This is a genomic window from Microbacterium sp. NPDC055312 (genome assembly GCF_053645675.1).
Window position 1 is genome coordinate 56,513 of the sequence record NZ_JBSHMU010000004.1, and the last position, 56,364, is coordinate 112,876.

53 protein-coding genes (2 of these 53 only partly in view) are annotated in these 56,364 nt (G+C 69.8%); 24 read left to right on the plus strand and 29 right to left on the minus strand.

The features are described from left to right. From ACWIDW_RS11465 to ACWIDW_RS11480, 4 genes are all read left to right on the plus strand, one after another. Positions 1–1,014: the 3' portion of a ribose-phosphate diphosphokinase gene (locus ACWIDW_RS11465; RefSeq protein WP_454125408.1), read on the plus strand. The gene continues 21 nt to the left of window position 1, outside the view; the window shows 1,014 of its 1,035 coding nt (coding positions 22–1,035); the start codon falls outside the window, past its left edge; its stop codon occupies positions 1,012–1,014. Positions 1,015–1,059: 45 nt separating this feature from the next. Continuing rightward, on the plus strand, positions 1,060–1,530 hold the full coding sequence (locus ACWIDW_RS11470; protein ID WP_454125410.1) for an FMN-binding protein: 471 nt from the start codon (positions 1,060–1,062) through the stop codon (positions 1,528–1,530). A gap of 6 nt (positions 1,531–1,536) precedes the next feature. Beyond that, on the plus strand, positions 1,537–2,412 hold the full coding sequence (locus ACWIDW_RS11475) for an FAD:protein FMN transferase (protein WP_454125412.1): 876 nt from the start codon (positions 1,537–1,539) through the stop codon (positions 2,410–2,412). A 69-nt stretch (positions 2,413–2,481) separates the two neighbouring features. Further along, positions 2,482–4,032 carry an FAD-dependent oxidoreductase gene (locus ACWIDW_RS11480; protein ID WP_454125413.1) on the plus strand — a complete coding sequence of 517 codons (1,551 nt, stop codon included), beginning with the start codon at positions 2,482–2,484 and terminating at the stop codon, positions 4,030–4,032. On the opposite strand, the gene ACWIDW_RS11485 is transcribed toward ACWIDW_RS11480, so the two are convergent. The 4 genes from ACWIDW_RS11485 to ACWIDW_RS11500 form a co-directional block, all read right to left on the minus strand. After that, the gene (locus ACWIDW_RS11485; protein ID WP_454125415.1) at positions 4,026–5,558 is read right to left on the minus strand and encodes a sensor histidine kinase; all 1,533 of its coding nucleotides are present in this window, start codon (positions 5,556–5,558) and stop codon (positions 4,026–4,028) included. The two genes, ACWIDW_RS11480 and ACWIDW_RS11485, sit on opposite strands and share 7 nt — an antisense overlap. 39 nt (positions 5,559–5,597) lie before the next feature. Then, positions 5,598–6,326 carry a response regulator transcription factor gene (locus ACWIDW_RS11490; protein WP_313355454.1) on the minus strand — a complete coding sequence of 243 codons (729 nt, stop codon included), beginning with the start codon at positions 6,324–6,326 and terminating at the stop codon, positions 5,598–5,600. 134 nt (positions 6,327–6,460) lie between these two features. Then, on the minus strand, positions 6,461–7,948 hold the full coding sequence (gene gndA, locus ACWIDW_RS11495) for an NADP-dependent phosphogluconate dehydrogenase (protein ID WP_454125417.1): 1,488 nt from the start codon (positions 7,946–7,948) through the stop codon (positions 6,461–6,463). A 91-nt stretch (positions 7,949–8,039) separates the two neighbouring features. After that, positions 8,040–8,165 (minus strand): hypothetical protein, encoded by a 126-nt coding sequence (locus tag ACWIDW_RS11500; protein WP_454125419.1) that lies wholly within the window; start codon positions 8,163–8,165, stop codon positions 8,040–8,042. Between the two features lie 213 nt (positions 8,166–8,378). Here ACWIDW_RS11500 and ACWIDW_RS11505 point away from each other — a divergent pair, with 213 nt between their 5' ends. Both ACWIDW_RS11505 and pth read left to right on the plus strand, forming a co-directional pair. Continuing rightward, positions 8,379–8,987, plus strand: a complete 609-nt coding sequence (locus ACWIDW_RS11505) for a 50S ribosomal protein L25/general stress protein Ctc (protein WP_454125421.1) — start codon at positions 8,379–8,381, stop codon at positions 8,985–8,987. A gap of 74 nt (positions 8,988–9,061) precedes the next feature. Further along, a complete protein-coding gene (pth, locus tag ACWIDW_RS11510; protein WP_454125423.1) occupies positions 9,062–9,640 on the plus strand; it encodes an aminoacyl-tRNA hydrolase in 579 nt (192 codons plus the stop codon). Between the two features lie 36 nt (positions 9,641–9,676). Here the strand turns inward: pth and ACWIDW_RS11515 are convergent, their stop codons facing one another. The 8 genes from ACWIDW_RS11515 to sdhC form a co-directional block, all read right to left on the minus strand. Further along, on the minus strand, positions 9,677–10,114 hold the full coding sequence (locus tag ACWIDW_RS11515) for a hypothetical protein (RefSeq protein ID WP_454125425.1): 438 nt from the start codon (positions 10,112–10,114) through the stop codon (positions 9,677–9,679). Positions 10,115–10,299: 185 nt separating this feature from the next. Next, positions 10,300–11,304, minus strand: coding sequence for a tryptophan--tRNA ligase (gene trpS, locus ACWIDW_RS11520; protein WP_454125426.1), 1,005 nt, complete (start codon positions 11,302–11,304; stop codon positions 10,300–10,302). Between the two features lie 81 nt (positions 11,305–11,385). Continuing rightward, positions 11,386–12,279 carry an exodeoxyribonuclease III gene (locus ACWIDW_RS11525; protein WP_454125428.1) on the minus strand — a complete coding sequence of 298 codons (894 nt, stop codon included), beginning with the start codon at positions 12,277–12,279 and terminating at the stop codon, positions 11,386–11,388. A 10-nt stretch (positions 12,280–12,289) separates the two neighbouring features. Then, a complete protein-coding gene (locus ACWIDW_RS11530; RefSeq protein ID WP_454125430.1) occupies positions 12,290–13,276 on the minus strand; it encodes a YihY/virulence factor BrkB family protein in 987 nt (328 codons plus the stop codon). A 14-nt stretch (positions 13,277–13,290) separates the two neighbouring features. Then, on the minus strand, positions 13,291–14,058 hold the full coding sequence (locus ACWIDW_RS11535; RefSeq protein WP_454125432.1) for a succinate dehydrogenase iron-sulfur subunit: 768 nt from the start codon (positions 14,056–14,058) through the stop codon (positions 13,291–13,293). 2 nt (positions 14,059–14,060) lie between these two features. Further along, a complete protein-coding gene (gene sdhA, locus ACWIDW_RS11540; RefSeq protein WP_454125434.1) occupies positions 14,061–15,866 on the minus strand; it encodes a succinate dehydrogenase flavoprotein subunit in 1,806 nt (601 codons plus the stop codon). 17 nt (positions 15,867–15,883) lie between these two features. Then, positions 15,884–16,324, minus strand: coding sequence for a succinate dehydrogenase hydrophobic membrane anchor subunit (locus ACWIDW_RS11545; protein ID WP_454125435.1), 441 nt, complete (start codon positions 16,322–16,324; stop codon positions 15,884–15,886). Further along, positions 16,324–16,791 carry a succinate dehydrogenase, cytochrome b556 subunit gene (gene sdhC / locus ACWIDW_RS11550; RefSeq protein WP_454125437.1) on the minus strand — a complete coding sequence of 156 codons (468 nt, stop codon included), beginning with the start codon at positions 16,789–16,791 and terminating at the stop codon, positions 16,324–16,326. The genes ACWIDW_RS11545 and sdhC overlap by 1 nt, the downstream gene beginning before the upstream one ends. A 169-nt stretch (positions 16,792–16,960) precedes the next feature. On the opposite strand from sdhC, the gene ACWIDW_RS11555 reads away from it, so the two are divergent. The 8 genes from ACWIDW_RS11555 to ACWIDW_RS11590 all read left to right on the plus strand — a co-directional run bounded on the left by ACWIDW_RS11555 (position 16,961) and on the right by ACWIDW_RS11590 (position 26,408). Further along, positions 16,961–18,073, plus strand: coding sequence for a mannose-1-phosphate guanylyltransferase (locus tag ACWIDW_RS11555; protein WP_313355429.1), 1,113 nt, complete (start codon positions 16,961–16,963; stop codon positions 18,071–18,073). A 154-nt stretch (positions 18,074–18,227) separates the two neighbouring features. Beyond that, positions 18,228–19,325 (plus strand): BMP family lipoprotein, encoded by a 1,098-nt coding sequence (locus tag ACWIDW_RS11560; RefSeq protein ID WP_454125439.1) that lies wholly within the window; start codon positions 18,228–18,230, stop codon positions 19,323–19,325. A 105-nt stretch (positions 19,326–19,430) separates the two neighbouring features. Then, complete coding sequence (locus ACWIDW_RS11565) at positions 19,431–20,984, plus strand: ABC transporter ATP-binding protein (RefSeq protein ID WP_454125440.1); 1,554 nt, start codon at positions 19,431–19,433, stop codon at positions 20,982–20,984. Further along, positions 20,981–22,282 carry an ABC transporter permease gene (locus ACWIDW_RS11570; RefSeq protein ID WP_454125441.1) on the plus strand — a complete coding sequence of 434 codons (1,302 nt, stop codon included), beginning with the start codon at positions 20,981–20,983 and terminating at the stop codon, positions 22,280–22,282. Before ACWIDW_RS11565 ends, ACWIDW_RS11570 begins: the two co-directional genes overlap by 4 nt. After that, positions 22,279–23,571, plus strand: a complete 1,293-nt coding sequence (locus ACWIDW_RS11575; RefSeq protein WP_454125443.1) for an ABC transporter permease — start codon at positions 22,279–22,281, stop codon at positions 23,569–23,571. The genes ACWIDW_RS11570 and ACWIDW_RS11575 overlap by 4 nt, the downstream gene beginning before the upstream one ends. Before the next feature lie 8 nt (positions 23,572–23,579). Further along, positions 23,580–23,978, plus strand: coding sequence for a cytidine deaminase (locus ACWIDW_RS11580; protein ID WP_271637192.1), 399 nt, complete (start codon positions 23,580–23,582; stop codon positions 23,976–23,978). After that, entirely contained in the window at positions 23,975–25,306 is a 1,332-nt protein-coding gene (locus ACWIDW_RS11585) for a thymidine phosphorylase (RefSeq protein ID WP_454125444.1), read from the plus strand. The genes ACWIDW_RS11580 and ACWIDW_RS11585 overlap by 4 nt, the downstream gene beginning before the upstream one ends. Positions 25,307–25,322: 16 nt before the next feature. Next, on the plus strand, positions 25,323–26,408 hold the full coding sequence (locus ACWIDW_RS11590) for an adenosine deaminase (RefSeq protein WP_454125446.1): 1,086 nt from the start codon (positions 25,323–25,325) through the stop codon (positions 26,406–26,408). A 51-nt stretch (positions 26,409–26,459) separates the two neighbouring features. Here the strand turns inward: ACWIDW_RS11590 and ACWIDW_RS11595 are convergent, their stop codons facing one another. Next, positions 26,460–27,674, minus strand: a complete 1,215-nt coding sequence (locus tag ACWIDW_RS11595; RefSeq protein WP_454125447.1) for a globin domain-containing protein — start codon at positions 27,672–27,674, stop codon at positions 26,460–26,462. 118 nt (positions 27,675–27,792) lie between these two features. Here ACWIDW_RS11595 and ACWIDW_RS11600 point away from each other — a divergent pair, with 118 nt between their 5' ends. Beyond that, positions 27,793–28,476, plus strand: a complete 684-nt coding sequence (locus tag ACWIDW_RS11600) for a helix-turn-helix domain-containing protein (protein ID WP_454125448.1) — start codon at positions 27,793–27,795, stop codon at positions 28,474–28,476. Here ACWIDW_RS11600 and ACWIDW_RS11605 read toward each other — a convergent pair. The 7 genes from ACWIDW_RS11605 to ACWIDW_RS11635 all read right to left on the minus strand — a co-directional run bounded on the left by ACWIDW_RS11605 (position 28,436) and on the right by ACWIDW_RS11635 (position 34,775). Beyond that, a complete protein-coding gene (locus ACWIDW_RS11605) occupies positions 28,436–29,182 on the minus strand; it encodes an alpha/beta hydrolase (protein ID WP_454125450.1) in 747 nt (248 codons plus the stop codon). The genes ACWIDW_RS11600 and ACWIDW_RS11605 overlap by 41 nt on opposite strands. A 9-nt stretch (positions 29,183–29,191) precedes the next feature. Beyond that, positions 29,192–30,355: a mannitol-1-phosphate 5-dehydrogenase gene (locus ACWIDW_RS11610; RefSeq protein WP_454125452.1), complete on the minus strand. Its 1,164-nt coding sequence runs from the start codon at positions 30,353–30,355 to the stop codon at positions 29,192–29,194. After that, the gene (locus ACWIDW_RS11615; RefSeq protein WP_454125454.1) at positions 30,352–30,786 is read right to left on the minus strand and encodes a PTS sugar transporter subunit IIA; all 435 of its coding nucleotides are present in this window, start codon (positions 30,784–30,786) and stop codon (positions 30,352–30,354) included. Before ACWIDW_RS11615 ends, ACWIDW_RS11610 begins: the two co-directional genes overlap by 4 nt. After that, on the minus strand, positions 30,783–32,447 hold the full coding sequence (locus tag ACWIDW_RS11620) for a PTS mannitol transporter subunit IICB (protein WP_454125455.1): 1,665 nt from the start codon (positions 32,445–32,447) through the stop codon (positions 30,783–30,785). Before ACWIDW_RS11620 ends, ACWIDW_RS11615 begins: the two co-directional genes overlap by 4 nt. Before the next feature lie 74 nt (positions 32,448–32,521). After that, positions 32,522–34,180, minus strand: coding sequence for a phosphoenolpyruvate--protein phosphotransferase (gene ptsP / locus ACWIDW_RS11625; RefSeq protein WP_454125457.1), 1,659 nt, complete (start codon positions 34,178–34,180; stop codon positions 32,522–32,524). Beyond that, positions 34,177–34,455, minus strand: coding sequence for an HPr family phosphocarrier protein (locus tag ACWIDW_RS11630; RefSeq protein ID WP_454125459.1), 279 nt, complete (start codon positions 34,453–34,455; stop codon positions 34,177–34,179). The genes ptsP and ACWIDW_RS11630 overlap by 4 nt, the downstream gene beginning before the upstream one ends. Then, positions 34,452–34,775, minus strand: a complete 324-nt coding sequence (locus ACWIDW_RS11635) for a PTS sugar transporter subunit IIB (RefSeq protein ID WP_454125460.1) — start codon at positions 34,773–34,775, stop codon at positions 34,452–34,454. The genes ACWIDW_RS11630 and ACWIDW_RS11635 overlap by 4 nt, the downstream gene beginning before the upstream one ends. 152 nt (positions 34,776–34,927) lie before the next feature. Between ACWIDW_RS11635 and ACWIDW_RS11640 the strand changes: the two genes are divergently transcribed. Continuing rightward, a complete protein-coding gene (locus ACWIDW_RS11640) occupies positions 34,928–36,835 on the plus strand; it encodes a BglG family transcription antiterminator (protein WP_454125462.1) in 1,908 nt (635 codons plus the stop codon). Here ACWIDW_RS11640 and ACWIDW_RS11645 read toward each other — a convergent pair. Genes ACWIDW_RS11645 through ACWIDW_RS11655 form a run of 3 tightly spaced genes read right to left on the minus strand, consistent with a single transcriptional unit; the run spans position 36,822 to position 39,588 of the window. Continuing rightward, entirely contained in the window at positions 36,822–37,097 is a 276-nt protein-coding gene (locus ACWIDW_RS11645; RefSeq protein ID WP_454125464.1) for an HPr family phosphocarrier protein, read from the minus strand. The genes ACWIDW_RS11640 and ACWIDW_RS11645 overlap by 14 nt on opposite strands. After that, entirely contained in the window at positions 37,094–38,758 is a 1,665-nt protein-coding gene (locus ACWIDW_RS11650) for a phospho-sugar mutase (RefSeq protein WP_454125465.1), read from the minus strand. Before ACWIDW_RS11650 ends, ACWIDW_RS11645 begins: the two co-directional genes overlap by 4 nt. Then, positions 38,755–39,588 (minus strand): purine-nucleoside phosphorylase, encoded by an 834-nt coding sequence (locus ACWIDW_RS11655; protein ID WP_454125466.1) that lies wholly within the window; start codon positions 39,586–39,588, stop codon positions 38,755–38,757. Before ACWIDW_RS11655 ends, ACWIDW_RS11650 begins: the two co-directional genes overlap by 4 nt. A gap of 48 nt (positions 39,589–39,636) precedes the next feature. Here ACWIDW_RS11655 and ACWIDW_RS11660 point away from each other — a divergent pair, with 48 nt between their 5' ends. Beyond that, positions 39,637–41,085 (plus strand): NAD(P)H-quinone dehydrogenase, encoded by a 1,449-nt coding sequence (locus ACWIDW_RS11660; RefSeq protein WP_313358025.1) that lies wholly within the window; start codon positions 39,637–39,639, stop codon positions 41,083–41,085. Positions 41,086–41,153: 68 nt separating this feature from the next. Here ACWIDW_RS11660 and ACWIDW_RS11665 read toward each other — a convergent pair whose 3' ends face one another. Together ACWIDW_RS11665 and ACWIDW_RS11670 are read right to left on the minus strand one after the other, a co-directional pair. Then, positions 41,154–42,923 carry an acetyl/propionyl/methylcrotonyl-CoA carboxylase subunit alpha gene (locus tag ACWIDW_RS11665; protein WP_454125468.1) on the minus strand — a complete coding sequence of 590 codons (1,770 nt, stop codon included), beginning with the start codon at positions 42,921–42,923 and terminating at the stop codon, positions 41,154–41,156. Between the two features lie 67 nt (positions 42,924–42,990). Next, entirely contained in the window at positions 42,991–43,638 is a 648-nt protein-coding gene (locus ACWIDW_RS11670; RefSeq protein WP_454125470.1) for a Maf family protein, read from the minus strand. 50 nt (positions 43,639–43,688) lie between these two features. Here ACWIDW_RS11670 and ACWIDW_RS11675 point away from each other — a divergent pair, with 50 nt between their 5' ends. The 4 genes from ACWIDW_RS11675 to ACWIDW_RS11690 are packed head-to-tail and all read left to right on the plus strand — an operon-like array spanning position 43,689 to position 47,817. Beyond that, positions 43,689–44,888 (plus strand): class I SAM-dependent RNA methyltransferase, encoded by a 1,200-nt coding sequence (locus tag ACWIDW_RS11675; protein ID WP_454125471.1) that lies wholly within the window; start codon positions 43,689–43,691, stop codon positions 44,886–44,888. 46 nt (positions 44,889–44,934) lie between these two features. After that, positions 44,935–45,597 carry a response regulator gene (locus tag ACWIDW_RS11680; protein WP_454125473.1) on the plus strand — a complete coding sequence of 221 codons (663 nt, stop codon included), beginning with the start codon at positions 44,935–44,937 and terminating at the stop codon, positions 45,595–45,597. Continuing rightward, the gene (locus tag ACWIDW_RS11685) at positions 45,587–46,825 is read left to right on the plus strand and encodes a sensor histidine kinase (RefSeq protein ID WP_454125475.1); all 1,239 of its coding nucleotides are present in this window, start codon (positions 45,587–45,589) and stop codon (positions 46,823–46,825) included. The genes ACWIDW_RS11680 and ACWIDW_RS11685 overlap by 11 nt, the downstream gene beginning before the upstream one ends. Beyond that, a complete protein-coding gene (locus ACWIDW_RS11690) occupies positions 46,822–47,817 on the plus strand; it encodes a hypothetical protein (protein WP_454125476.1) in 996 nt (331 codons plus the stop codon). Before ACWIDW_RS11685 ends, ACWIDW_RS11690 begins: the two co-directional genes overlap by 4 nt. 266 nt (positions 47,818–48,083) lie before the next feature. Here the strand turns inward: ACWIDW_RS11690 and ACWIDW_RS11695 are convergent, their stop codons facing one another. From ACWIDW_RS11695 to ACWIDW_RS11705, 3 genes are all read right to left on the minus strand, one after another. Continuing rightward, positions 48,084–48,302: an acyl-CoA carboxylase subunit epsilon gene (locus tag ACWIDW_RS11695; RefSeq protein ID WP_454125478.1), complete on the minus strand. Its 219-nt coding sequence runs from the start codon at positions 48,300–48,302 to the stop codon at positions 48,084–48,086. Beyond that, entirely contained in the window at positions 48,299–49,897 is a 1,599-nt protein-coding gene (locus ACWIDW_RS11700; RefSeq protein ID WP_454125479.1) for an acyl-CoA carboxylase subunit beta, read from the minus strand. Before ACWIDW_RS11700 ends, ACWIDW_RS11695 begins: the two co-directional genes overlap by 4 nt. 190 nt (positions 49,898–50,087) lie before the next feature. Continuing rightward, the gene (locus ACWIDW_RS11705) at positions 50,088–53,216 is read right to left on the minus strand and encodes a type I restriction endonuclease subunit R (RefSeq protein WP_454125480.1); all 3,129 of its coding nucleotides are present in this window, start codon (positions 53,214–53,216) and stop codon (positions 50,088–50,090) included. 173 nt (positions 53,217–53,389) lie between these two features. On the opposite strand from ACWIDW_RS11705, the gene ACWIDW_RS11710 reads away from it, so the two are divergent. The 3 genes from ACWIDW_RS11710 to ACWIDW_RS11720 are packed head-to-tail and all read left to right on the plus strand — an operon-like array spanning position 53,390 to position 55,781. Further along, positions 53,390–54,814 (plus strand): DUF222 domain-containing protein, encoded by a 1,425-nt coding sequence (locus ACWIDW_RS11710; protein ID WP_454125482.1) that lies wholly within the window; start codon positions 53,390–53,392, stop codon positions 54,812–54,814. 47 nt (positions 54,815–54,861) lie between these two features. Beyond that, on the plus strand, positions 54,862–55,269 hold the full coding sequence (locus tag ACWIDW_RS11715; protein ID WP_454125484.1) for a hypothetical protein: 408 nt from the start codon (positions 54,862–54,864) through the stop codon (positions 55,267–55,269). Beyond that, positions 55,266–55,781 carry a DUF5615 family PIN-like protein gene (locus tag ACWIDW_RS11720; protein WP_454125486.1) on the plus strand — a complete coding sequence of 172 codons (516 nt, stop codon included), beginning with the start codon at positions 55,266–55,268 and terminating at the stop codon, positions 55,779–55,781. The genes ACWIDW_RS11715 and ACWIDW_RS11720 overlap by 4 nt, the downstream gene beginning before the upstream one ends. 226 nt (positions 55,782–56,007) lie before the next feature. Here the strand turns inward: ACWIDW_RS11720 and ACWIDW_RS11725 are convergent, their stop codons facing one another. Continuing rightward, positions 56,008–56,364: the final stretch of a restriction endonuclease subunit S gene (locus tag ACWIDW_RS11725; protein ID WP_454125488.1), read on the minus strand. It continues 738 nt past the right edge of the window; only the last 357 of its 1,095 coding nucleotides appear in the window; the start codon falls outside the window, past its right edge; its stop codon occupies positions 56,008–56,010.

The window sequence follows — 56,364 nt, forward strand, 5'->3', positions numbered from 1 at the left end:
GTCGCACTCGATCGTGAGAACGGGGTCGCTCCCGGTCTGATCTCGAAGACGAAGAAGCGTCTCGTCGTCGCCGGCGGACGCTCGCATCCCGAGCTGACCGCCGCCGTCGCCGCGGCCCTCGGCCAGGAGGCGGCTCCCGTCGAGCACCGCACCTTCGCCTCGGGTGAGATCTACGCCCGCTTCGAGGTGTCGATCCGCGGCTGCGACCTGTTCATCGTGCAGTCGTTTGGCGAGCCGGTGAACGAGTGGCTCATGGAGACGCTGATCATGCTCGACGCCGCCAAGCGTGCGTCGGCCAAGCGCATCACGGTCGTCGCCCCTTACTACCCGTACTCCCGTCAGGACAAGAAGGGTCGCGGCCGCGAGCCGATCTCGGCCCGCCTCGTGGCCGACATGCTCAAGACCGCCGGCGCCGACCGCGTGATGAGCGTCGACCTGCACGCGGCGCAGATCCAGGGCTTCTTCGACGGCCCCGTCGACCACCTGTTCGCCAAGCCGGTGCTGCTCGAGCACTTCGAGGGAACGCTCACCGCCGAAGACCGCGAGACCCTCACGATCGTGTCCCCCGACATGGGGCGCGTGCGCGTGGCCGACACGTGGTCCGACAGCCTGGGCGCGCCGCTCGCGATCATCCACAAGCGTCGCGACCCGAAGGTCGCCAACCAGGTCTCGGTGCACGAGATCGTCGGAGCCGTCGACGGCCGCACCTGCCTGCTCGTCGACGACATGATCGACACCGGCGGCACGATCGTCAAGGCCGCGCAGGCACTCAAGTCGAACGGCGCCCGCAAGGTGATCGTCGCGGCCACGCACGCCGTGTTCAGCGACCCGGCATCCGAGCGACTGCAGGACGACTCGATCGACCAGGTCGTCATCACCGACACGATCCCGCTCACCGAGTCGCGACAGTGGGACGGGCTCACGATCCTGCCGATCGCGCCGCTGCTCGCCACCGCGATCAAGCAGGTGTTCGAAGACGGCTCGGTGACGAGCATGTTCGGCGGAGACGCCTGATCCTCGGCACGCAGCGACGAGGGCATCCGGATTCCTCATAGCCGGATGCCCGAAGCTGGAGGCATGAACGTGCACCCCGCTGCCCGCACCGGAACCGCTCTGCTCGGCCTTGCCGGCGCGCTCATGCTCACCGGATGCTCGGGCACCGCAGATGCGGACACGACGAAGCCCGACCCGTCTCCGCTGAGCACCGACGCGAGCGCACCGTATGCCGACGGCACCTACACGGCGGAGGGATCGTACCGCACGCCCGAGACGGTCGAGACGATCGCGGTGACCCTCACGATCGCCGACGACACGGTCACCGACGTCGAGGTGGTCGGCGACCCGCTGGCGGCGGAGTCGAAGAACTTCCAGGGCCAGTTCATCGCGGGCATCTCGGATGTCGTGGTCGGCAAGAAGCTCGATGAGCTGCAGGTCGACCGCGTCGCCGGATCGTCGCTCACCAGCGGCGGGTTCGATCAGGCCGTGGTCAGGATCAAGGACGAGGCCGCAGCCGCAGCCGCGGCCGAGTGATCCGGGATGCACTCGTGGCGGTTCGACGCCATCGGCACGCGCTGGGAGATCGAGACCGCCGAGCCGCTGGACGGATCGGCTCGCGCGCGCGTCGGCGAGATCATCGAGGCGTTCGACGCGGTCTGGTCGCGCTTCCGTGACGACTCCGTCGTCTCCTCGCTGCGCGCGCACGGCGGCACGGCAGAGCTGACTCCGAGCGCCGCCGGAGACGCCGCGGCGATGCTCGAGGTCTATCGCGCCCTCGCGCAGGCGACCGACGGCGGGGTCACCCCGCTGATCGGATCGGCGCTCGACGCTCTCGGCTACGACGCGGCTCTCACGCTGCGCCCGGGAACACCGCAGACGGCTCCCGCCGAGTGGGAGCGGATGCTGCACTGCAACGGGCGGGGGCTGACCCTCGGTGAGCCGGCGGTCATCGATGTCGGCGCCGTGGGCAAGGGCCGGCTGGTCGACCTGGTCAGCGACGCGCTGGCGCACCTGCCGGGACGGGTGACCGTCGACGGCAGCGGTGATCTGCGCGTACGCGGCGGCATGGCCCGAATCGCGCTCGAGCACCCGTACGATCCCACCTCCGCGGTCGGCGTGGTGGAGGTGACGGATGCCGCGCTGTGCGCGTCTGCGGTGACGCGCCGCGCCTGGGGGAGCGGACTGCATCACGTGCTCGACGGACGCACCGGGCTGCCGGTGACCACCTGGGTCGCGACCTGGGCCCTCGCCCACGACGCACTGCACGCCGACGCCGCGGCGACGGGGCTGTTCTTCGACGGCGGCGATGAGCTCGCCGACCGCTGGGGCGCCCACTGGGTGCGGATGTCGAGCGACGGGCGGGTGGAGCACTCGAGCGGCTTCCCCGGTGCGCTGTTCACGGAGCCCGAACGCTGAGGATGCGGAGGAACGGCTTGCCGGTGCGCTCATCGAGCCCGGCGGGCCGGGATACGGAAGAGTAGAACGGTGATCACTGCGTTCCTCGCCATGCGGCAGCGTGTGCTGGCCGTGCTCGGCGCCCTCTCGATGTACCGGCTCGTGCTCTTCGCCCTCGCGGGACTCGCGGTCATCGCACTCGGGCTGTCGCTCGCAGGTCTCGTGGGACCGGCAGCCGGCGAGATCGTGGCGTCCTTCGCCGCGCTGGCCGTGTCGATCTCCGCGGTCGACGCGGTCGCGCAGCGTGTGCTGCGCCTGCCGTGGCGCGTCGAGTCGTCGCTGGTCACCGCGCTCATCCTGCTGTTCGTGCTGCAGCCCTCGCTCACCCCGGCGGGCCTGGCGGGGACGGCGATCGCAGGTGTGCTGGCGAGCCTGTCGAAGTACCTGATCGCGTGGCGCGGGCGGCACATCTTCAATCCCGCGGCGTTCGGAGCCGCCGTCGTGACGATCCTCGGCCTCGGCACGTTCTCGGCGTGGTGGGTCGGCACGCCGTGGCTGACGCTGTTCGTCGCCCTGAGCGGTCTGATCGTGCTGTGGCGCACCGAGAAGGTGCGCCTGGTGCTGCTCTTCCTCGTGGTGGTCGTCGCGGTGTCGGTCGTGCGCCAGGTGGTGCAGTCGCAGAGCTTCGGCATCCCGTTCAGCGCCGGTGACGCGCTGCTGGCGGCGCTCACGCAGACGCCGTACCTCTTCCTCGGCGCGTTCATGCTCTCCGAGCCGCTCACGCTTCCGCCCCGACGCTGGCAGCAGTACAGCGTCGCCGCGCTCGTGGGCGTGCTCGCCGGCTGGCCGATCGCGATCGGCTCGCTGTTCACGCTCGGTCAGGAGCGCGCCCTGCTGATCGGCAACCTGCTCGCGTTCGCCTTCGCGCTGCGCAGCTCGGTGCGGCTCGTGCTCACCGGGCGCACCTTCGTCACCCCGACCGCGCAGGAGCTCACGTTCCGAACGAAGGGCCGGCTGCGCTTCATCGCCGGGCAGTACCTCGAGCTCGAGGTGCCCCACCGCAATCCGGATGCCAGGGGCACCCGCCGCGAGTTCAGCATCGTATCCGCGCCCGCCGACCTGCCCACCCTGCGCATCGCCTACAAGGACGGCGACCAGAAGCATCCCTCGAGCTACAAGCGGGCGCTCAAGGCGGCCGAGCCGGGCGCGATGCTCGCCGTCACCGGAACCTGGGGCGACTTCGTGCTGCCTCGCGGGCGCACCCCGGTGCTGATGGTCGCGGCAGGCATCGGCGTGACCCCGTTCGTGTCGCAGCTGCGTCAGCTGCAGGCGACGGGTGCCGAGCGCGACGTCGTGCTCGTCTACGTGGCGGCCGAGGCGGCCGAGCTCGCGTTCCGTGACGAGCTCGCCGAGACCGGCGCCCGGACGATCGTGTTCACGCGCGACGAGCCGGCAGACCTCCCGCCGCATTGGACGTGGGCGCAGGGCATCCGCCTCGACGCCGACGGCCTGCATCGCATGGTGCCCGACCTCGCCGCCCGGCACGCGTACATCTCGGGGCCGCCGCGCCTCATCGCCGATCTCGCACCGGCGCTGCAGAAGGCACGTGGGGTCACGACCGACGCGTTCGCCGGCTACTGAGCCGGATGCCCGGGCTGGTCCGGATGCCCTGGCCGGTCCGGATGCCCTGGCGTCGACCGCTCCGGTGCTGACGGTGCCGGTGGTGGCGTCGGCCGCTCGCCGCGCGGCAGACGCACGGTGAAGGACGTGTCGCCCGGCGCGCTCTCGACCGTGACGGTGCCGCCATGGCCCTCGACGATCGCCTTGGCGATCGCGAGACCGAGCCCGGTGCCGCCGGTCTGCCGTGCTCGCGACACGTCGCCGCGGGCGAAGCGGGCGAACAGCTCTTCGCGCACGGCGGGATCGATGCCGGGCCCGTCGTCGTGCACCCGAAGCTCGGCGCCCGCGGGGGTGGCCGTCAGCGACAGCGTGATGGTCGTTCCCTCCGGCGTGTGCGTGCGGGCGTTCGCGAGCAGATTGCCGACCACCTGGTGCAGGCGTCCGACGTCGCCCGCCACGATCACCGGCTCGCCGGGGGTCTCGAGCTGCCAGTGGTGGCCCGGGGCTGTGGGCTGCGCGTCGGCGAGGGCCTCGACGGCGAGCTGCGACAGGTCGACCTCACCGTGCACGAGCTCGGCGCCCTCATCGAGCCGGGCGAGCAGCAGCAGATCCTCGACGAGTCGCGTCATGCGCAGCGACTGCGCCTGGATGCGCTCCAGCGCCGAGGTGGTGTTCTCGACGGTGGAGTCGTCGTGCGACTGACGCAGCGCCCGCAGCGACAGCTCGGAGTACCCGCGGATCGACGCGAGCGGCGTGCGCAGCTCGTGGCTGGCATCCGCCACGAACCGCCGCATGCGCTCCTCGTTGCGCTGGCGTGCCGAGAGCGAGGAGTCGACGTGGTCGAGGAGGGTGTTCAGCGCGACCCCCACCCGGCCGACCTCGGTGCGCGGATCGGCCTCGTAGTCGGGCACGCGTTCGGTGATGCGCACCTCTCCGCGATCGAGCGGCTGGCCGGCGACTCGCGACGCGGTCGCCGCGACCGCGCGCAGCGGACGCAGGCCCATGCTGATCGTGAGTGCGGTGGTGAGCGCGAGCAGGATCAGCCCGCCGAGGGTCGCGAGGGCGATCACGGTGAACAGCGACGTCATCGTGTGCTGCACCTCGGCGCGGGGCAGGCCGGTGATCACGACCACGCCGTTGTCGGTGCGGTCGACGGTCACCCGGAACGAGCCGGCGTCGTGCAGGGTGACGGTCGCCGACTCGGACGCCTGCAGCGCGGAGGTGAGCGTCAGCAGATCGCGGGCCGGCAGATCACGCCGCGACTCGGGGGTGACGATCACCCCGGACGCGGGTGTGTTCGGGGGCAGCACCGCGAGCAGCAGACTCCCGGTCTGGACGATGCCGCCGCTGACCGCATCCGCGGCGGTGAGCGGTGCGCCGCGGCTCGCCGCCGCATCGGCGCGGCTGGTGACCAGCGCCGTCGTCACGTTCGACGTGGCCTCGAGCTTCCTCTGCAGATCGTCTTCGAGGGTCTTGCCCAGTGTCGCGCTGGTGATGATCGCGACGATCACGAGGATGAGCGAGACGAACCCGATCACCGCGGCCATCAGCCGCGCCTGAAGGCTCAACGGGTGGGGGAGCATGGGCTACTGCGGTGACTTGATCATGTAGCCGACGCCGCGCACGGTGTGCAGCAGCGGGGTGCGTCCGGCGTCGATCTTCTTGCGCAGGTACGAGATGTACAGCTCGACCACCGACGACTTGCCGCCGAAGTCGTAGCTCCACACCCGGTCGAGGATCTGCGCCTTCGACAGCACGCGCCGCTCGTTGCGCATGAGGAAGCGCAGCAGCTCGAACTCCGTCGCGGTGAGCTCGATCTCGTCGTCGCCGCGCATCACCTCGTGGCTGTCCTCGTTGAGAGAGAGGTCGGCGACCCGCAGGATCGACTGCTCGTCCTCGGTCTGCCCCTGACCCGAGCGGCGGATGACGGCCCGCAGGCGCGCGATGACCTCTTCGAGGCTGAACGGCTTGGTGACGTAGTCGTCGCCGCCGGCGGTCAGCCCGGCGATACGGTCGGCGACGGCGTCCTTCGCCGTCAGGAAGACGACCGGCACGAGATTGCCGGATTCCCGCAGCCGGCGCAGCACGCTCATGCCGTCGAGGTCGGGCATCATGACGTCGAGCACCAGGGCATCCGGTTCGAAGTCGCGCGCCACCTGCAGGGCCTCCAGGCCCGAGGCCGCGGTGCGCACCTCCCAGCCCTCCATGCGCAGCGCCATGGCGAGCAGGTCGGTGAGCATCGGCTCGTCGTCGACGGCGAGGATGCGCAGCGGGGTTCCGTCAGGACGACGCAGGTCGGGATGCTCGGTGCTCATCGCTCCATTGTGCGCGCATCGACATCGAGATTCCCTTGGATCTCCTATGCGTCACCTGTGCAGGCTCATCGGTCGCTGTCGGGCGCGCGCTCATCGGGACGACGCAGGAGCGCCGCCCCGATCGCGCGGCGGGATCAGTGCGTGTCGACCGCGGGGATCTCGCTGCGGTCGCCCGACCACAGCGTGTGGAAGGTGCCTTCCTTGTCGATGCGCCGGTACGTGTGCGCACCGAAGAAGTCGCGCTGACCCTGGATGAGGGCGGCGGGCAGGCGCTCGGCGCGGATCCCGTCGTAGTACGACAGCGACGACGAGAACGCCGGAGCCGGGATGCCCGCCTGCGCGGCGGCGATGACGACCCGACGCCACGCGGCCTGACCGCGCGAGAGCGCCTCGGCGAAGTAGGGGGCGGTGAGGAGCGCGGGCAGGTCGGGTTCGCCCGCGTACGCCTCGGCGATGCGGTTGAGGAACTGGGCGCGGATGATGCACCCGGCGCGCCAGATCTTCGCCACCGCGCCGAGGTCGATGCTCCAGCCGTACTCGGCAGCGCCGGCGCGGATCTCGTCGAAGCCCTGGGAGTACGCGACGATCTTCGATGCGTACAGGGCGAGGCGCACGTCCTCGATGAAGGCGTCCACGTCGTCGACGACGAACTCGTCGGTTCCTGAGCCTGTCTCCTGGGTTCCTGAGCCTGTCGAAGGACCGGGCAGGTGCGCGGCGACCGCGCGCTGCTCGGGGTGCGACGAGAGCGAGCGGGCGAAGGTCGCCTCGGCGATGCCCGAGACGGGGACGCCGAGCGCGAGCGCGGTCTGCACGGTCCACGCTCCGGTGCCCTTGGCACCCGCCTGGTCGACGATGACATCGACGAGGGGCAGGCCGGTCTCCGCGTCGATCTGGCGCAGCACCTCGGCGGTGATCTCGATCAGGTACGACTCGAGCTCGCCGGTGTTCCACTCGGCGAAGATGTCGGCGATCTCGGCCGGCGACTTGCCCGTGCCACGGCGGATCAGGTCGTAGGCCTCCGCGATCAGCTGCATGTCGGCGTACTCGATGCCGTTGTGCACCATCTTCACGAAGTGGCCCGCGCCGCCGGTGCCGACATGCGTGACGCAGGGCTCGCCTTCGGCGACCGCGGCGATCGACTCGAGGATCGGGCCGAGGGTCACCCACGACTCGGCCGAACCACCGGGCATGATGCTCGGGCCGAGCAGGGCACCCTCTTCGCCGCCCGAGATGCCCGCGCCGACGAAGTTGATGCCCGTCTCGCGCACCGCCTTCTCGCGGCGGATGGTGTCGGGGAAGTAGGCGTTGCCGCCGTCGACGATGATGTCGCCCGGCTCGAAGACGCGCACGAGCTCGTCGATCACCGCGTCGGTGCCCAGCCCGGCCTTGACCATGATGATCGCCGTGCGCGGCTTCTGCAGCGATGCCGCGAACTCCTCGTACGAGAAGGTGGGCACGAAACCGGCGTCGGCGTGCAGCGCGACCAGGTCGTCGGTCTTCGCCCGCGAGCGGTTCAGCACGGCCACCGTGTTGCCCTCGCGGCTGGCGAGGTTGCGGGCCAGGTTTGACCCCATGACGGCGAGTCCGACGACTCCGATGTTGGCTGCTGCTGCTGTGGGCACAGGGATCTCCTCGGTGGTGAAGGGCGTGATCCCAGGGTATCGGTGCGCGACCCTCGGGCATCCCTTCGTTTCACCCGATCGGATGCCCGAGTCAGTCCTCGCGGTAGCCCGAGCGTCCCATCGCGTACATCGCGGCGAACGACGACACGACGCCGCCGACGGCGATCGCGCCGATGATCCAGAGGGTGACGTGCGACAGGAAGGCGGCATCGAACATGCCCACAGCCTATCGAGCTTTCGGGTACGATGGAGGAGTTCCTCGGCGAGGGAGCGCGTGCATGCGCGCATCCGTGATCGACGCGGTGACGTGAGCCCGGTGGTCGGCTGAATCCCTCAGCCGCGCAGCGTCTCGCCTCTTCGTGTCCGCACCGAGGCTTCCGAGACCATGACCATCGCGCGGCCCCGTCCCGCGTGCCTGAAGGAGAACAACATGTCTGACGAGAACAAGGTCGTCGCCGAGACCCGCACGAACTTCGGCAAGGGCTTCGCCCGCCGCCTGCGCGCCGCCGGCAAGATCCCCGCCGTGATCTACGGCCACGGCACCGACCCCGTGCACCTCGCGCTGCCCGGCCACCAGGTGTCGCTCATCATCCGCCGCGCCAACGCGCTGCTCAACCTCGAGATCGACGGCACCTCGCAGCTCGCGCTCGTCAAGGACGTGCAGAAGGACCCGGTGCGCCAGATCATCGAGCACATCGACCTGCTGGTCGTGAAGAAGGGCGAGAAGGTCGTCGTCGAGGTGCCGATCATCGTCACCGGCGAGTCGTTCAGCGGCACCATCGTGACCGTCGACCTCGCCACGATCAAGCTCGAGGTCGAGGCCACCCACATCCCCCAGCACCTCGAGGTCAGTGTCGAGGGTCTGGAAGAGGGCTCGCACATCACCGCCGGCGACGTGACGCTGCCCAAGGGCGCGGCGCTGCTCGACGAGCCCGATGTGCTGCTCGTCGCCGTCTCCCTCCCTGCCGCTGAGGTCGCCGAGGAGGGCGCTGAAGAGGCCGCCGCCTCGGCTCCCGCCGCGGAGGCCGCTGCGGAGTGATCCGCTGAGATGTCGACGGAGGGGGCGCGAGCTGATCGCGTCCCCTCCGTCATTTCCGCTGGAAAGGGACACGAATGACCACCACCTGGCTGATCGTCGGCCTGGGCAACCCCGGCCCTCGCTACGCGGCGACCCGCCACAACATCGGGCAGATGGTCGTCGACGAGCTCGCCGACCGTCGTGGCGAGCGGTTCCGCGAGCACAAGGCAGGTGCGCGCGTCGTCGAGACGCGGGTGCGTCCCGGCGGAGATCGCCTCGTACTGGCCAAGCCCAACTCGTTCATGAACGTCTCCGGCACCCCCGTCGCCGCCCTGGCGCGGTTCTACTCGGTGGCGCCCGAGAACGTGATCGTCGTGCACGACGAACTCGATATCCCGTTCGACAGCATCCGCATGAAGGTCGGGGGAGGGCACGGCGGGCACAACGGCGTCCGCGACATCGCGCGAACCCTCACGACCCCCGACTTCCTGCGCGTGCGTGCGGGCATCGGGCGTCCGCCAGGACGACAGGATCCGGCCGACTGGGTGCTCGCGCCGTTCGGTTCGGTCGAGCAGAAGACGCTGCCCGTCTTCATCTCGGACGCGGCGGATGCTGTGGAGCAGCTCGTCGACGAGGGGCTGCTGGCCGCGCAGCAGCGGCACCACTCGCGCTGACCCGCGCATCCGGTCGACGCAGACGGGCGCGAAGCGTCAGAACAGCGGATCGGTGGCGATGCCGTTGCCGATGCCGTACATGAGCGTCACGGCGAGGAAGAAGATCCCGGGGCCCAGCGCGGCGATCACGATCGCGGCGATGCCCATCCCTCGTCCACGTCGGCGGGCTACGGCGACGATTCCGCCGATCACCCCGAACAGCCCGAGCGCGGTGCCCAGCCAGAACATGATCTCCGCCCACAGCGTCTCGATGCGGACGGGGGAGAGGGCTGCGATCACGAAGTCACCGCTGCCGTTGACGAGATCGTCGACCGGGACGGCGAGCCCGATCTGCAGAGCGAGCACACCCGCCACGACGGGGGTGACGAGGGCGGCGATCAGCGCGGCCGCGAGCGACATCGCACCCAGGGCCCGCGACGGTGCCGGAGCGGGAGGTGCCGAGTAGCCGCCGACCGGCGCCTGGTATCCACCCACCGGCACGCGGTACGCACCGGGCGGTGGCGCCTGGGGAACCGGGACACCCTGGGGAACCGGGACACCCTGGGGAACCGGGACACCCTGGGGAACCGGGACACCCTGGGGAGCCGGGACACCCTGGGGAGCCGGGACACCCTGGGGAGGCAGCCCGGGGGGGACGAAGGGATCGGTCATCTCGCTCCTCAGACGCGGCGCAGCAGTCCGACGCGGTCGTAGACGTCGGCGAGGGTGGCGTCGGCGACCTCATCGGCCTTGGCCGCGTTCACCGCCAGCAGCCTGTCGAGTTCGGCCGGGTCATCGAGCAGGGCGATGGCGCGCTCTCGCACGGAACCGAACTCGTCGACGACGACCTCGGCCAGCCCCTTCTTGAAATCGCCGTACCCGCGTCCGGCGTATTCGTCTTCGATCGAGCCCACCTGACGCCCGGTGAGCGCGGCGTAGATCGTCAGCAGGTTCGACACCCCGGGCTTGTTCTCGCGGTCGAAGCGCACCGAGCCCTCGTTGTCGGTCACGGCGCGCATGATCTTCTTCGCCGACTTCGCCGGATCGTCGAGCAGCCACAGCACCCCGGCGTCGCTCTCGGCCGACTTCGACATCTTCGACGTCGGGTTCTGCAGATCGTAGATGCGCGCGGTGCCCTTCTGGATCACCGGGGTGGGCACCGTGAAGGTCGTGCCGAATCGGCTGTTGAACCGCTCGGCCAGATCGCGCGTCAGCTCGACATGCTGCTTCTGGTCGTCGCCCACCGGCACCAGCTCGCTCTGGTAGAGCAGGATGTCGGCGGCCATCAGCACCGGATAGGTGAACAGGCCGACGGAGGCGGAGTCCTGGCCGTAGCGCTGGGACTTGTCCTTGAACTGGGTCATCCGACCCGCCTCACCGAAGCCGGTGATGGTGCTGAGGATCCAGGCGAGTTCAGCGTGCGCGCGCACGTGCGACTGCACGTACAGCGTCGACTTCGACGGCTCGATGCCGGCGGCGATGTACTGCGCCGCCGTGCGACGGGTCTTCTCGCGCAGTTCGCTGGGGTCCTGCGGCACGGTGATCGCGTGCAGATCGACTACCGAGAAGAACGCGTCGTACGAGCTCTGCATGTCACGCCACTGCAGGAGCGCCCCGATGTAGTTGCCGGCCTGGAGGGAGTCGGCGGAGGGCTGCATTCCGGAGTAGAGGCGTGGTTTGGTCACGAAGCAATCCTATGCGGCTCGCGTCTCTGCGCTCGTTCTGGGCCCCTGAGCCTGCCGAAGGTCCCTGAGCCTGCCGAAGGGTCAGTACGTGTAGTCGACGATCACAGGTGCGTGATCGCTCCAGCGCTCCGCGTACGTCGCGGCGCGGGCGACCGAGTACCCGGTGGCGCGGGCAGCCAGGGGCGGGGTCGCGAGGTGGTAGTCGATCCGCCAGCCGCTGTCGTTGTCGAACGCCTTGCCCCGCATCGACCACCAGGTGTACGGCCCGGGAACCTCGCCGTGGTGTGCGCGGCCCACATCGATCCAGCCGAGCCCGAGCCCACCGCCCTCCGACGCGAACGAGCGGGTGTCGCTGAGCTGGCCGACCATCCCCCGGCCGACGCCCTCCTGGCCGACCACGCTCTCGCCTGCGGCGCCGAGGAAGCGGTCGAAATAGGCCCGCTCGCGCGCGAGGAAGCCGGACTTCTTCACGTTGCCCTTCCAGTTCAGGATGTCGAACGGGCGGTGGCCGACGTTGAGGTCGCCGGTGACGAGCGCATGCGCGTCACCGGCGCCGAGCTGCGCCATGCGCACGCTCATCGCGTCGAGGAACTTCCACTTCTCGTCCTGCTTCGGGGTGTCGGCCTCGCCGGAGTGCACGTACGCGCTGACGACGGTGAGTGGTGCCCCGCCGATCTCGAAGTCGGCTTCGATCCAGCGGCCCGCGGAATCGAAGTCGTCGGCGCCGAGCGCGGTGCGGCTGGCGAGAGCGGGGGTGCGGCTGAGCACCGCGACGCCGGCTCGACCTTTCGCGGTGGCCTTGTCGTGCACGATCTGCCAGTCGGGGAAGGCCGCTTCGAGGTGCTCGTCGTCGGCGCGCACCTCCTGCAGGGTGAGGATGTCGACGTCGGCCTGCTCGAGCCACGCGTGCATCCCGTTGCGGACGGCGGCGCGGACGCCGTTGACGTTGACAGAGGCGATACGCAGGTGGGGCATGGCATCCAGCCTAACGACGGGATCGGACATCCCGACGCGACCGTCGCACGGCAGTTGCTCGCAGCAGCGGCAGCGCTCCGCTGTCGCGCAGCGGCTCGTTGCGGTCGTCGGCGCTCAGGGCGATCCAGGATGCCGCCAGCAGGATCACCGCGGCGATCACGCGGCACCACAGCAGAAGCCCGACCATCACCGCGAAGGTCGCCAGCAGCGGGTTCCCCGGGGTGTGCGCCGCCAGCAGACCGGCGCCGAGCTGCAGCACGGCCACGGCGACGCCGCCCAGCACGGCTCCGGGCAGGATCCGCCGCCACCGGATCTCCGTGCCGGTCAGGAACCGCACCAGGGCGGCGATGGCCGCGACGTCGATGACGACCACGACCAGCGCCGACGAGATCGAGACGAGGGTGCGGGTCGTGGTGCCGGGCACCTCCTGCCCGAGCAGCTCGAGCAGCGCGCGCAGGGCCCACACGCCGCCGACGCTGATCGCCGCGCCGAGCAGCAGGCTCACCCCGAACACGAGTGCGGCCGCCGCGTCGCGCAGCTTCAGCAGCACGTAGCTGCGGGTGTCGAAGGGCAGGCCGAAGATGCCGCGCACCGCGCGACGGGTGAACGTGACCGCGCCGATCCCCGTCCACACCACGACGACCGCGGCGATGACTCCGGTGAGGGTGAACGCGCCGGTCGCGGAGCTCGCCACCCCCCGCACGGCATCCGGCTCCACGATCCCGTCGGCGCCGATGAAACCGGGGATGTAGCTGTTCACGATCCGGATCATCGTGTCGACCGCCGCGTCGCTGCCGCCGACCCAGAGCCCGGCGCCCGCGAAGGCGACGTAGAGCAGCGCGAACAGCGCGAACAGTGCCTGATACGCCATGCCGGCCGACAGCAGGAAGCCGTTGCGGCGCAGGAAGTGCCGCCACACCCGCACCGGGAACAGGGCGGCGATCCGCCTCCCCCACACAGCAGCGCGCCCGGCTGAACGAGTCAGTCGGGCGCGCATGGCTCTGGTTGCGCTCAGCGGGAGCCGCCGCGCAGGACGGCCTGCTTGACCTCGGCGATCGCCTTGGTGACCTCGATGCCGCGCGGGCACGCCTCGGTGCAGTTGAAGGTCGTGCGGCAGCGCCACACGCCCTCCTTGTCGTTCAGGATGTCGAGGCGCACGTCGCCCGCGTCGTCGCGCGAGTCGAAGATGAAGCGGTGCGCGTTCACGATCGCCGCAGGACCGAAGTACTGCCCGTCGGTCCAGAAGATCGGGCACGACGAGGTGCACGCGGCGCACAGGATGCACTTCGTGGTGTCGTCGAAGATCGCCCGGTCGGTGATCGACTGCACGCGCTCCTTGCCCTTCTCGGGCGCGGAGTTCGCGATGAGGAACGGCTGCACCTCGCGGTAGGACGCGAAGAACGGCTCCATGTCGACGATGAGGTCCTTCTCGAGCGGAAGGCCCTTGATGGCCTCGACGTAGATCGGCTTCGAGATGTCGAGGTCCTTGATCAGCGTCTTGCAGGCCAGGCGGTTGCGGCCGTTGATGCGCATGGCATCCGAACCGCAGATGCCGTGCGCACACGAGCGGCGGAACGACAGCGAGCCGTCGACCTCCCACTTGATCTTGTGCAGCGCGTCGAGCACGCGGTCGGTCGCGTACAGCTCGACGTCGTAGTCGACCCAGCGCGGCTCCTCGTCGACCTCGGGGTCGAAGCGGCGGATGTTGAAGGTGACCAGGAAGGACTGCACTCCCGAGTCGTTCGCGGCGTCAGCGTGTGCCTCTACGACATCGGTCATGATCAGTACTTCCTCTCCATGGGCTGATAGTTCGTGATGACCACGGGCTTCCAGTCCAGTTTGATGTGGTCGGTGGCGTCGGACGAGTGCGCGTCGCCCACGAGGTAGGCCATCGTGTGCTTCATGTAGTTCTCGTCGTCGCGCTTCGGGAAGTCGTCGCGCATGTGACCGCCGCGGCTCTCCTTGCGGTTGCGCGCGGCGTAGACGACGACCTCTGCGATGTCGAGCAGGAAGCCCAGCTCGACGGCCTCGAGCAGGTCGGTGTTGAACCGCTTGCCCTTGTCGTCGACGTGGATGTTCTTGTAGCGCTCGCGCAGCTCCTCGATGACGCCGAGCACGTGAGTCAGCGACTCCTCGGTGCGGAACACCTGGGCGCCCTTGTCCATCTCGTCCTGCAGTGTCTTGCGCAGCACGGCGATGCGCTCGGTGCCCTGGTTGTTGCGCAGACCCTCCACCATGTCCTTCACGAACGCGGCGGGGTTCTCCGGCAGCGGCACGAAGTCGGCGGTCTTGACGTATTCGACGGCGTTGCGTCCGGCGCGCTTGCCGAACACGTTGATGTCGAGCAGCGAGTTGGTGCCCAGGCGGTTCGAGCCGTGCACCGACACGCACGCGCATTCGCCGGCGGCGTACAGGCCGGGCACCACGGTCGAGTTGTCGGAGAGCACCTCGGCATCGTTGTTGGTCGGGATGCCGCCCATCGCGTAGTGCGCGGTCGGCATCACCGGCACGGGCTCGACGACCGGGTCGACGCCCAGGTAGGTGCGGGCGAACTCGGTGATGTCGGGCAGCTTGGTCTCGAGCACCTCGGCGCCCAGGTGCGTGCAGTCCAGCAGCACGTAGTCCTTGTGCGGGCCGGCGCCGCGACCGTCGAGCACCTCCTGCACCATGCTGCGTGCGACGATGTCGCGCGGTGCGAGGTCCTTGATGGTGGGCGCGTAGCGCTCCATGAAGCGCTCACCCGAGGCGTTACGCAGGATGGCTCCCTCGCCGCGCGCGCCCTCGGTGAGGAGGATGCCGAGGCCGGCCAGGCCCGTCGGGTGGAACTGGAAGAACTCGAGGTCCTCGAGCGGCAGCCCCTTGCGCCAGATGATGCCGACGCCGTCACCCGTGAGGGTGTGCGCGTTCGACGTGGTCTTGAAGATCTTGCCGAAGCCGCCGGTCGCGAAGATCACGGCCTTCGACTGGAACACGTGCAGTTCGCCGGTGGCGAGGTCGTATGCGACGACGCCCGCGACCTGCGTGGCGCCCGCGGCGTCCTTCACGGTGATCAGGTCGAGCACGTAGAACTCGTTGAAGAAGTTGATGCCGAGCTTGACGCAGTTCTGGAACAGCGTCTGCAGGATCATGTGACCGGTGCGGTCCGCCGCGTAGCAGGCGCGGCGGACGGGAGTCTTGCCGTGCTCGGCGGTGTGACCGCCGAAGCGACGCTGATCGATCTTGCCGTCGGGCGTGCGGTTGAACGGCAGACCCATGTTCTCGAGGTCGATGACCGCGTCGATGGCCTCCTTGGCGAGGATCTCCGCCGCATCCTGATCGACGAGGTAGTCACCGCCCTTGACCGTGTCGTAGGTGTGCCACTCCCAGTTGTCGTCCTCGACGTTCGCGAGGGCCGCAGCCATGCCGCCCTGCGCCGCACCGGTGTGCGAACGCGTGGGGTACAGCTTCGTGATCACGGCGGTCTTCGCGCCGGGACCGGCCTCGATGGCCGCCCGCATGCCGGCGCCGCCGGCGCCCACGATGACGATGTCGAACTGGTGGTAGTGCACGCCGTCGCGCACGACGGAGTCAGAGGTCTGCGTAGTCAATGATCTGCCTTCTTCGCTTACTTGCCCAGTGCCTGGCAGGTCTCCCACATCGCGCCGTCTTCGAAGACGCCCGCGCAGGGATCGAACGTGAACACCACGAGGGTGCCGAGGATGATGAGGAGCGCCGCCGCCAGGCCCAGCGCCCAGACGAGAGCCGTGCGGACCTTCTCGTGGGTGACGTAGTCGTTGACGATCGTGCGCATGCCGTTGGAGCCGTGGATGAGCGCGAGCCACAGCATCAGCACGTCCCACCACTGCCAGAACGGCGTGGCGTACTTGCCCGCGACGAAGGCGAAGTCGACCGCGTGGATGCCCTCGCCGACCATGAGGTTGACGAACAGATGGCCGAAGATGAGCACGACGAGCAGCACGCCGGAGCCGCGCATGAACAGCCAGCCCCACTTCTCGAGGTTGACGCCGCGCTGGCGACGGGCGGGTGCGATGGTCTGGGCGGACATCAGTTGCCCCCTCCGAATCCGGCGAACGCGAGCATGAGATGACGCGGCACGAAGCCCGCCATGATCACGGCCCAGACGCCGAGGACGATCCAGAACAGGTGACGCTGGTACTGCGCGCCCTTCGACCAGAAGTCGACGACGATGATGCGCAGTCCGTTCATCGCGTGGAACGCGATGCCGGCGACCAGCACCACCTCGCCGAACGCCATGATCGGGTTCTTGTACGCGCCGATGACGACGTCGTAGGCCGCGGGCGACACGCGGATGAGCGCCGTGTCGAGGACGTGCACCAGCAGGAAGAAGAAGATCGCGACGCCCGTGATGCGGTGCAGCACCCACGACCACATGCCTTCACGGCCCCGATACAGTGTGCCGCGTGGAGACCTCGATGTGGTCTCCGAAACCGACGGTGTCAAGCGTGTGCTCGTGGACACGTCGTCCTCCCTGATCGATGAGACGTCGTGCATGCATCCGGGCACGCCCGACCTCACTCATCCTATTCCTGTCAGAAGGCTGAAGGCGACGAAGGGCACCCTTAGCGCCCGGGTCGCCTATTCCTGTCAGAAGGCTGAAGGCGACGAAGGGCACCCTTATCGGCCGGGCTCGGTGGGAGACACCCCGGCTAAGGTGTGACGCATGGCGCGAATCGACGACTTCTACGCGGTCATCCCGGCTGGTGGCATCGGCAGCCGGCTGTGGCCGCTGTCGCGGGCGGATGCCCCGAAGTTCCTTCACGACCTCACCGGCTCGGGGCACTCGCTGCTGCGCGACACGTGGGATCGCCTGGAGCCCCTCGCCGGAGCGGACCGCATCGCCGTGGTCACGGGGCGGGCGCATCGCGCCGCCGTGGAGGCTCAGCTGCCCGGCATCCCGGACGCCAACGTCTTCCTCGAATCGGAGCCGCGCGAGTCGGCGGCGGCGATCGGGCTGGCCGCCGCGATCCTGCATCGTCGCGACCCCGACGTCATCATCGGATCGTTCAGCGCCGACCACGTGATCCGCGGCACGCGCGTCTTCGAGTTCGCCGTCCGCGACGCCGTCGAGGTCGCGCGGGAGGGCTACATCTGCACGATCGGGATCAGCCCGACCGAGCCCGCCATCGGCTTCGGCTACATCAAGAAGGGGGAGGAGCTCGTCGTCGACGGGGCCCGCGAGGCGGCTCTCGTGGAGCGCTTCGTCGAGAAGCCCGACCTCGAGACGGCGAAGGCGTATGTCGCCGACCGCGAGCACCTCTGGAACGCCGGCATGTTCATCGCCAAGGCGAGCGTGCTGCTCGACGAGCTGCGGATCAACGAACCCGAACTGCACGCGGGGCTCATGGAGCTCGCCGAGGCCTGGGACGACCGCGACCGGCGGGGCCCTGCGGTCGACCGCATCTGGCCGAAGCTGAAGAAGATCGCCATCGACTACGCCGTGGCGGAGCCTGCCGCCGAGCGCGGACGTCTGGCCGTGGTGCCGGGGCACTTCGACTGGGACGACGTCGGCGACTTCGCGTCGCTCACGAAGCTCATCACCAACGGCCGCAAGAACGACCTCGCGGTGCTCGGCCCGAGGGCGCGCGTGCTGTCGGATGCCGCCAGCGGCATCCTCGTGTCGCAGACCTCGCGCGTGATCAGCCTGGTCGGGGTGCAGGACATCGTCGTGGTCGACACCGACGACGCGCTGCTGGTGACCACGGTCGAGCACGCGCAGCGGGTCAAGGGTGTGGTCGAGTCGCTGAAGCTCACCGGCCGGGGCGACGTGCTCTGACAGCGCTGTCGCAGATGGCCATGCTGCAGGGCGGTCATCATTGCAGGTTTGTAACCTTTCGCCAGCACTTCTGAGCATGACGTGCGTCACGCGCGTAACACTGGGTAACCTCGAGCGATCCGCGATGTCCGCGGAGATCACCCGGGAGGCATGAGTGTCCATCTCCATCACCAAGAAGCTGCTCGGCGTCACCGTTGCCGCCGGCGTCGTCCTGAGTCTCGCCGCGTGCGGCCAGGCACCCACAGACAAGCCAGGCGCCAGCGGGGGCAAGACCGAGTCCGACTTCCTGCCGTGCATCGTCTCCGACATGGGCGGCTTCGACGACAAGTCGTTCAACCAGCTCTCGTTCGAGGGCGCCAAGAAGGCCGCTGACGAGCTGGGCGTCAAGCTCAAGGATGTTCAGTCGAACGCCGAGACCGAGTACGGCCCGAACATCACCAACCTCGTCGACGAGGGCTGCAACGTGATCGTCGCCGTCGGCTTCGCGCTGTCGCAGGCGACCGTCGAGGCCGCCACCGCGAACGAGGACATCGACTTCATCCTCGTCGACGACGCCGCCGACAACGACTTCGACGGCAAGAAGGACGCCGACAACGTCAAGCCGCTGCTGTACGACACCGCTGAGGCCGCATTCCTCGCGGGCTACCTGTCGGCCGGCTACTCGAAGACCGGCAAGGTCGGCACCTTCGGTGGCATGGAGTTCCCGACCGTCACCATCTTCATGGACGGCTTCAAGCAGGGCGTCGACCACTACAACGAGGTCAAGGGCAAGGACGTCCAGGTCGTCGGCTGGGACGGCAAGACCGGCTCGTTCACGGGTGGCTTCGAGGCGAACCCCGACGCCAAGCAGGTCGCGGTGAACATCCTCAACCAGGGTGTCGACGTGATCCTCCCCGTCGGCGGCCCGATCTACCAGTCGGCGCAGCAGGCGATCAAGGAGTCCGGCAAGGACATCGCCCTGATCGGCGCGGACGCCGACCTGTTCGAGACCGACCCGTCCACCGCCGATGTGGTGCTCACCTCGGTGCTGAAGGCCATGGACCTCTCGACCTACGAGGCCGTGCTCTCCAGCGGTGAGGGCGAGTTCGACGCCGAGGCGTACATCGGCACGCTCGAGAACAAGGGCGTCGGCATCGCCGATCTGCACAACTTCGCCGACAAGGTGGACTCGGCGCTGCAGGACGAAGTCAAGCAGCTGCAGCAGGACATCATCGACGGCAAGGTCGAGGTCACCTCGTACCTGAGCAAGTAAGGCTCCTGGATCGGGGAGGTCGGCGGAAGCCGGCCTCCCCGTTTCTGCCTGAACAGGAGTCGGCGAATGCCGGCTTCCCTGTTTCTGCCTGAATAGGATCAGAACATGAAGCTTGAACTGCGCGGCATCACCAAGAGATTCGGCGCGCTGACAGCCAACGACCACATCGATCTCACCGTCGAGGCCGGTGAGATCCACTGTCTCCTCGGCGAGAACGGCGCCGGCAAGTCGACCCTGATGAACGTGCTCTACGGCCTCTACCAGGCCGACGAGGGCGACATCCTGCTGGACGACGCCGTGCAGCACTTCGCCGGACCCGGTGACGCGATGGCCGCAGGCATCGGCATGGTGCATCAGCACTTCATGCTGATCCCGGTCTTCACCGTCGCCGAGAACGTCATGCTCGGTCACGAGCAGACCACCTTCGGCGGACGGCTCGACCTGAACGCGGCGCGCGCCCGCGTGCGCGAGATCTCCGATCGCTTCGGCTTCGACGTCGACCCCGATGCGATCGTCGAGGACCTTCCGGTCGGCGTGCAGCAGCGCGTCGAGATCATCAAGGCGCTCGCGCGCGAAGCGCGCGTGCTGGTGTTCGACGAGCCGACGGCGGTGCTCACCCCGCAGGAGACCGACGAGCTGATGGCGACGATGCGTCAGCTCAAGGCCCAGGGCACCTCGATCGTCTTCATCACGCACAAACTGCGCGAGGTGCGCGAGGTCGCCGACCGCATCACCGTCATCCGCCTCGGCAAGGTCGTCGGCGAGGCGTCGCCGACCGCGTCTAACGAAGAGCTCGCCTCGCTCATGGTCGGCCGCGCCGTCGAACTCACCGTGCACAAGGGCGCACCGGCCGTACGCGACAACGGTCTCACCGTGACCGACCTCACCGTCACCGACCCGGCCGGCACCGTCGTCGTGGACGGCGCGTCCTTCGAGGTGCGCGGCGGCGAGGTGCTCGCGATCGCCGGCGTGCAGGGCAACGGTCAGACCGAGCTCACCGAGGCGATCATCGGCCTGCAGGACAACGTCAGCGGCAGCATCCGTCTCGACGGTCAGGAGCTGGTCGGCCGCTCGGTGCGGCAGATCCTGGATGCCGGTGTCGGCTTCGTCCCCGAGGACCGCAGCGTCGACGGACTGGTGAAGGAGTTCTCGATCGCCGAGAACCTCATGCTCGATCGCTCCCACGGGTCGCCGTTCGTGAAGGCCGGCACCGTGCAGCGCTCGCTGCTGCACGACTTCGCGCACGATCGCATCGCCGAGTTCGACATCCGCACCCAGGGCCCGCAGCAGGCGGCGGGAAGGCTGTCTGGCGGAAACCAGCAGAAGGTCGTGCTCGCGCGTGAGCTGAGCCGAGACCTCGCGCTGTTCCTGGCAGCCCAGCCGACCCGCGGCGTCGACGTCGGGTCGATCGAGTTCATCCACAAGCGGGTCATCGAGACGCGCGATGCGGGCGTGCCGGTGATCGTCATCTCCACCGAGCTCGACGAGGTCGCAGCCCTCGCCGATCGCATCCTGGTGATGTACCGCGGTCGCATCATGGGCATCGTGCCCGGCAGCACGTCGCGCGAGAAGCTCGGTCTGATGATGGCAGGCATGTCCGAGACAGAGGCCGCGACGACGGCGAGCCCGATCCCCGCCACGAACGGAGAGACGAAGTGAGCGACACCCAGGCACCGGCGCCGCAGCGGTCAGCACCGCTCGCCGAGCCCGAGACGAAGATCGCCCCGTCGCGCTGGCAGACCACCCTGCAGGCGATCGTCACCGGCAACGGCATCATCTCGCTGCTGGCCGTGCTGCTCGCGGTGATCGTCGGCTCGATCATGATCGCCGCCACGAACGAGGAGGTGCAGGCCGCGTCGGGATACTTCTTCGCGCAGCCCGGCGACACCTTCGCCGCGATCTGGGAGGCCGTGACCGGCGCGTACGCGGCGCTGTTCCGCGGCGCGATCTACAACTTCAACGCCGACACGTTCGAGAAGGGCATCCGTCCGCTCACCGAGACGCTGAAGTTCGCGACCCCGCTGATCGCGGCCGGTCTCGGTGTGGGACTCGCGTTCCGCGCCGGCCTGTTCAACATCGGCGGTCAGGGTCAGATGCTGCTCGCCGCGGCCGCCGCCGGGTACGTCGCCACCGCGATGGACCTGCCGATGGGACTGCACCTGTTCGTCGCGATCGTCGCCGGTCTGGTCGCCGCCGCTCTCTGGGCGGGTATCGCGGGCCTGCTGAAGGCACGCACCGGAGCGCACGAGGTGATCACCACGATCATGCTCAACCACATCGCGTTCTACCTGCTCGCCTGGATGCTGGCGACGCAGGGTCTTCTCCAGGCGCCGGGATCGAGCAACCCGAAGACCGCGCCGATGGCCGAGACAGCGTTGCTGCCGCAGCTGCTCGGGCCCTCGTACAAGCTGCACGCCGGCTTCCTGCTCGCGCTGGTCGCCGTCGCGTTCACCTGGTGGCTGCTCGAGCGCTCCGCGCTCGGCTTCCGCTTCCGCGCCGTGGGTGAGAACCCGTCCGCCGCGCGGGTCGCCGGCATCGACGTGGGCCGGATGTACTTCGTCGTGATGCTCATCGCCGGCGCGCTCGTCGGCATCGCCGGTGTGAGCCAGGTGCTGGGCACCGAGGTGCGCGGCTTCAGCGGCGGCATCGACGCGGGCATCGGCTTCGACGCGATCACGGTGGCGCTGCTCGGGCGCTCGTCGCCGATCGGCATCCTGTTCGCCGGTCTGCTGTTCGGCGCGTTCAAGACCGGCGGTTTCACGATGCAGTCCTCGCAGGGCATCCCGGTCGAGATCATCCTCGTCGTGCAGTCGCTGATCGTGCTCTTCATCGCCGCGCCCCCGCTGGTGCGCGCGATCTTCGGGCTGCCGCAGCCCGGCCGGCCTTCGCGCCGCGCCAAGAAGGCGGCACGCGCCCGCCGCGCCGAATCGGCTGAAGGAAAGAAGGTGTCGGCATGAGCCTCACCACCCCCGTGAACGATGCGCCGCAGGGCGACATCGACCAGCCGCGCGTCGTCGCCGTCGTGTCGTGGAAGGCGCCGATCATCTTCGGCATCTTCACCGTGCTCTTCGCCCTGCTGCCGCTGCTGGTGCCACGCGAGGGCATGACGACCTTCCGGCTCGCCGAGCAGAACGCCGCGATCGCCGTGCCCGACGTGCTGCTGCCGGCGACGCCCACGGCGTGGATCGCGGTGGTGCTGCTGGCGCTGTGCACCGGCTACGCGGCGATGACCGTGATGGCGCACCGTCGCTTGCCGCTCTGGCTCATCGTCGTGTACGTCGCCGTGCTGCTGATCGGATTCCTCGCCTGGGCCGGCGCCGGCGCGACGCTGCCGATGATCGGCCTGCTGGCCGGTGCGCTCGCCCTGGCCACCCCGCTGATCTTCGGTGCCCTCGGCGGCGTGATCGGAGAGCGGGCGGGTGTGGTGAACATCGCGATCGAAGCGCAGATGCTCGCCGGCGCTTTCACCGCGGCCGTCGCCGGGTCGCTCGCCGGCACCCCGTGGGCCGGCCTCATCGCGGCCATGCTCGCCGGCGTGCTCGTCGCGCTCGTGCTCGGCGTGTTCACGATCACCTACTACGTCGACCAGGTCATCGTCGGTGTGGTGCTGAACGTGCTCGTGATCGGCATCACGACCTTCCTGTTCCGCCAGGTGCTCGCCCCGAACACCGAGACCATGAACAGCCCCGACACCTTCTCGGTCGTTCCCATCCCGCTGCTCAGCGAGATCCCGCTGATCGGACCGATCCTGTTCCAGCAGTCCTTCATCGTGTACCTGATGTATGCGGTCGTCGCGCTGGTCTGGTTCGGGCTGTACCGCACCCGCTGGGGCCTGCGCCTGCGCGCCGTGGGCGAGCACCCGCAGGCGGCCGACACGGTCGGCATCAAGGTGGCCGCGACCCGCTACCGCGCCGTGCTGCTCGGCGGTGCCGTCGCCGGCCTCGGCGGCGCCTTCTACACGCTGGTGTCGGTGCCGCGGTTCAACCAGGAGATGACGGCGGGCGCGGGCTTCATCGCCCTCGCCGCGGTGATCTTCGGAAAGTGGGATCCGATTCGCGCGACGCTCGCCGCGCTGCTGTTCGGCTTCGCCACCAACCTGCAGGGCGTGCTCAGCGTCATCGGCTCGCCGGTGCCCAGCCAGTTCATGCTCATGCTTCCGTACATCGTGACGATCTTCGCCGTGGCCGGCCTCGTCGGGCGCTCCCGCCCGCCGGCCGCCGACGGCGAGCCGTACATCAAGTCTTAGGAGAACACGTGACCGACATCGATTGGGACGAGCTGAGACAGGTCGCCACCGAGGCGATGCAGAAAGCCTACGCACCGTACTCGCGGTACAGGGTGGGGGCGGCCGCCCTCGTCGACGACGGACGCATCGTCGCGGGATGCAACGTCGAGAACGCGTCGTACGGCGTCGGCCTGTGCGCGGAGTGCGCGCTCGTCGGCGACCTGCACATGTCCGGCGGCGGTCGGCTGGTCGCCTTCGTGTGCGTGAACAACGACGGGCAGACGATCATGCCGTGCGGCCGCTGCCGTCAGCTGCTCTTCGAGCACTCCAGCCCGGAGATGCTGCTCGAGACGGTCTCGGGCATCCGCACCATCGACGAGGTGCTGCCCGACGCCTTCGGCCCGCGCGACTTGGAGGATGCCCGATGACCCTTCGGCAGGCTCAGGGACCCACTGGCGGCGCCGGCGAAGCGTTCGACGCGATCGACGTCATCCGCGCCAAGCGCGACGGCGGCTCGGTGACCGAGAATGCGCTGCGCTGGATGGTCGACGCGTACACCCGCGGCTACGTCTCCGACGCGCAGATGGCGTCGTTCGCGATGGCGATCTTCCAGCGCGGCATGCAGCGCGACGAGATCCGGGTGCTGACCGACGCGATGATCGCGTCGGGGGAGCGGATGAGCTTCGCCAGCCTCGGCAAGCGCACGGTCGACAAGCACTCGACCGGTGGCGTGGGCGACAAGATCACTCTGCCGCTGGCTCCGCTCGTGGCCGTGTTCGGTGTCGCCGTTCCGCAGCTCAGCGGCCGCGGCCTCGGCCACACCGGCGGCACGCTCGACAAGCTCGAATCCATCCCGGGGTGGCGGGCAGCGCTCAGCAACGACGAGATGTTCGCGCAGATGCAGAGCGATGTCGGAGCCGTGATCTGCGCCGCCGGCTCGGGTCTCGCGCCCGCCGACAAGAAGCTCTACGCCCTGCGCGATGTCACCGGCACGGTCGAGGCGATCCCGCTGATCGCCTCGAGCATCATGTCGAAGAAGATCGCCGAGGGCACCGACGCTCTGGTGCTCGACGTGAAGTTCGGCAACGGCGCCTTCATGCAGGACATCGATCGTGCGCGTGAGCTGGCCCGCACGATGGTCGAGCTCGGCACCGACTCGGGCGTGGCGACTACGGCGCTGCTGACCGACATGAACGTTCCGCTCGGGCTCGCGATCGGCAACGCGAACGAGGTGCGCGAGTCGGTCGAGATCCTCGCCGGCGGCGGCCCTGCCGACGTGCGCGAGCTGACCCTCGCCCTGGCCCGCGAGATGCTCTCGCTGGCCGGGCAGCCGGATGCCGATGTCGCTGCCGCCCTCGACGACGGCCGCGCGATGGACAGCTGGAAGGCGATGATCCGCGCCCAGGACGGTGATCCGGATGCCCCGCTGCCGACCGCGCGCGAGACGCACGTCGTCACCGCCGATCGCGACGGCGTCGTCACCCGGATGGACGCGCTGCCGTTCGGCATCGCGGCGTGGCGCCTCGGCGCCGGCCGCGCGCGCGCCGAGGACCCGGTGATCTTCGCCGCCGGCATCGATCTCGCCGTCAAGCCCGGCGAGAAGGTCACCGCGGGGCAGCCGCTGTTCACGCTGTCGGCCGAGGACGAGGGGCGCTTCGCCCGCGCCCTCGACGCCCTGGACGGCGCGTACGAGATCGGCGACCCGGCGGCGGCCCCAGCCGCACAGCCCATCGTGCGCGAGCGCATCACCGCCTGAGAACCGGAGGACCACCATGAAGATCGACGAGCTGCGCGCCCTGCCCAAGATCTCGCTGCACGACCACCTCGACGGCGGCGTACGCCCCGCGACGATCCTCGAGCTCGCCGATGCAAGCGGCATCCAGGCTCCGGCGCAGGACCCGAAGGGGCTGAGCCGCTGGATCGCGCAGCAGAGTGATGCCGGCTCCCTGGTGGAGTACCTGAAGACGTTCGACCTGGTGACCTCGGTCATGCAGTCCGAACGGGCGCTCACGCGCATCGCCCGTGAGTTCGTCGCCGACCTGGCGGCTGACGGCGTCGTCTACGGCGAGGTGCGCTGGGCGCCCGAGCAGCACCTCGCGGGCGGGCTCAGCCTCGACGACGCGGTGCGCGCCGTGCAGCGAGGCATCGAGGAGGGCGAGGACGAGGCGGATGCCGCCGGCCACAGCATCCGGGTCGGGCAGATCGTCTCGGCCATGCGTCAGGGCTCGCGTGTGCGGGAGATCGCCGAACTCGCGGTGCGCCATCGCGAGAACGGCGTCGTCGGCTTCGACATCGCCGGGCCGGAGGACGGCTTCCCCGCGTCGGAGCACCGCGCCGCCTTCGACTACCTCGCCGCGGAGTTCCTGCCCGTCACGGTGCACGCCGGAGAGGCTGCGGGACCTGCATCCATCCGCTCCGCTCTGATCGACGGACGCGCGCTGCGTCTCGGACACGGCGTGCGCATCGCCGAGGACCTGCAGATCATCGAACGCGAAGGCGACGAGGTGCAGGTGCAGTTCGGTGACCTGGCACGGTGGGTGCGCGACCGCGAGATCCCGCTCGAGCTCTCGCCGTCGTCGAACCTGCAGACGGGCGCGATCGCGCAGTGGGGAGACGAGCTCGCCGATCACCCGTTCGACCTGCTGTACCAGCTCGGCTTCTCGGTCACCGTGAACGTCGACAACCGCACCATGAGCGGCACGTCGCTGACGCGCGAGCTCTCGCTGCTGGTCGACGCCTTCGGGTACGACCTCGACGACCTCGAGGCGTTCCAGTTCAACGCGGCGTCCGCCGCGTTCCTGCCGGTCGAAGAGCGCGAGGAGCTCGTCGAGATGATCGCCGAGGGCTTCGAGCGCTGAAGCCCCCGGCGAACCACCGTCACCCTCGGTGACGCGCCGGCACCCTGACGCTCAGGCGGCTTCGGGGTTCTGCGCCCACAGGTCGGGGCCGAACACCTCGTAATGGATGCGGTCGGCCGGCACGCCGCGCCCGATCAGGGTGCGGCGCATGGCCTGCATGAACGGCAGCGGTCCGCACATGAACACCGACGTGTGCTCGGGCAGGTCGACCTCGCTGAGGTCCATGAATCCCTCGCGCGCCGGGTGCAGGGTCGGCGCGCCGACGGCATCCTGCTCGTACCAGTTCTGCGCCCTGGCATCCGGCATCGCCAGCACCTGGCGGCGCAGCGACGAGTACAGCGCATGCGTGTCGTGTGCGCGATCGGCGTGGAACAGCCGCACGGTGCGCGCAGGCTGGCGGCGGGAGAGGTCTTCCATGATGGCGGCGACCGGCGTGATGCCGATGCCCGCCGAGACGAGCACGAGAGGGTGATCCTCGTCGTCGAGCACGACGTCGCCGGCGGGCTGCGAGACGTCGAGCATGGTGCCGGGCTGCGCGTGCTGCCACAGCCACGTCGAGACCTGCCCGTCGGGCGCCCCGCCCACTCCGTGCACTCGCTTGATGGTCACCCGGATGGAGTCGCCGCGCGGGCCGGACGAGATCGTGTACTGACGCGGCTGCCGGCTGCCGTCGGGCAGATCAACGGCGATGGCCACGTACTGCCCGGTGCGGTGCGAGGGGATGAGCCCGTCGACCGGTGCGAGCAGCAGGGAGAAGATGTCGTCCGACTCCTCGAAGCGCTCCACTACCCGGTAGTCGCGCCACGGGTTCTCGGGGTCGGTGCCCGATTCGGCGTAGAGGCGCGCCTCTTCGGCGATCAGCGCGGTGGCGAACAGCCAGTACACCTCGTCCCACGCCGACCGCACCGCGGGGGTGACCGCGTCGCCGAGCACGGTGCCCACGGCGTCGAGCAGATGACGGCCGACGATGGTGTATTCGCCGGCGCGGATCCCCAGCGAGACGTGCTTGTGGGCGATCCGGCGCATCACCGGAGTGAAGTCGGGGGCGTGCGGATCGATCAGCTGCACGGCGAAGGCGACCACCGAGGCGGCGAGCGCCTTCGGCTGCTCGCCGATCGCCTGGTTGGCGCGGTTGAACACCCGCAGCAGTTCGGGGTGCGCGGCGAACATGGCGGGGTAGAACACCTTCGTGATCTGCTCGGCGTGCTCGGCGACGACGCCGGCGGTGGCCGCGACGACTGCTTCGGACTCGGGCGAGAGCTTCATGACGTTCCTTTCGTGGGTCTGCGTCCCCTCGAGTCTGCGTGCGGGTGCGGCGGGAGGGAGGGGGTTTTCACCGGTTCTATTCGGTGCGCCGCGGCCCCAGCCGGCGTAGCGTGAAGGGGTGCCACGCCGGGTCGACGATTACCGCGGTCTGACGCAGCCGAGTCGGCTGCAGCTGCTGCGCGCCGTGCAGAGCCATCCCGGCATGCGCGTGACGGAACTCGCCGAACGATGCGGGATGCCGCTCAACACGGCGCGGGACCACCTGCGGGTGCTGGTGCAGGAGGGCCTCGTGCGCGAGGAGCGACTGCACGTGGGCAGCAGGGGCCGACCGCCGATCGCGTACCACCCGGTGCGCGAGGCGGATTCGAATCCCGCGGCGCGGCGTCGGGTCGACGGTGCCCGGCGGCGCGGTGCGCTGCTGCGTGCGGTGATGCCGCCGCCCGCGGATGCCGCCCTGAGGGGCGACACCGAGGCTGAAACGCAGCTGGACGTGCTGTACGAGCACCTCGATGATGCCGGCCTCAGTCCCGTCCTCGACGAGTCGGCACTGCGCTTCGAGATGATGCCGTGCCGCTACCGGGGGATGATCGCGCAGGATCAGGCGACGGTCTGCGGCGCCCACGCGCGCCTGGTGCGCGATACGCTCGCCCAGGTCGACGGTCCGCTCGAGGTCGAGCGACTCGAGCCGTTCGTCACCGCCGACACCTGTGCGCTCCTGCTGCGCCGCGGGGAGCACCGCGGGCGAACCGCATCCGATCCGGTCAGCGCACCTCTGCCGCCAGAGTCCCGATCAGCTCGGTGAGCCGGGCACGCACGGCCTGGTCGGAGACCGTGGGTTCACCGTCGCCGGCCTGCGGGCCGTAGGCGCCGAACGACGCGTGCGAGGCGCCGTCGATCTCGACGAGCCGCGCGTCGGCCGGAAGCAGATCCCGGGCATCCGCGACCTTCTGCGGTGTCGACAGGCCGTCCTCGCTTCCCGACACGCTCAGCACGGGCATCCGGGAGTCCGACAGGTCGCTCGCGCAGTACGAGGCGAACAGCACCAGGGCATCGGCGTCCGGTGCCAGCTGGCAGGCGCGCACACCGCCCAGGGAGTGCCCGCCCACCATCCACGAATCCACGTCGGGCGCCGCGGAGGTGAACGCGTCGACCCCACGCGGATCGAAGAACGCGAGGTTCAGCCAGGGGCGGGTGATGACGACCGTGATGCCGTCTTCGGCGGCGAGATCCTGCAGCGTCGCGATGTAGCCCTCCGGCTGCACCTTCGCCCCCGGAATGAACACGAGGCCGACGTCCGAGTCGCCGTCGGCGGGGGAGAGCACGATGCCCTCGGGCGCAGACTCGATCGTGAACGCGGGGTTCGCCTCCGCCTGCGCGAGCGGATCGGGCTCGGCGGCCATCACCCCGACCTGGGTCCAGATCAGGGTGCCCGCGACGAGCAGCACGACCACGGCCGCCAGCGACCACAGGACTCGGACGAGGATGCGCCTGCGGCGCGTGACGGGCATGATCCGAGACTAGCCGCCGGTGCGCTCGATGCCGGCGGCCCGCCTGGCGAACACATCCCGGACCGCGGGAAGCAGCGGATGCGACGCCTCGAGCCCGGTCACGTCCGCTGCCAGGACCGCGGGGTCGTCGGTGCGCAGCCGACGCTGCAGCTGCACCGACTGCTCGTCTGCCGGGTCGTCGAACTCCAGCGCCGCAGCGACCGCCACGAGCAGCGCGTCGGTGCTGAGCCCGGCCTCGGCGGCCTCGGCAGCGGGGCCGATGAAGCGCTCATGCCGCGACAGCTTGCGCAGCGGCTGGCGCCCCACCCGCCACACCGTGTCCGGCAGAGCCGGGTTCGCGAAGCGGCGCAGGATCGTCGCCCGGTACTCGGCCAGGTCGCGCGGGTCGAGACCGTGCTTGGCCGACAGCATCGCCGAGGTCTCCTCGAGCGCCGCCGCCACCTTCGCGGCGATGTCCGGGTCGGCCAGAGCGTCGGAGATGCGCTCGATGCCCGCCTGCGCTCCCAGGTAGGCCGTCGCAGCATGACCGGTGTTCACCGTGAACAGCTTGCGCTCGATGTACGGGGCGAGGTCGTCGACGAAGTGCGCGCCGGGGATGTGCGGCGGGTTCTCGCCGAACGGGCCGCGCTCGATCGCCCACTCGTAGAACGGCTCCACGGTGACGTCCACCCCGCCGCCGGCAGGCTGCCCAGGAACGATCCGGTCGACGGCGGTGTTGGCGAACACCGCGCGACCGGCGAGCACCTCCCACTCCGCACCCGCCCGCTCGACGATCTCGTCGCGGAGCAGATCGGTGGCGCCGATCGCGTTCTCGCACGCCATCACCTGCAGCGGCGCTGCGGCGGGACTCCGCCGCCGCAGCGCCTCCAGGATCGGCGTCGCGACGAACTTCAGGATGCTCGGGCCGACCGCGGTGGTCACCACAGCGGCGTCGGCGATCTCCGCCACCAGGCCCTCGGGATCGGCGGCGCTGTCGATCGCCCGGAAACCGGTCACGACAGTGTCGGCACCTCCCTCGCCCACTTCGTGCACCGTGTAGCTGTCGACGGCGTTGATCGCGTCGACGAGCGGTGCGGCGACGTCGGAGAACACCAGGTCGTAGCAGCCCTGATGCAGCAGCAGACCGACGAACCCGCGGCCGATGTTGCCGGCGCCGAAGTGGACGGCCTTCATGCCTCGTTCACCGCCGCGAGCAGCGCGTACAGTTCGTCGGGATCGGCTGCCGCGTTGAGTCGGGCCACGTCGTCCTCCTCCGAGAACAGGATCGCGATCTGAGACAGGATGTCGAGATGCTCGCCGTCCTTCCCGGCGATGCCGATCACGAAGGTGGCGCGTTCGCCGTCCCAGTCGACGCCCCCGTCGTAGCGCACGACGCTGAGCGCCGAGCCGAGCACGGCGTCCTTCGCATGGTTCGTGCCGTGCGGGATCGCCAGGCCGTTGCCCATGAACGTCGACACCGCCTTCTCGCGCTCGTGCATCGCCTGCAGATAGTCGGCGGTGACGGCGCCGGCGGCGACGAGCACGTCGGCCGCCTCCTTCATGGCCTCGTCGCGGGTGGCCCCTCCGGGATGGATGCGCACGCGGTCGGGTGTGAGAACGCTCATTCTTCCTCCTGGTTGCGGACCATCTCGACGACCTCGTCGTACTTCGGCGAGTTCATGAAGTTGTCGACCGAAACGTGGATCGAATCCGGCGACTTCGCCCGTGCACGGTCCGTCAGCTGCTGCTGGGTGATGATCAGGTCGGCGGTGCCGTCGAGATTCGCGATCGCCGCATTGGTGACAGTGATGCCCTCGAGGCCCGCCTTCTTGATCTTGTTGCGCAGCACGCTCGCGCCCATCGCCGACGAGCCCATGCCGGCGTCGCAGGCGAACACGATCGACTGGATCGGCTTCGTGCTGACGATGCCGCCGTCGGCGAGTCCGGCCGTCTCCGCCTGGGTCTCGTGTTTGTCGGCCAGCTCTTCGGTCTGGGCGACGGTGACGCTGTCGCTGCTGACGCGCAGGGTATCCATGGCGGCCGACTTCTTGCCCTTGTTGGCCTCGGTCTGCGCGATCGCCGCGCCGAAGGCGTCCGCCTCGGCGAGCAGGTCGCGTTTGCGGGAGGCCCGCAGGATCACCCCGGTGATCAGGAACGTCACGGTCGCGGCGATGATCACCGACAGGTAGACGACCATCAGGTTGCCGACGCCCGAACCGATGGCGGCAGCGGTCACGGCGATGATGCTGCCGGGTGCGGCGGGGAAGCCCAGTCCTCCGCCGAGGATCATGTTGGTCGTGACGCCCGCGGCTCCGCCGGCGATCAGGGCGAGGATCGTCATCGGCTTGCTCAGCGCGTACGGGAAGTAGATCTCGTGGATGCCGCCGAAGAACTGGATGATGATCGCTCCGGGGGCTGAGGCTTTCGCCGCGCCGATGCCGAAGAAGGTGAAGCCCAGCAGCAGGCCGAGTCCGGGGCCGGGGTTGGCCTCGATGAGGAACAGGATCGACTTGCCCACTTCGCTGGCCTGTTCGATGCCAAGCGGTGTGAACACTCCGTGGTTGATGGCGTTGTTCAGGAACAGCACCTTCGCCGGCTCGACGATGATCGACACGACGGGCAGCAGCTGCATCGACACCAGCCAGCCGACGGCGCCGCCCAACACGGCGCTGATGCCGAGCATGATCGGACCGAAGGCGAAGAACCCGACGATCGCGAGGATCATGCCGAGGATGCCGGCCGAGAAGTTGTTCACCAGCATCTCGAAGCCGGGCTTGATCTTGCCGTCCCACAGCTTGTCCATCTGCTTGGTGACCCAGCCGGCGATCGGGCCCATGATCATCGCGCCGAGGAACATCGGGATGTCGGTGCCGACGATGACGCCCATGGTGGCGATCGTGGCGACGACGCCGCCGCGCTCGCCGTAGACGATGCGACCGCCGGTGTTGGCGATCAGCAGCGGCAGCAGGTAGGTGATCATCGGGCCGACGAGACCGACGTATGCGGCGAAGTTGCCGGCATCGCCCTCGCTGAGAGCCGTCATGGCACCGCGCCATCCGATGGCATCGGCCCCACCACCACCGCCGATGATCTCGGCGACGGGGAACCAGTGCCAGCCGAACGGGCTCTTGGCGCCGAAGAATCCGGCGGGGATGAAGAGCATCGTGATGAAGCCCCAGGCGATGAACGCCGCGATGTTCGGCATGATCATGCCGGACAGGAACGTGCCGAAGCGCTGCACGGCGACGCGTGCTCCTCCGGTCTTTGTCGGTGACGTCGTCGTCATGATGTCCTCTCTCTGTTCTGATGCGGTGAGCGCATGCTGTGTCGTGTGCGGGTGTATCGTGCAGGGGTCGCGTGTCAGGTCCGGACGGCCGCGGCGCGCGCGGCCTCGCGGGCCCCGGCGGCATCGTCCGCGGTGAGCGCGGCCGCGGCGATGCGTCTGGCATCGGCGAGTGCGTGCTGTGCAAGAGATCCGCGCACATCGGCGAGCGCCGCGGGCGCCATCGACAGGCTCGACGCGCCGAGGCCGACGAGCACGACGGCCAGCAGCGGGTCGGCCGCAGCCTCGCCGCAGATGCCGACGGGCTTGCCCGTGCGCGCGCCGGCGTCGCCGACCTCGCGCACGAGACGCAGCACCGCCGGATGCCAGGGGTCCTGGAACGACGCGACCGAGCCGAGCAGGCGGTCGGCGGCCATCGTGTACTGGGTGAGGTCGTTCGTGCCGATCGAGGCGAAGTCGGCGTGCGCGAGCACGCGGTCGGCGAGCAGTGCGCTGGCGGGCACCTCGACCATGACCCCCGCGGTCTTCAGCCCGAACTCCCGCGCCAGCGCGGTGAAGTACCGGGTCTCCTCGACGGTGGTCACCATCGGCGCCATCACCCACAGGTCGGCCGCGGTCGCGGCATCCGCCTCGGCGAGCGCGGTGAGCTGCTCGCGCAGGATGTCTTCGCTCGCGCGCAGCGCGCGCAGGCCGCGCAGGCCCAGAGCGGGGTTCTCCTCGTGCGCGTCGTTCAAGAACGCGAGTGGCTTGTCGGCGCCGGCATCCAGCATCCGCACCACCACCTTCTTCCCCTCGAACGCCTGCAGCAGCTCGATGTACGCGGCACGCTGCTGTTCGATGGTGGGAGCCTGCAAGGCCGACAGGAACAGGAACTCGGTGCGGAACAGTCCCACACCCTCGGCGCCGCGTGCCACGGCGTCGGCCGCGTCGGCGGGCCGGCCGAGGTTGGCGAGCAGGCTGATCGGGGTCCCGTCGGCCAGCATGCCCGGCGACGCAGGGGCGGCGTCCTCCGCGGCGCGCGCGGCGAGGCGCTCGTCGACGGCGGCGAGCTCAGCCGCTCCCGGCGCGTCGTCGATCGTGCCGGCGGCGGCGTCGACGATCACCGTCTGCCCGTCGCCGAGTGCTGTGGCGCCGCTCGCTCCGACGACCGCGACGATGCCCTTCTCGCGGGCGAGGATCGCGGTGTGCGAGGTGGGGCCGCCGTCACTGGTCACGAGGGCGAGCACCCGGTCGAGCTCGAGCAGCGCGGTGTCGGCGGGCGCGAGGTCTCGGGCGACGAGCACGAACGGATGCCCGGGATCGGGCACACCGGGAGCCGTGACCCCCTGCAGACGGGCGAGCACACGCTGCGCGATGTCGTCGAGATCGGCGGCCCGTTCGCCGAGGTAGCCGCCGACCGCCTCGAGGGTCGCACGGAACCCGGCGAATGCGTCGTGCACCGCCCACTCGGCGGTGCTGCCTTCGTCGAGGCGGGCGTCGACCTCCTCTTCGAGGCTCGGATCCTCCGCGATCATCGCCTGGGCCTCGAGCACATCCCGGGCGGCTCCGCCCGCGGCATCCGCCCGCTGCTGCAGTTCTGCGGCGACGTGAGCCACGGCCTCGCGGGCACGAGCGCGCTCTTCGTCGATCCCCCGCGCGCTGCTCTGCTTCTCAGGTGCCGGCAGCGCCTCGGCCATGCGCACGACGGGACCGGCCGCGACGCCCTGTCCGATGCCCACCCCGCGCAGCAGGCTCATGACGCCCCATCGTGATCGGTGGTGAGCAGCTCGGTGAGGTGGTCGAGAACCGCCTCGGCGTTCTCGCCTTCGGCGGTGAGCACCACGTGGTCGCCGAAGTCGATGCCGAGCGCGATGACCGAGAGGATGCTCGCGGCGTTGACGGCCTTTCCGGAGTCCTTCGCGACGGTTACCGGGATGCCCGCCTCTTTGGCGGCCTGAGCGAACAGCTTGGCGGGGCGGGCGTGCAGGCCGTGGGAGGAGCCGATGCGGACGGTGCGCGAGGAGACGGTCATGGGTGTTCCTTCCGGTCGTGCGGCGCGGTCATCGCGTCGCGGACGAGACGCAGCGTGCGGCTGCCGTCGAAATCGGTGAATGCGTCGGGTGGCAGGGCGATCACGCGGCACCGGCCGGCGAGAGCGGTGCGGATGCGTTCCGTGTGCTCGGCGAGGTGCGGGCCGACCAGTACGAGGTCGACGCCTGCGGCCGTGAGCGCCGTGCGTTCGGTGCCGGCCTCAGCCGTCCAGGGAAGGCCCGCGCCGTCGGCGGCACGGGCGAGCCGCTGGGCGACGAACGTGCTCGACGCTCCGGCGCCGCACACCACGAGAATCCGCATCGATCCGCCTTTCCTCGTTCAGTGTGGCTCGCCCGGTCAGGGCCTCTCCAGCAGGCTTCCTTCCGCCCCGGCGGAACATCGGCTTCCGCGCCCGTCGTGCGAGGGGCTGGCATCATGGAGCGCACGGGGTGATCGATGAGGAAGGCGGAGCGATGTCGCGTCAGCGCCAGAATCAGCTCCTCGGCATCCTCCTGAGACAGGACGGGTGGGCGACGGCGGCGAGCCTCGCCGATCAGCTCGGGGTCACGCCCCGCAGCATCCGCTCCTACGTCGCGGCGTTGAACGCGCGCTCCGCCGACGCCGTGGAATCAGGGCCGGCCGGGTACCGCGCCGCGACCCGGGCGATCGACCTGGTCGGCGAGGCCGATCCCGGCACGCCGCGTGCGCGACTGCACCGTCTGATCCGCACCCTGATCGACGAGGTCGACGGCGTGGACGTCTATGACACCGCCCTCGCGCTGCACATCAGCGAGACCACGCTCGAGAGCGACCTCGGCCGCGTGCGTGCCCTGCTCGAGGGCGGCGGCGTGCGCCTGGAGCGCGACCGGGACCGGGTGCGGCTGCGTGGCGATGAGCAGGCGCTGCGCCGGCTGCTGAGCAGGCTCGCGCAGGATGAGATGGATGCAGGCCCGCTGCGACCGGATGCGCTGCAGCGAGCGCTCGAACCCGAGGCGGTGCCCGCGCGGGCGGTCGGGCCGTTCAAGACAGCGCTCGTGCGCGAGCTGGGCGCACTCGGGTACTACGTGAACGAGCTGGCGATCAGTGACGTGCTGCTGCACATCACCATCGCCGCCGAGCGGGTGGCAGGCGGGCGTGCGCTGACGTCGCGCGTCGAGCCGATCGACGACGCCGTCGCGATGGTGGGCAGTGCGATCGCCCGCCTCGCCGAGAGGCATTTCGGCGTGGTGCTGGGCCAGGGTGATCGAGAGCACCTCGCCAATCTCGTGCTCACCCGTGTCGTCACCCCCGGAGAGCACGCGCAGCCGCGCGCGCGCCGCGCCGCCGATGCCGAGGTGGAGCGGGCGGTGCGCGCCGAGATCGAGCAGGCCGCGCACGACTACCAGGTGGATCTCGTCGACGATGCGTTCATCGTGCGCCTCAGCCTGCACGTGCAGAACCTGCTGCACCGCTCGCAGGAGCAGGCGTGGACCCGCAACCCGCTCACCCGGTCGCTGAAGTCGTCGTATCCGATGATCTTCGAGGTCGCGGTGTCGATAGCCAGCGGGCTGCACGAGCGGCTCGGGGTGCCGCTGCAGGAGGATGAGATCGCATACATCGCGATGCACGTCGGAGGGCGGCTGGAGCGCAGCAGGGCGGCGGATGCCATCCTCACCGCCACGATCATCTGCCCGGGCTACCAGGAGCTGCAGGAGCTGCTGCGGTCGAGCGTCGACCGCTCGCTCGGCCGGCTCATCGAGGTCACCAGCGTCGACACCAGCGTCGACCCGGAGTGGGCCGCACTCGACACAGACCTGGTGCTGAGCACGGTGCCGGTCTCGGGCTCGGATGAGCGCATCGTGCGTATCCAGCCGTTCCTCAGCGAGGCCGACATCGAGCGGGTGCAGCAGGCGGCCGCGCGCATCCGGCGCACGCGCCGACTCGGCCGGCTACGAGACGAGCTGCGCCGGTACTTCTCTCCCGAGGCGTTCCTCGTGCCGCTGCCCGACGCGGGAGAGGAGCGGATCATCCGCCATCTGGGCGGGCTGCTCACCGCATCCGGGCTCATCGGCGAGGACTACGTCGAGAACACGATCCTGCGCGAACGCATGTCGTCGACCGCGTTCACGGACGCGCTGGCGGTGCCGCACGCCCTGCAGATGACCGCCCGCCGCACGGCGATCGCGATCGGCATCGCCGACGGGTCGGTGGCGTGGGGCGGCGGACGCGTCCAGGTCGTGGCGCTCGCCGCGTTCAGCGAGAGCGACCGCGATGCCTTCCAGACGGTGTTCGAGCAGCTCGTGGAGGTGTTCAGCGAGCGCGACAGCGTTCAGCGGATCGTGCGGCGGGCGACGAGCTTCGACGCGTTCCTCGACGAGCTGGTCGCGGTCATCGACGGCTGAGCGGGGCGAGCACCTCGGCGATCGCGTCCAGCAGGGCCGCGGCACCCGGAGCGTCGGCGACCTCGACGGTCACCGAATGCCCCGACTCGATCGCCAGGTCCATGACCGCCAGCACGCTGGAGAGGTCGGCGCTGTCGCCGGCATCCGTCGTCACCCGCACCGGCGACCCGTGCGCCTGTGCCAGCCGCACCAGCTCGGCGACCGGCCGGGCGTGCACGCCGTTGTGCACGTCGACCGTCATGCGTCGTCGCAGCAGGGTCACTGCCGCTCCGCGAGCATGTCCCGCACGGCGGCGTCGAGCTCGGTCACCGCCCCGGCAGCCGCGGCGGGGGAGTCGCCGCGCGCGTCGATGTACACCTTCAGCTTCGGCTCGGTGCCGCTCGGGCGCACGATCACGCGCGAGCCGTCGTCGAGGCGGTAGCGCAGCACGTCGCCGGCGGGCACACCCACGTCGCCGGCGGCCAGATCCTCCGCCGATGCGATCGTGCGGGTGCCGAACGCCGCGGGCGGCTGGGCACGCAGAGACGCCATCGTCGCGCCGATCAGCGCCAGGTCGTCGACGCGCACCGACACCTGGCCGCTCGCGAAGTGACCGATCTCCGCGCCGAGCTCGTCGAGCAGACCGGCGATGGTCGTCTCGCGCACCCGCGCCTCGGCGGCGAGTCCGAGCAGCGCGACGGCAGCGGAGATGCCGTCCTTGTCGCGCACGGTGTCGGGGTTCACCAGGTAGCCCAGCGCCTCTTCGAAGCCGAACACCATGCCGGGCGCGCGGGAGATCCACTTGAAGCCGGTGAGCGTCTCGTGGAAGTCGAGTCCGTAGCGTTCGGCGACCGCACCCAGTCCCGGGGACGAGACCAGCGAGCAGGCGAGCGACGCCCCGGGTGTGCCCTGCGCGGCTCGTGCCGCGCGCCAGCCGAGCAGCAGACCGACCTCGTTCCCGGTCAGGCGGCGCCAGCCGCCGTCGGCCGCGGGATCCGGGATGGCGACGGCGAGGCGGTCGGCGTCGGGGTCGTTCGCGATGATGAACTCGGCATCGGCCTCCCGGGCTCGGGCGACCGCGAGATCCATCGCGCCAGGCTCCTCGGGATTGGGGAACGAGACGGTGCGGAACGTCGGGTCGGGGTCGCGCTGCGCGTCGACGATCCGGGGCGCCGGGTAGCCGGCCGCCTTGACGACGCGCGAGAAGGTCTCCCAGCCCACGCCGTGCATGGCGGTGTACACCCAGCGCATCTCCTGCACGCCGAAGGGCGCCGGTGCCACCGCCGCGGTCGCCGCGATGTACGCGTCGACGACGTCCTCCCCGGCGATCTGGTAGGAATCCGAGCGCGGCAGCAGTCCCACATCGCCCGCATCGGCGACGCGCTGGATGTGCGCGGCGATCTGCGCATCCTCCGGAGCGACGATCTGCGAACCGCCGTCGCCGCCGCCGAGGTACACCTTGTACCCGTTGTCGTTCGGCGGGTTGTGGCTGGCCGTGACCATGATCCCGGCATCCGCCTGCAGATGACGCACGGCGAACGCGAGCACCGGTGTCGGCAGCAGCCGTGGCAGCAGGATCGCGCGCAGGTCCGCACCGGCGAGGATCTCGGCGGAGTCCAGCGCGAAACGCCGGGAGTTGCGCCTCCCGTCGTAGCCGATGACCACCGTCGGGCGGGTCGTGCTCCGCTGCAGCAGGTAGCCCGCGAAGCCGGCGGCCGCCTGGGTCACCAGCACCCGGTTCATGCGATTGCTGCCCGCACCCAGCTCGCCGCGCAGGCCCGCGGTGCCGAAGGCCAGACGTCGGCCGAAGCGGTCCTCGAGGTCGGCGAGAGCCGCGGCCTCACCGCCGGCGGCGCGGGTGATGATTCCCGCGAGCTCGTCACGGGTCTCGGCATCCGGGTCCTGTCGCAGCCAGGCGCGCGCCTGGGACAGCCGCTCGCTCACAGCGCCTCGATCACTCGGGCCAGCAGCGCCGAGATCACCGGCTCGGCCTCACGGCCGGCCTCGATGACCTCCTCGTGGCTGAGCGGGGTCTTCTGGATGCCGGCGGCGAGGTTCGTGATGAGCGAGAGGCCGAGGATCTCCATTCCCGCCTCCCGGGCCGCGATCGCCTCGAGGGCGGTGGACATGCCGACGATGTGCCCGCCGATCGCCTTTGCCATCTGCACCTCTGCGGGCGTCTCGTAGTGCGGGCCGCGGAACTGGGTGTACACGCCCTCGTCGAGAGTGGGGTCGACGGTGCGGGCGATGTCGCGCAGACGCGTCGAGTACAGGTCGGTGAGGTCGACGAAGGTCGCACCCTCGAGCGGGGAGTCGGCGGTGAGGTTGATGTGATCGCTGATGAGCACCGGCTGGCCGGGCTGCCACGTCTCGCGGATGCCGCCGGCGCCGTTGGTGAGCACCATGATCGCAGCCCCCGTGGCGGCTGCGGTGCGCACCGAGTGCACGACCCGGCGCACGCCGTGGTCTTCGTAGTAGTGGGTGCGGGCGCCGATCACCAGCACGTTCCTGCCGCCGGGTGTGCGGATGCTGCGCAGCGTGCCCACATGCCCTTCCAGCGCGGGCTTCGAGAAGCCCGTCACCTCGGTGGCGGGGACGGTGGCGACGGTCTCGCCGATCAGCTCGGCGGCCTTGCCCCAGCCGGAGCCGAGGGTTAGGGCGATGTCGTGGTGGTCGACCCCTGTCAGGCGAGCGATGTCGGCGGCCGCGTCGGCGGCGACGGCGAACGGATCGGCCGTCGGGTCGTCCAGAGGGTTCACGGAGTTGTCACGCATGCCTCCACTCTAGGAAGGTGGCGGGGCCGCGGCCAGGATTGCGGAAGAATGGAGTTCATGTCTCAGACTTCCTTCGCGAACAGGCAGAGCGTCGCCGTCCTCGGCGGCGGTCCCGGTGGGTACGAGGCGGCGATCGCCGCCGCGCAGCTGGGGGCGGATGTCACGCTCGTCGAGCGCGTGGGCGTGGGCGGGTCGGCCGTGCTCACCGACGTGGTGCCGTCGAAGAGCCTCATCGCCACCGCCGACGCCGCGGTCGCCATCGCCGGGGCGACCGACCTCGGCGTGCAGTTCTACGCGCGCGGCGCGGACGACCGGCCGCTCAAGCCCGAGATCGCCATCAACCTCGCCGCCGTCAACAAGCGGCTGCTCGCCCTCGCAGGCCAGCAGTCGGAGGACATGCGCACGACCCTGCTCGAGGCCGGTGTTCGCATCCTCTCCGGGCACGGCCGGCTCGAGGGGCCGAACGCCATCGTGGTCTCCACGGGCCCGGGGGGCACCGACTTCGACCGCGTCGAGGCGGACACCATCGTCGTCTCGGTCGGCGCCTCGCCGCGCGAGCTGCCGTCGGCGAAGCCCGACGGCGAGCGCATCCTCACCTGGACCCAGCTGTACGACATGAAGGCGCTGCCCGAGCACCTGATCGTCGTGGGCTCGGGCGTGACCGGTGCGGAGTTCGCGTCGGCGTACATGAACCTCGGGGCGAAGGTCACGCTGATCTCGAGTCGCGACCAGGTGCTGCCCGGTGAGGACGAGGACGCCGCCAAGGTGCTCGAGAAGGTGTTCACGCGCGGCGGCATGCAGGTGCTCTCGAAGTCCCGCGCCGACAGCGTGAAGCGCACCGACGACGGCGTGCTGGTCACCCTCTCCGACGGGCGCACGGTCGAGGGCAGTCACTGCCTGATGGCGGTCGGGTCGATCCCGAACACGGCCGGCATCGGCCTGGAGGAGGCGGGCATCGAGCTCACCGAGTCCGGTCACGTGCGCGTCAACCGCGTGGCGCGCACGTCGGTGCCCAACGTCTACGCCGTCGGCGACTGCACGAACTTCTTCCCGCTGGCATCCGTCGCCTCGATGCAGGGGCGCACCGCCGTGTTCCACGCGTTCGGCGACATCGTGATCCCCCTCGAGGTGCGCAAGATCACCGCCAACATCTTCACCGCACCCGAGATCGCGACGGTCGGCCTCTCCGAGCAGGACATCGCGAACGGCCAGGGCGACGGCATCGCGCACAAGCTGCCGCTGGCGGCCAACCCCCGCGCGAAGATGCTGGGCATCAAGGACGGCTTCGTGAAGATCATCGCGCTGCGGGGCTCGGGAACGGTGGTCGGCGGGGTGATCGTCGCGCCGCGGGCATCCGAGCTGATCTACCCGATCGCGATCGCGGTCGAGCGGCGCCTCACCGTCGACCAGGTCGCGCGGGTGTTCGCCGCGTACCCGTCGCTCACCACGAGCATCACCGACGCGACACGTGCGATGCACGCGGTCGGCGTCGTCTGACGCCGCACGCCGCAGACGCGGAAGGCGCGCCCCGGGATCGGGGCGCGCCTTCCGCGTGACGGGTGCGGTCAGCTGATGGTCAGCAGCTGGTGCCCGGCGGCGACCGTCGCACCGGGGGTGGCGTCGACGCTGCCGACGACGCCGTCCTTGTGCGCCTGCAGCGGCTGCTCCATCTTCATCGCCTCGAGCACCACCACGAGGTCGCCCTTGACGACCTGCTGGCCCTCTTCGACGGCGAGCTTGACGACGGTGGCCTGCATGGGCGACTTGACGGCGTCGCCCGACGCTCCGGCGTTGGCCGTGGCGGTGTGGCTGCGTCGCGACGGCGGCACGGCGGCGGGACGTCCGGCGGTGCCGGCGACGGCGGGGACGACGCGGTCGGGCAGGCTCACCTCGAGGCGCTTGCCGGCGACCTCGACGACGACGGTGTGCCGGCCGGGTGCGGGGGCCGGCTCATCGAGCTCGCCGTCCCACGCGGGGATGTCGTTGACGAACTCGGTCTCGATCCAGCGCGTGTACACGCCGAACTCGCCGTCGGCGGCGACGAACGCCGGATCGCGGACGACCTTGCGGTGGAAGGGCAGCACGGTCGGCATGCCCGCCACCTCGAACTCGTCGAGGGCACGACGCGAGCGCTCGAGAGCTTCGGCGCGGTCGCGGCCGGTGACGATGATCTTCGCCAGCAGCGAATCGAAGGCGCCCGAGATGGTGTCGCCGGCGGTGACGCCGGAGTCGAGACGGATGCCGGGGCCACCGAACGTCTTGAAGACGTTGATCGGCCCGGGCTGGGGGAGGAATCCGCGACCCGGGTCCTCGCCGTTGATGCGGAACTCGAAGGAGTGGCCCTGCGCGGCCGGGTCGTCGTAGTCGATGGTGCCGCCGGCTGCGATGCGGAACTGCTCGCGCACGAGGTCGATCCCGGTGATCTCCTCCGACACCGTGTGCTCGACCTGCAGGCGGGTGTTCACCTCGAGGAACGACACCGTGCCGTCGGCGCCGATGAGGAACTCGCAGGTGCCGGCACCGATGTAGCCGACCTCTTTGAGGATCGCCCTCGACGCCGAGTACAGCAGCTCGTTCTGCTCGTCGGAGAGGAACGGCGCGGGCGCCTCCTCGACGAGCTTCTGGTGACGCCGCTGCAGCGAGCAGTCGCGGGTGGAGATGATGACGACGTTGCCCTGGGCATCTGCCAGGCACTGCGTCTCGACGTGGCGGGGCTTGTCGAGGTACTTCTCGACGAAGCACTCGCCGCGGCCGAAGGCGGCGACCGCCTCGCGGGTGGCGGACTCGAACAGCTCGGCGATCTCGTCGAGCTCCCGCGCGACCTTGAGGCCGCGTCCGCCGCCGCCGTACGCCGCCTTGATGGCGATCGGCAGGCCGTGCTCCTTCGCGAACGCGATGACCTCGTCGGCGCCCTCGACGGGTCCCGGCGTGCCGGGTGCGAGCGGTGCGCCCACCTTCTCGGCGACGTGACGGGCGGTCACCTTGTCGCCGAGCGCCTCGATGGACTCGGGCGGGGGGCCGATCCAGATCATGCCCGCGCCGATCACGGCGCGCGCGAAGTCGGCGTTCTCGGCGAGGAATCCATACCCGGGGTGCACGGCGTCGGCACCGGCGCGACGCGCCACGGAGAGGATCTTGTCGATCTGCAGGTAGGTCGTGGCGCTCGTCGACCCGTCGAGGCTGTAGGCCTCGTCGGCGAGACGCGCGTGCATGGCGTCGCGATCCTGGTCGGCGTACACGGCGACGGAGGAGATTCCGGCGTCGCGGGCGGCGCGGATGATGCGTACGGCGATCTCGCCGCGGTTGGCGATGAGCACCTTGGCGATATCAGGCATGGGCTTCAGCCTAGCGAGATCGGCGCCGATACTTTTGACGACTCTCCACAAGAAATACGGCAATCCGTTAGGACTGCGCCCACAAATCGGTCCAGACGACCCCGAGCGACGTGGCAAGTCGGCGCAGCGTCGACAGTGACATGCCCACCACCGTCGACGGATCGCCCTCTACACGCGTGATGAACGGCCCGCCGAGACTGTCGACGGTGAACGCGCCCGCCACGTGCAGCGGCTCGCCGCTGCCGATGTACGCCTCGAGCTCGGCATCCGTCACATCGGCGGCGAAGGTGACGGACGCCTCGGCGACTGCCGTCGCCTCGACCGGGTCGAGGTCGGGACCGACCCGGAAGACCGAGTGCCCGGAGTGCAGGATGCCGGTGGCGCCGCGCATCTGCTGCCAGCGCTCGTATGCCGCCTCCGGCGTGTACGGCTTGCCGTGCACCTGCCCTCCGATGGCGAACATCGAGTCGCCGCCGATCACGATGCCGTCGAAGCGCGGATGCTCGGCGTGGATGCGCCCGGCGACGTCGGCGGCCTTCGCCCGCGCGAGCAGCAGCACCAGCTCGTCCGGCGCGAGCGGCGCACCCCGTTCCGCGGTCGCGTTCTGCGCGACGGCGTCCTCGTCGACCGCGGGTGCCACGATGAGCGGTTCGATGCCCGCCTGTCGCAGCAGCATCAGACGGGCGGGGGAGGTGGATGCCAGGCACACGCGCATCCCTCCACGCTAGCCCGTGGGCTCGGAGCGGTGTGTGGGATCCTGGAGGGATGACCTCTTCGGCCCGAACGCTCGACCTCGACATCACCGGCATCGCGCACGGCGGCACCTTCATCGCCCGCCACGAAGGGCGGGTCGTGTTCGTGCCCGACGCCATTCCCGGAGAGCGCGTGCGCGCGGAGGTGACCGAGGGGGACGACGGCAAGCGGTTCTGGCGCGCCGAGACGCGCGAGGTGCTCGAGGCGTCGCCGCATCGCCGCGACCACGTGTGGGCCGAGGCCGACATCTCCCGTGCTCCCGCGGAGCGGGTGGGCGGCGCCGATCTCGGGCACATCGATCTGCCCCACCAGCGCGTGCTGAAGCGACAGGTGCTGCAGGAGGCCCTCGACAAGTTCGCCGGCGCCGGACTCGCCGCTCCCGCCGTGGAGCCGGTCGATCAGGGCGACGGCACCCGGTGGCGCACCCGCGTCTCGCTGCACGTCGACGCCGAGGGTCGTGTGGGCCCGTACGCGGCGCGCAGCCACCGCGTGATCGACGTCGCCACCCTGCCGCTGGCTCGCCCCGCCGTCGAGGCGGCGGCCTTCGGGCTGCGCTCGCCGAAGCCCGGCCGGGTCGATCTTGTAGAGACGGGCGACGGGCGTGTGCACGTGCTGCCGCGACCCGACGGCGCACGTCGCGGGCGCTCCGAGGTGGTGTTCGAGCAGGTGGGCGGCCGCCGGTTCCAGCTCGACGCGGCAGGATTCTGGCAGGTGCACCCGCGCGCCGCGGAGACACTGCACGACGCCGTCGGACAGGCTCTCGCCGGGCGGGTGGATCCGGATGCCACGCACTTCGACCTCTACGGAGGCGTCGGGCTGTTCGCCGCCACGCTCGCCGAGCACGGGGCGAGCGACATCGTCACCGTCGAGTCGGACCGCCGCGCGACCGAGCACGCGGCGGCGAACCTCGCCGACGTCGACGTGCACGCGGTGACCGCACGCGTCGACCGCTTCCTCACGGGCATCCCGGAGGGCACCCGCGCGGGCGCCGTCGTGCTCGACCCGCCGCGCGCGGGAGCGGGACGCGGCGTCGTCGAGGCGATCAGCGCACTCGACCCCGAGGCCGTCGTGTACGTCGCCTGCGATCCGGTTGCGCTCGCACGCGATCTCGGCACGTTCCGTGAGCTGGGCTGGGACGTCTCGTCGCTGCGCGCCTTCGACCTCTTCCCGCACTCGCACCACGTCGAGTCCGTCGCGCTGCTGAGTCGTTGACGGGCTCGGGCACGGCGCCCTGCCGTGCACTGGGTAGGCTGGCCGGATGAGCACCGTGGCCCTGATCGACGATCACGAGTCCGTCCGCCTCGGCCTGGAGGCCGCATGTCTGCGCGAGGGCGATGAGCGCGTCGTGTTCTCGGGGGCGACGGTCAAGGAGTACCTGACCTGGCGGTCGACGTCGGCCGAGCCGCCCGTCGACGTGGTCGTGCTGGATCTCACCCTCGGCGACGGCACGACCGTGACCGAGAACGTCGCGACACTCGTCGCCGACGGTGCGAGTGTCGTCATCCACAGCGTCGCCGACCGGCCCGCATCGGTTCGCGAGGCGCTCGCCGCGGGTGCCGCCGGCGTGGTCAGCAAGTCGTCGGCGCTCGGCGACGTGCTCGACGCGATCCGCACGGTCGCGCGCGGCGAGGCGCTGAACAACGTCGAATGGGCGAGTGCCGTCGACGGCGACCGCGAGTTCGCCGACGCGCAGCTGTCGACCCGGGAGCGCGAGGTGCTGCGGCTGTATGCCGCGGGGCTGCCGCTGAAGGCCGTCGCCGAGCGTCTCGGCGTCGCGTACTCGACCGCCAAGGAGAACATCACGCGCATCCGCGTGAAGTACGTCGAGGTCGGCCGCCCCGCGCCCACGAAAGTCGACTTGCTGCGTCGTGCCATGGAGGACGGCATCGTCGAATCGGACGGTGCGCCGAGTGACGGCTGACGACCGCAGTCTCAAGGCTGCCTGGAGCCGCATCCCCTCGCAGCGCGAGGTCGGCATCGGACTGGAGCGGTTCACCGGGCAGCGGATGGAGCGCATCCTCTCGACGGTCGCGGCGATCGGGTCGGCCGCGCTGGGCGCGCAGGCCATGCTGGAGGCCCTGACCCGGATGTCGGCACCCGACGCACCGCGGCTGGGGATGATGGTGCTCGTCTTCGGCCCGCTGCTGTGGATGATCATCGCGTGCCTGGTCGGCAAGGGCGTCAGGCCTGCTGCCGGCACGTTCACCGTCGCCTACGCGCTCGCTCTGCTGCTGTGGCCGGTCTTCGTCGACCGCTCGGTGCGCGAACCGTCGAGCCAGCCGTGGATCTTCTTCCTCGTCAACGTCGCCGTCGTCGCGGCGATGCTGGCCTTCCGCCCGCGCATCCAGCTGTTCTGGGCCCTGCTGCTGCCGATCCTGTACGGGTGGGTGCGGCTGGTGCAGGGCGACTTCGAGCAGAGCTGGTGGATCACCACCGCCTTCGATGTGACGTTCACGATCATCCTCGGCATGGTGATCATCGCACTGGCCTGGATGTTCCGTCAGGTCGCCGCCGGCGTCGACGAGGCGCGTTCGCAGGCGGTGGAGGGCTACGCGTCGGCCGCCGCTGCATCCGCGGCGGAGGAGGAGCGTGTCGCGATGGCAGCCCTCATGCACGACAGCGTGCTCGCCGCGCTGATCGCCGCGGAGCGCGCCGTCGGTGAGCGCGAGCGGGCGCTGGCCGTCGCGATGGCACGAGAAGCGCTCACCCGCCTGGCGAACACCGAGGCCTCGATCGCGCAGGAGGGCAGCGACGCCCCGGTCTCGCGGGAGCAGATCGTCGCCGAGCTGCGTCGCACGCTGTCGGAGCAGGGGGTCGACGCGGTGGTCGAGGAAAGGGGCACCGTGTCGGCCGAGGTACCCGGAAAGGTCGCGCGCGCGATGGTGCTCGCCGCACGTCAGGCGATCGGCAACGCTCTCGCGCACGCGGGTGGTCACGGGCTGCACATCATCGCCGAGTCGGCGTCGGCCGACCGGCTGCGGGTCATGGTGCTCGACGCCGGACCGGGGTTCGACCCCGACGAGATCGGCGAGGACCGGCTGGGCATCCGGGCATCCATCGTCGCGCGGATGGCGGCGGTCGCCGGCACGTCGAGGATCGTCTCGGATGCCGACGGCACGACGGTCGTGCTCACCTGGGAGCCGTCATGAGACGCTCGGTGCGCAGCATCACCACGTCGCTGGCTCTCGGGTTCGCGCTGTACTTCGCCGCGCGCGCGATCGCGTGGACCGTGCAGCCCGATGCGCCGCTGCTCATCGTCGGCGCCATCGCGCTGTATCTCGCTGCGACGCTGACGGCGGTGCTGGCGCAGCAGGAGGTGCGGATGCCGCTGGCGGCGGCCATCCTGGCGCTGGCGGCCAGCGCCGCAGTGCCCGCGCTCGTGAGCCTCGCACTGCAGCCGTCGCTGCGCGGAGCGCCGTTCGCGACGTGGTACATCGGCGCGACCGGGCTGCTCGCCGTCGTGTGCATCGTGCGCAGACGGCCCGTGTTCGGCTGGGTGATGCTCGGTGTGCTGATCACCATGGCGTCGCTGTTCATGGGCGTCGGCACGGCATTCACCCTGGGGCTCGTCGGCTCGGTCACCTGGGTGCTCGTCGCCCAGCTGCTGGTGCTGTTCTGGGACCGCGCGGTGCGAGACACCGAGCGGCTCGCCGATGTTCAGCGCGCAGTGTCGGCGTGGCACGCCACGCAGCTCGTGCGGCAGCGCGAGCGCCGCGTGCGCGCGCAGCGTGCGCTCGCCATCGCGGGCCCGGTGCTGAGCCGCACGGTCGCGACGAGGGGGCAGCTCACCGAGGATGAGCGCCTGCAGGCACGGCTCGCCGAGGGCACCCTGCGCGACGAGCTGCGCGGAGGGAACCTGATGAACGCTGCCGTGCGAGACGCCATCACGGCGGCTCGCCGTGGCGGCGCGACCGTGACGGTGTTCGACGAGGGCGGTCTGGACGGGATCGGCGAGGCGAGGATCGAGGAGATCCGGGCCGAGCTCGCCGGCGTGCTGCAGCGTGCGGACTCGCGTCGGCTCATCATCCGCGCCGGTCGTGATGAGACGAACGCCGTGACCGTGGTCGGTCGCTCCGCCGGCGCCGCGACGGATGACGACGCCGTCGACCTCTGGCACGAGATCCGCCGCGTGGCGGAATGAGCCGCCGCGTCGCGGAATGAGCCGCCGCGTCGCGGAACGAGAAAGGCGAGGGGCGGCAGGTGTGCCGGCCCCTCGCCATGTGCGGAACAGCTACCCGAAAACTGTCCGCGGGTGGGCGGTACTGCGCCTGTCTACCCTGGGGACAGAGCAGCCGCCTAACGCGAAGCGTCCCTATCAGTGTCTCGGGCCGCAAGCGGCCTGTCTGTAGGTATTTCGGGGGACAACGTTTCCGGCATGCGGAGGTGCTCGGCGGCTGTCGCGCCGATTCAGCCCGAGAACCTGCCCCACGGGATGTCGCGCCGCAGCGGACGCCGGATGGCACGCTGCGTGCGCTGCCACGCCGAGGGGTGCGGCTCGTCGGCGACGGCCTCGTCGGCCTCGTGCGAATAGGCCTCGGCGACGACCGCAATGAGCGCGGCGAGCTCGTCTTCGGTGGGGTTGCCGCGCACGACCTGCATGCGCGGGGTCTCGTCGGGCTCGGTCACAGCGGGATGTTCCCGTGCTTCTTGGGCGGCAGCTCGGCGCGCTTGCCGCGCAGGGAGCGCAGCGCCTTCGCGATGGCGACGCGAGTGGCCGACGGCTCGATCACGCCGTCGATCTCGCCGCGCTCGGCGGCGAGGAACGGGCTGGTCACGCTGTAGGTGTACTCGTTGGCCAGGCGTGTGCGCACGGCGGCGACGTCCTCACCGGCCTCCTCGGCCTTCTTGATCTCGCCGCGGTAGAGGATGTTGACGGCGCCCTGGCCGCCCATGACGGCGATCTCGGCGGTCGGCCACGCGAGGTTCACGTCGGCGCCGAGCTGCTTGGAGCCCATCACGATGTACGCCCCGCCGTAGGCCTTGCGGAGGATCACGGTCACCATCGGCACGGTCGCCTCGGCGTACGCGTAGATGAGCTTCGCGCCGCGGCGGATGACGCCCGTCCACTCCTGATCGGTGCCGGGCAGGTAGCCGGGCACGTCGACGAGGGTCACGATCGGGATCGAGAAAGAGTCGCAGAAGCGCACGAAGCGGCTGGCCTTCTCGCCCGCCTCGATGTTCAGCGTGCCCGCCATCTGCGACGGCTGGTTGGCGATGATGCCCACCGAGCGTCCCTCGACACGGCCGAAGCCGATCACGATGTTCGGGGCGAACAGCGGCTGCACCTCGAGGAACTCGCCGGCGTCCACTACATGCTCGATGACGGTGTGGATGTCGTACGGCTGGTTGGGGGAATCGGGGATGACCCTGTTCAGCGTCTGATCGGCATCCGTCGTCTCCCACTCGAAGAGCGAGTCGTAGGTGGGGATCTCGGCCATGTTGTTGTCGGGCAGGTAGCTGAGCAGGGTGCGCGCGTAGTCGAGCGCGTCGTCCTCGTCCTCGGCGAGGTAGTGCGCCACACCCGAGCGGGTGTTGTGGGTGAGCGCGCCGCCGAGCTCTTCCATGCCGACGTCCTCACCGGTGACCGTCTTGATCACGTCCGGCCCGGTGACGAACATCTGGCTGGTCTTGTCGACCATGATGACGAAGTCGGTGAGCGCGGGGCCGTACACGGCGCCGCCGGCAGCCGGGCCCATGATGATCGAGATCTGCGGGATGACACCCGACGAGCGGGTGTTGTGGCGGAAGATCTCGCCGTACTTGCTGAGCGCGAGCACGCCCTCCTGGATGCGGGCGCCGCCCGAGTCGAGGATGCCGATGATCGGCATCCCGCCCTGCAGCGCGAACTGCATGATCTTGATGATCTTGTCGCCGGCGACCTCGCCGAGCGAGCCCCCGAAGGTGGTGAAGTCCTGGGAGTACACCGCGACGGTGCGGCCGTGGATGGTCGCGACGCCGGTGACGACGGAGTCGCCGTACGGACGATTGCGGTCCATGCCGAAGGCGGTGGTGCGGTGTCGCACGTACTCGTCGAACTCGACGAAGCTGCCGTTGTCGACCAGCAGCTCGATGCGCTCGCGGGCGGTCATCTTGCCCTTGGCGTGCTGCTTCTGCTGGGCGATCTTCTCGGGCTCGAGAACCGCGTCGGTGAAGCGCGCGCGGAGGTCCGCGATCTTGGCGGCCGTGGTCGAGAGGTCTGGCGTGTCCGTCACGGATTCCACACTAGCGCCGGTGCCGTGCGAGCTGTTGGATGCTCGGCACAACGGGCGAGCGGATCCTTTGGCGGATGCGTTTCAGGTGGGGCAGCGAACGGACGACGTGGAGATGGCGGATGCTGCGCGGCGGGCCGGACTGCGGGTGCTGGCGCCGACGCATTCCTCTCCGTCGAGATGACGGTGGTGGCGAGAACCGTCACGCCATCCTCTCCTCGGCCTGCACGTTCTCGTGCACCAGCGCACCGAGCAGCTGCACGAGCTGTCCGCGCTTCTCGGGGCGCGCCAGGTAGTACTCCACGATGCGGTTGTTGGTGTCGTGGTTGCTCAGCACAGCATCCGTCACCGCGTCGTTCAGGTCGGGCGACTCGACGAACTGCTTGCGCGTGTTGGCCGCCGCCTGGGTGCGCAGCTGCGGGTTCTCCACGAGCACGGTGACCACGCCCTCGACCCAGCTCTGCACGCCGGACTCGCTGAAGTCCTCGTCGGCGAAGAGCTCGTTGATGCGCCCCAGGATCTCGGCGAGACGCGCGAACTTCGGGTCGCGCGCGGCGCCCGTGCCGCCGGCCCCGCCGGGTTGCATGGCCTCGGCCGTTCCCGCGTCGAGATCGAGCGCGTGGTCGCCGCTGCGGGTCTGCTTGATGTGCGTCAGCTCGACCGTCGAGAAGTCGATGGGGTCGGTCGTGACGCGCCCGGTGAGCCGGGGCAGCAGCAGTCGCAGGTACAGTGATCGCTTCTCGAGCCCCGTGTCGCCGTAGTCGAAGATCTGCGAGAGGAAGTCGTACAGCCGGATGAACGTGCCGACGTCCTTGCGGAACAGGTCGAGCTCGTCCTGCTCTGCGGTGGATCCGGATGCCACGGCCGCGGCGTACCGGGCGTTGAACCGGTCGGCGGCGGCCTTCAGCGGAGCCGTGTGCGCGCCGTGCTTCGGCGGGGTGGCGGTGGCGAGGTACGCGGCGGCGAACGCGTCGATGTCGGCGGCGGTGTAGATCGACGCGGCGTCGAGCTTGTTCTGCAGGTCGTGCACCGTGTCGGGGTCGGTGATCGTGCTGAGCTCGGCGGTGCGGTGGTACTGGCGGAACGTCTCGAGGATCTCGGTCGGATCGTTGACGAAGTCCAGGATGTACGTGGTGTCCTTGCCGCCGGCCGGATAGGTGCGGTTCAGCCGCGACAGCGTCTGCACGGCCGTGACGCCGTCGAGCCGCTTGTCGACGTACATCGCGCACAGCAGCGGCTGATCGAAACCAGTCTGGTATTTGTTCGCGACGATGAGGATCTGGAAGTCGTCCGACGCTAAGGCGGTGGGGATGCCGCGGCCGCGCAGCCCCGAGTTGAGATTCGCCTCGGAGTACGGCGGCTCGACGCCGGCGAAGGCCGCGCCGGGCACCTGTTCCGCGGTCATCGTGCCCGAGAAGGCGACGAGGGTGGCGAGCGGGTATCGCTTCTCGGTGATGTACGCGTCGATCGCCTGCTTGTAGCGGATGGCGTGCTCGCGCGACGAGGTGACGACCATGGCCTTCGCGTGCCCGTCGAGCAGCTGCCGTACGTTGGCCCGGTAGTGCTCGACGATGATCTGCACCTTCTGGGCGATATTCGTCGGATGCAGCGACACCCAGCGCATGAGTCCCTTGGTGGCCTCGGCCTCGTCGACCTCATCGACGAGCTGCAGGTGGCGGCGGGTCCGCTCGGCGAGCTGGAACGCCGTCGAGTAGGTGGTGTAGTTGCGCAGCACGTCGAGGATGTAACCCTCTTCGATCGCCTGCCGCATGGAGTACACGTGGAACGGCTGCGGGATGCCGTCGGCATCCGGTCGCCCGAACAGCTCGAGGGTCTTCGGCTTCGGCGTCGCCGTGAACGCGAAGAACGAGAGGTTGGGGGAGTCGGCACGGGCGGTCATCTGCGCGGCGAGGAGTGCTTCGGCATCCACTTCTCCGCCGTCGTCGAGTGCCGCCTGCTCGTCGGACGTGAGCACCTCGCGCAGCTTCTTCGAGGCTTCCCCGGTCTGCGACGAATGCGCCTCGTCGGCGATGATCGCGAAGCTGCGATCGGCGAGCCCGGCGTTCTCCTGGATGGCCTTGAGGGCGAACGGGAACGTCTGCAGGGTGACGATGACGATGTGCTTGCCCGACAGCAGCGCCTGTGCGAGCAGTGCCGACTTCGACGCCTCGCCGGCCTTGCGCACCTCGTCGGGGTTGATGGTGGCGACGGTGCCGTCGACACCCTCGATCTGCTTGATCGCCTTCTGCAGCTGGTCATCGAGCACGGTGCGGTCGGTGATGACGATGACCGAGTCGAAGACCTTCCCGTTCGCCTCATCGTGCAGGTTCGACAGGCCGTGCGCGAGCCAGGCGATGGAGTTGGTCTTGCCGGATCCCGCCGAGTGCTGCACCAGGTAGCGGTGGCCCGGGCCCTCCTCGCGCACCGTCGCGAGCAGCTCGGTGACGAGCTCCCACTGGTGGAAACGCGGGAAGAGCAGATTCGTGCGCGTGGTGACCTCGCCGGTGATGGGATCGGTCGAGCTCGACTTCTCGATGTGCAGCAGCCGGCCGATGATGTTGAGCCAGGCGTCGCGCTGCAGCACGCGCTCCCACAGGTACGACGACGCGGCGCCCTGCGGGTTGACCGGATTGCCCTTGCCCTGATCGGCTCCGAGGTTGAACGGCAGGAAGCGGGTGGATCTGCCCGCGAGCCGCGTGGTCATCGCGACCTCATCGGTCGAGACCGCGAAATGCACCAGCGCCCGGTTGGCGAAGCCGAGCAGCGGCTCGCCCTTCGGGTCGCGATCGTGACGGTACTGGGTGATGGCGTCGTCGATCGCCTGCGTGTTGTCGGTCTTCAACTCGAGCGTGGCGACGGGGATGCCGTTGACGAACAGCACGAGGTCGAGGGAACCGGCGTGCTTGGTCGAGTAGTACACCTGGCGCACGACCCGCAGGCGCACGGCGTCGTAGTCCTGCAGGGACTTCGCATTGCGCGTGGTCGCCGGCATGAACTCGCACATCCTGAAGGTCGCCGGGGTCTTCTTGAAGCCGCGGCGCAGCACGTTGAGCGTGCCGCCGCCGGCATCCGCCGGTGCGTCCAGCGCCTTCACGAGGCGATCGAGCAGCTGCTCTTTCGCTTTGGTCTGCTCGGCATCGGATGCCGACGGCTTGACGATCTTCGCCCACTCGTCGGGCTGGGTCTGCTGGAGCCAGGCGAAGACGTCGTCGGGGAACAGCGCACGCCCCTTGTCGTACCCGTGCGTGTTCTCGGGCTCGTGGATCCAGCCGTGCGCCGCGAGGTGCTCGCAGATCTCGTCTTCGAACGCCTGCTCGTGCTGGATTCCCATGCTTGTAAGCATGGTGCATACAAGCCACGAGTGCGGAACGCCGAGCGTTCGGCGTCGGCAACTGGGGGTCTCGGGAAAAGCCCGGCCCGAACGTGCAACATTCTTCAGAAAGTTTCTCTGATCAGCCGGATTCCACCGGCCCCAATGTCGGTGGCCCCCTGTTGAATAGAAGCATGACCAGCACCGCCGCAGTCCTCGATCGGGTCGTCGCCGACCTCGATCGGCTGCTCGGTGCGGGGGCGATCCCGGCGCTGACCGATGTCGAGCGACGGGTGGTGCTGAGTGCTGCCGGCGAGGTGATGCGACGCGTGGAGGCGACCATCGTCGAGACGGTTGCGACGGCGGATCCGGTGGATCTCCCGAACGGTGCCGGATGCCGGAACATGAACGAGCTGCTGCAGCGCACGCTGCGCGTCGACTCCCGTGCCGCGGCGCAGTTCGTCAAGGCGAGCAGGGTCGTGCACCGCGAGGTCGACCTCACGTCGGGGGAGCCGCTGCCGGCGCGCTGGCCGGCGCTGCGGCAGGCCATGCTCGACGGTGCGGTCGGCGTCGGCGGTCTGCTGGCCGCGACGGGGCCCGTCGAATCGGCCGGCGACCGGATCGGCACGGCGGATCGGTGGAAGGCCGATGCGATGCTGGCCGAGGTCGCGCGCGGGTATGCCGCCGCTCCTGATCCGGATGCGGCCGACGCGGAGCCTGACGTGGCTCCGCCGGCGACCCCCGACGACCTGAAGATCGTCGCGCATGCGATCGCCGCGCAGCTCGATCCCGACGGCGCCGAGCCGGTCGAGCACCGCGCGATGAACAGGCGCTACCTGTCCATCGGGCGGATGAAGGACGGTGTGTACCCGCTGCGGGGAAACCTGCTGCCCGAGACGTATGCGCAGCTGCAGCTGCTGCTCGACGCCCAACTGAACCCGAAGACCGACGGCCCACCGGTTCCCGAGGGGGTGGCCTTCCGGCCCTCCGACGACGACGGCGACGAAGCGGAGGGCGACGAGTTCAACAGCGATCCGCGCGGCGTGCTCGACTCCCGCACCCGCGGGCAGAAGCAGCACGACGCGCTCGCCGCGGCCCTGGGCATCGCGGCCCGGCATGAGGACATGCCCTCGCTCGGTGGCGCGGCGCCGACCCTCGTCGTGCACCTCGACCTCTCGGACGACTCGTGGGCCATGATCCCCGGGGTCGAAGCGCCGGTGAGCGCCGCGGCCGCCCGCCACATCGGCTGCACCGGTGCGATCCAGCGGGTCTTCAGCGACAGCGGGCGTATCGTCGGGATCACGGTCACCGACCGCGTCTTCACCGTCTACCAGCGCCGCGCGATCACCCTGCGCGACAAAGAATGCCTGATTCCCGGATGCCACGTGCCAGCATCCTGGTGCGAGATCCATCACGTCACCGAACACGCCCGTGGCGGGCCGACCAGCACCGACAACGGCGTGCCCCTGTGCTGGTGGCACCATCGGTCGCTGGAGTACTCGGGGTGGGAGATCCGGATGAACGACGGCCTGCCCGAGATCCGCGGGCCCGCCTGGTGGGATCCCCTCCAGCGCTGGCGCACCCCGCGCCTGTCGCTGCCCGACTTCGCGTTCACCTAGTCGCTGTCGCACCGCGACACTACAATGTAGTGCGTGTCCTCCACCCTGTGTCGATCCGGTTCGACGACGCCCTGCTCGACCGCGTGCGGCGCTCTGCGGCGGCGCTCGACACCTCCGCGTCGAGCCTGATCCAGCGGTACGTCGAGGAGTCGCTGCGCATGCACGACTTCCCCGGGATCGTCTTCCGCGATGGACCGTCGGGGCGCCGCGCGGCGCTCGCGGTCGGACCGGATGTGTGGGAGGTCGCCGCTGCGCTGCGCAATGTCGACGAGCGTGGGGATGCTGCCGTCGACGCCGTCGCGCTGGATCTCAGCCTGTCGCCCGTGGCCGTGCGACTGGCGCTGACGTACTACGGCACCTACGCCGACGAGATCGATGCGGAGATCGCGGAGAACGACCGCGCGGCAGACGAGGCGCTGAAGTCCTGGAAAGCCCAACAGCGCCTCGTCTCGTGACGGAACGACTGCTGCTCGACGAGAACTATGGCGAGGCGATCGCTGCGGCTCTGCGCGCACTCGGCCACGACGTGGTCTCGGTCGTCGCCGACGATGCGCTGCGCGCTGCAACGGATGCTGTCGTGTTCGCGTCCGCGGCAGCCGAGGGTCGCCGTGTCGTGACGGAGAACATCAAGGACTTCCGTCCGCTGCTGGTCACGGCCCTGGGTCGGGGCGAGGCGTTCGCTCCGCTGCTGCTGGTGTCTCCGCGCCGCTTTCCACGCGGTTCCGGCGACCGGGCAGCGGCGATCACCGCCGCGCTCGCCGCCTGGCTGGAGGATGCGGATGCCGGCCGAGGCCGGTGGAGGACTGGCTCGTGTGACCTCGTCACGCCGCCGGGCTCGGTGTGCGGGGCCCGGGCTGCGGGGTTGTCGCTTCGCTCGCAGAGCGGGACCCTCCGCCTCCGCTGGCGCTCCGGCGGCCCCTCCCGATGCTCGCTCCGCGATGACCCCTCCGCCCTCTCCGGTCGGTGAGCGAACGCAACGAGTCGGAACGTCTGGTCAACACTTCCCGGTCATTGAGCGAGCGGAGCGAGTCGAAATGCGCCGATCTACTTCGTCCGGTCATTGAGCGCGCGCAGCGAGTCGAAACGTCTGGCCGACGCTTCGCGGTCATTGAGCGAGCGGAGCGAGTCGAAATGCGCCGATCTACTTCTTCCGGTCATTGAGCGAGCGGCGCGAGTCGAAGTGGGGCGCCCCATCAGCCGGGAATCTCCAACTGCCCGGTGACGGCCGCGGTGATCAACGCCGCGCGCCGCTCCTTCGACAGTTCGATGAAGCGCTCCGCCTTGGCGACGAGGATGTCGATCTTTGCTGTCCTCTCGTCGAGGTGAAGGCCGACTTCTTCCGCCTTTTCCGCCGGCTGTATCGGCACCAGTACATTGCCGAGCTCTTGCGCGTTCAAGTGTGGCTGGGCAGCACGCGTCCGCAGTTGGTCGACCTGAGCGGCCCTTATCGACCGCGCCAGCAGCGCATAGGACAGAAACCTGGAGAATCGCCGATCGAGGGGTCGCAGAATCATGTCAAACCCGGCAATGGCACCGGCGTAGCTATCGCC

Excerpts from the sequence above, each read along its gene's own strand:
- ACWIDW_RS11470 (WP_454125410.1), top strand. The coding sequence starts at position 1,060 with ATGCCCGAAGCTGGAGGCATGAACGTGCACCCCGCTGCCCGCACCGGA.
- ACWIDW_RS11475 (WP_454125412.1), top strand. The coding sequence starts at position 1,537 with ATGCACTCGTGGCGGTTCGACGCCATCGGCACGCGCTGGGAGATCGAG.
- ACWIDW_RS11485 (WP_454125415.1), bottom strand. The coding sequence starts at position 5,558 with ATGGCCGCGGTGATCGGGTTCGTCTCGCTCATCCTCGTGATCGTCGCG.
- ACWIDW_RS11490 (WP_313355454.1), bottom strand. The coding sequence starts at position 6,326 with ATGAGCACCGAGCATCCCGACCTGCGTCGTCCTGACGGAACCCCGCTG.
- ACWIDW_RS11500 (WP_454125419.1), bottom strand. The coding sequence starts at position 8,165 with ATGTTCGATGCCGCCTTCCTGTCGCACGTCACCCTCTGGATCATCGGC.
- ACWIDW_RS11505 (WP_454125421.1), top strand. The coding sequence starts at position 8,379 with ATGTCTGACGAGAACAAGGTCGTCGCCGAGACCCGCACGAACTTCGGC.
- pth (WP_454125423.1), top strand. The coding sequence starts at position 9,062 with ATGACCACCACCTGGCTGATCGTCGGCCTGGGCAACCCCGGCCCTCGC.
- ACWIDW_RS11525 (WP_454125428.1), bottom strand. The coding sequence starts at position 12,279 with ATGCCCCACCTGCGTATCGCCTCTGTCAACGTCAACGGCGTCCGCGCC.
- ACWIDW_RS11530 (WP_454125430.1), bottom strand. The coding sequence starts at position 13,276 with ATGCGCGCCCGACTGACTCGTTCAGCCGGGCGCGCTGCTGTGTGGGGG.
- ACWIDW_RS11535 (WP_454125432.1), bottom strand. The coding sequence starts at position 14,058 with ATGACCGATGTCGTAGAGGCACACGCTGACGCCGCGAACGACTCGGGA.
- ACWIDW_RS11545 (WP_454125435.1), bottom strand. The coding sequence starts at position 16,324 with ATGTCCGCCCAGACCATCGCACCCGCCCGTCGCCAGCGCGGCGTCAAC.
- sdhC (WP_454125437.1), bottom strand. The coding sequence starts at position 16,791 with ATGCACGACGTCTCATCGATCAGGGAGGACGACGTGTCCACGAGCACA.
- ACWIDW_RS11555 (WP_313355429.1), top strand. The coding sequence starts at position 16,961 with ATGGCGCGAATCGACGACTTCTACGCGGTCATCCCGGCTGGTGGCATC.
- ACWIDW_RS11565 (WP_454125440.1), top strand. The coding sequence starts at position 19,431 with ATGAAGCTTGAACTGCGCGGCATCACCAAGAGATTCGGCGCGCTGACA.
- ACWIDW_RS11575 (WP_454125443.1), top strand. The coding sequence starts at position 22,279 with ATGAGCCTCACCACCCCCGTGAACGATGCGCCGCAGGGCGACATCGAC.
- ACWIDW_RS11585 (WP_454125444.1), top strand. The coding sequence starts at position 23,975 with ATGACCCTTCGGCAGGCTCAGGGACCCACTGGCGGCGCCGGCGAAGCG.
- ACWIDW_RS11590 (WP_454125446.1), top strand. The coding sequence starts at position 25,323 with ATGAAGATCGACGAGCTGCGCGCCCTGCCCAAGATCTCGCTGCACGAC.
- ACWIDW_RS11595 (WP_454125447.1), bottom strand. The coding sequence starts at position 27,674 with ATGAAGCTCTCGCCCGAGTCCGAAGCAGTCGTCGCGGCCACCGCCGGC.
- ACWIDW_RS11605 (WP_454125450.1), bottom strand. The coding sequence starts at position 29,182 with ATGCCCGTCACGCGCCGCAGGCGCATCCTCGTCCGAGTCCTGTGGTCG.
- ACWIDW_RS11610 (WP_454125452.1), bottom strand. The coding sequence starts at position 30,355 with ATGAAGGCCGTCCACTTCGGCGCCGGCAACATCGGCCGCGGGTTCGTC.
- ACWIDW_RS11615 (WP_454125454.1), bottom strand. The coding sequence starts at position 30,786 with ATGAGCGTTCTCACACCCGACCGCGTGCGCATCCATCCCGGAGGGGCC.
- ACWIDW_RS11620 (WP_454125455.1), bottom strand. The coding sequence starts at position 32,447 with ATGACGACGACGTCACCGACAAAGACCGGAGGAGCACGCGTCGCCGTG.
- ptsP (WP_454125457.1), bottom strand. The coding sequence starts at position 34,180 with ATGAGCCTGCTGCGCGGGGTGGGCATCGGACAGGGCGTCGCGGCCGGT.
- ACWIDW_RS11630 (WP_454125459.1), bottom strand. The coding sequence starts at position 34,455 with ATGACCGTCTCCTCGCGCACCGTCCGCATCGGCTCCTCCCACGGCCTG.
- ACWIDW_RS11635 (WP_454125460.1), bottom strand. The coding sequence starts at position 34,775 with ATGCGGATTCTCGTGGTGTGCGGCGCCGGAGCGTCGAGCACGTTCGTC.
- ACWIDW_RS11640 (WP_454125462.1), top strand. The coding sequence starts at position 34,928 with ATGTCGCGTCAGCGCCAGAATCAGCTCCTCGGCATCCTCCTGAGACAG.
- ACWIDW_RS11655 (WP_454125466.1), bottom strand. The coding sequence starts at position 39,588 with ATGCGTGACAACTCCGTGAACCCTCTGGACGACCCGACGGCCGATCCG.
- ACWIDW_RS11660 (WP_313358025.1), top strand. The coding sequence starts at position 39,637 with ATGGAGTTCATGTCTCAGACTTCCTTCGCGAACAGGCAGAGCGTCGCC.
- ACWIDW_RS11665 (WP_454125468.1), bottom strand. The coding sequence starts at position 42,923 with ATGCCTGATATCGCCAAGGTGCTCATCGCCAACCGCGGCGAGATCGCC.
- ACWIDW_RS11670 (WP_454125470.1), bottom strand. The coding sequence starts at position 43,638 with ATGCGCGTGTGCCTGGCATCCACCTCCCCCGCCCGTCTGATGCTGCTG.
- ACWIDW_RS11675 (WP_454125471.1), top strand. The coding sequence starts at position 43,689 with ATGACCTCTTCGGCCCGAACGCTCGACCTCGACATCACCGGCATCGCG.
- ACWIDW_RS11680 (WP_454125473.1), top strand. The coding sequence starts at position 44,935 with ATGAGCACCGTGGCCCTGATCGACGATCACGAGTCCGTCCGCCTCGGC.
- ACWIDW_RS11690 (WP_454125476.1), top strand. The coding sequence starts at position 46,822 with ATGAGACGCTCGGTGCGCAGCATCACCACGTCGCTGGCTCTCGGGTTC.
- ACWIDW_RS11705 (WP_454125480.1), bottom strand. The coding sequence starts at position 53,216 with ATGGGAATCCAGCACGAGCAGGCGTTCGAAGACGAGATCTGCGAGCAC.
- ACWIDW_RS11710 (WP_454125482.1), top strand. The coding sequence starts at position 53,390 with ATGACCAGCACCGCCGCAGTCCTCGATCGGGTCGTCGCCGACCTCGAT.